We start from the raw sequence: 57,023 nt of genomic DNA on the forward strand, positions 1-57,023 counted from the left end.
TGCCGTCCCGGTCGAAGCGCGCGCCCATGGCGCTCGCCAGCTCGTTCGCCGCGCAGCGTTTGTGCTCGGCTTCGCCGTCGAAACCATAAGGCCAGATCAGCAGATAGAGGATCAGCAGATTTTCCGCGAGATCGCTCTGCGCTTCCTCGGCCAGCAGGCGCGTGGCTAAACCGCGGGTGAGCGCAAGGCCTTCCATGTGCGTTTGGTTGCCGCGCTCAGCGCCCAGCACCCAGGGCGTTGCCTGGCGTCGAGACAGGCCCTCTAGAAATCGTCCCACCCTTGAGCGCTCTTCCAACTGATCCGCCAGCGCGAAGTAGCGCAGGTAAACACGCGAAAACGCGGTTTCCTGTCCCGCCAGCGCGGTGAGCAGGGTTTCGAACACGGGCAGCGCTTGTTGCGGCTGTTCGGATTGCGCCAGGTTGATGGCGCGCTGGTAGCCGTATAGCCAGCCGACGTGCTCCTCGGCGATGTGCCGGTCGTGTTCGGTGAAGCTGCCGTTCATCGTTGCAAGCGGCCTGAACGAGGACGCCTGCGCGGCGCAGAGGGTGAAGCCGAAGGTGATCAGGAGAACAGGTCGTTGCCAAAACATATCGGGTACTCCATACGCATCATCGAAGCGGATCGGGCAAATATGGTCGCATGACGTTCAATCCGTGCCGGCATAGATTTTTGCCGGCCGCGAGATTGGCCTTGAGCTTGCTTGGCGCTCGTAAGCGGCCACTATGGCGGTACGTGGCAAGGCCGGCCCTGCCGGCCGACCGGGCGGCGATTGCCGGGACAGCTGCCAGAAAGGGCGGGTGGCTTCTTTCATATCTGTGAGCCGGCATGCGTCTCCCCTTTCTGCCCGTTTCCCGACAATTTCCATCTCGTTTCATCCTAATGGCCGGTGACATTTAGCCTTGTTGGCTCATTACGCCATTCGATGTATTCATTTGGGGTAATTTTGATGTCGAGGTAATTGGGATGGGAATGTCGCACGCAGAGAGGCGGGTCCGCCGCTGGCTGGCTTGGGTGTGTATCGGTCTGCAGCACGGATTATCGCAGGCCGAGCCGACGGCCAAGCCCGGCAGCGACGGTCGATTCTTCTTGCAGGACAACAAAATGCACCTGCGCAACGAGCTCGACGCGTTGCGGTTGCGCCTGTTGCACCGCGGGGGCGATATCCGTCGAGAGGACGACGACGTCGGCGCGGCATCGAATACGTGTCTGCCGGTCCATGCCCTGCGCTTGTCCGGCGTGACGCTCTTGGACGCGCGCGCGCTGGCGCCTTTGCGCGAACGTCATGCCGATTGCCTCGACGGCACGCGCTTGCGCCGCATTCTGCAGCGGCTGACCCGCTTGTACGTGCAACGCGGCTATATCGCCGCGCGCGTGTTGCCGGAAATCACCCCTGATGGCGTCATGGTGCTGCGCGTGTTGGAAGGACAGGTGGAGCGGATCGAGGGCGAGGCGCGGGCGGTGCGCTGGTTGTTTCCCGATATGGAAGGCAAGCCGCTCAATATCCGCGATCTGGAACAAGGCCTCGATCAGGCCAACCGGTTGCAGTCGTCGTCGATGCGCGCCGAGGTATTGCCCGGCGATCAGCCGGGCGGCTCGACGGTTCGTTTGTTGACCGAGCCGGCCGCGCTATGGCATGGCAGCGCCACGCTCGACAACTGGGGCTACGATGCCACCGGGCGGCGCGTGGCGGGGCTCGCCGTGTCGCGCGACAATCTCAGCGGCCGCTATGACTATCTCAGCGCGGCGGCCGAGCATAGCGTGGACGAGGCGCGCTTCAGCCGGCGCCATTCCTTGTTTTATTCCCTGCCGGACGGCTACTGGAGCTATAGCCTGTTCGCGGGTCAATCCGAATACCTCAATACCCTGCGATTGCCATACCACACCGTCGACCTGCGCGGCAGCTCGGGACAGGCCGGTGTGCGCGTTGACCGGGTTCTGGCACGCGATCAGCGCAGCATTTGGAGCTGGCACGGCCAGGTGGCACACAAGCGGGTGGAAAACTATTTTCTCGGCAGTTTGCAGACGCTCAGCAGCCCGACATTGACCGTGGCCACGCTCGGCGTGGACCTGATGACCTTGTTGCCGGCGGGCTCGTTCTCGCTCGAGATCGCGCTGGAGCGGGGCAGGCCCTGGCTCGGCGCGGCCTGCGCACCGGAGGGGATGCCCCAGTCGTGTTTCAGTAAATGGCAAATCGGTGCCGCGCTGCGCCATGCCTTGCCCGCGAGCGGCTGGCAGATGGAAAACCGACTGACGGCGCAGACGAGCCCGCAGTCTCTACCCGCCGTCGAGCAGTTGGAGCTGGCGGACAGCAGCGTGGTGCGGGGCTTTCGCCATAACTCGCTGGCCAGCGAAAGCGGCTGGGGACTGAGAAACACGCTGCAATACGCCAAACGCGCCGGCGCTTGGCTGTGGCAGCCACGCCTGGCACTGGATGTCGGCGGCGTGTGGCAACCGTCTATCGAGGGGGGGTATCAAGCGCTGGCGGGGTGGGGCGCCGGCCTGACGGCCCGCCGCAGCGCCATGACGCTCGATGCCGAATACAACCGCCCGCTGCTGCAGCCGGATCAATTTGCCGGCGAATCGCATCAGCTGTTGATGCGGTTCGCCTGGCAGTTTTAAGGTCCTCGCGGCCTGACAACGACACGCGCGCAAAGCGCGGAAAACCGCAACTTCACTCAACAAAGAGGTCACAGATGAAAGTACGTTTTCCCTTGTCGTGCCGAGGCCGGGTTGCCGCGGTGCTGACGCTATCGTTGATTTACTCCCCCAGGCTATGGGCCGGCGGCATCGTGCCGGCGCCCGGCTCCAATGTCGAAGTCCGGCAGGCGGCGGGTGGCGCCGACGTGGTTCAGATCGTCGGCGCCAATGCGCAAGGCCTGTCGCATAACCGCTATAACGCGCACGACGTCTCCGCGGCGGGCGCGGTCTACAACAACGGGGTGGCGGCCGGCGCATCGCTGTTGGCGGGGCAGATGCAGAGCAATCAAAAGTTGGGCGGACGGGCCGCGACGGTGATTCTCAACGAAGTCGTCAGCCGCAATCCATCGCTGTTGTTGGGGCGGATGGAGGTTTTCGGCCAAGCGGCCGATCTGGTGCTGGCCAACCCCAACGGCATCACTTGCAACGGTTGCGGCTTCGTCAACACCCGGCGCGCCGCCTTGCTGGTCGGCACGCCGCAATGGCAGGACGGCCAATTGCACGGCCTGGCAAGCGCCGGGACGCAAAGCCTGACCATCGGGCCAGGCGGCGCCACGGCGAACCAGGCGCTCGATTTGATCGCGCCGCGCATCGATGCCCAAGGGGCGTTGGTGGCCACGAGCGGTATCCATGCCGTCGCCGGCCAGGCGCAGATGGCTTACGACACGCGCGAGGTGACATCGTCGCGCGCGTCCCCGGCCGAACGGTTGGACAGCGCGTTTCTCGGCGGCATGCAGGCAGGGCGGATCAGTATCGTCAGCACGGATGACGGCGCCGGCGTCAATCTGGCCGGCGCGATCGAGAGCGCCGGCAGGATCAAAGTGGACGCACAGGGCCCGCTCAATTTGGCCGATGTCCGCATCAAAGGCGAGCGCGTCGGGCTCGCCGCCAAGTCGATCGAGGCCAAGCCGCTCGTGCGCCTCGAAGAGAAAGAACAGCGGCAGCATGACGAGAGCTGGTTTATATGGAAAACCGGCGAGACCAAGGTCACCGAGCGCGAGCGGAAGACGCATTTCGGGCAGGCACGGATCGAGGGAGAGTCGGTCAGCCTGCGGGCAACGGACGCGCTCAGTCTCAATGCCGCCGAAGTGCATGGCGGCGATATCCGGCTACAGGCCGGGGAGATCGCGCTCAGCGGCAGCGAAACGCTCGATGGGCATAGCACCGAGCGCGCGGCATGGCTGAATTCGTGGCAGCGCAACCAATATACCGAAACCAGCCATTACGGCCAGCGCGGCGTTGTCTTGGACGCCAAGGGCGACTTGGTGCTCAATGCCCAGGGCAGCATCAAGGCCCAAGGGGCGGCCTTGTCCGCCGCCAATGACATGCGAGTGACCGCGGGCCGGGATATCGTCTTGTCGGGCCTGGAGGAAAAAACGGTGGTGATCGATCGCGGCGATCGCTACCTGGAGGGGCCGTCGCTGTCGAGCGGGCAATGGAACCACCGCAGCGAAAAGCAGACGCTGAAGCAGAGTGCGCTCCAAAGCGGTGGCAATCTGCTGCTGCGCGCCGCCGGCGCCGTGGCGTTGAATGCCGCCAAGGTGCAAACCGGCGCCGACGCGGTGCTCAAGAGCGAGGGCCGGATCGACATCGGCACGCAGGTCGTGAACCAATCGCTGGCCGATGCCGCGCATTCGACCCACTGGGGCGGTATCGGCGGCAGCAATCGCGCCGACGATCGCAATTCGGCCGCGTTGAATGTGCCTTCGGCGGTGCGCGCCAAGGGCGCGCTGCGCGTCGAAGGCGGGTTGGGCATTCATCTGGTCGGCAGCACCGTCCGGGGCGAGGGCGGCGCGCGCGCCGTTGCCGGTCAGGGCAATGTACAGATCGATCATGCGACGGATCTGACGCAATCGTTGATCGATGAGCGCCATGGCGGCGCGTTCGATATCCAAACCGGACGCCACTACGGCAAGGAACTGACGCCGGTGACGCAGGGGGCGCAATTGACGTCCGATACCAACCTGACGGTAGCGAGCGCCGCCGACGTCGCGGTAACCGGCAGCCATGTCGAGGCGGGCGGCGCGTTGACGGTCCAGGCGGGCGGTGATGTGCGCGTGAGCGCTGCGGCCGCCGAACGGCAGCAACAGCGGCAAGATGCCCAAATGGCGTGGCAAGCCTCGGCGGGTCCCGATGCGCGTTATCCTGGCGCTTACCGGGCCGGCGTCGGTATCACGCAGACCGAGACGCGGCAGACCCAGACCGGTATCAGCCAGACCGGCGCGGTGCTGGCCGGCGGCAGCGTGCGCGTGGAGGCCAAGGGCGATATCGGCGTACACGGCGGCGAGGTGGCGGCGCGGCAGGGCGATGCCACGCTCAATGGCCGTAACCTGACACTGGATGCCGCATACGACACCCAGCGCGACGAGCAGGCGCAAGGCCGCGCCGGCAGCGGGATTTTTGTCGCGGCCAGCTGGGAGCAGTTGCGCGCGGGTCTCTCCCAAGACTTCTCCAGCACTCGCAGCACCACCGAGGCGCGTACGCCGCGCGTCAGTCAGGTGAGCGCCAGCGGCGACCTGAATGTGCAGGCCCCGGCGGGCACGCTGAAGACGGAAGGCGCGCGCCTTAACGCCGGTGGCCAGTTGACGGTGGCGGCGGGTGCCATCGACAACCGTGCCGCCATGGGATCGAACAGCAGCACGAGCCAATCCGGCGGCGGCAGCGGCGACTTGGCCGGCGTGGTGGCGTTCGGCGGGCTGCTCAAGCCGGTTCAGGCGGTGGTGGACAAAGCCGCCAACGGTCAGTTGGCCGATGCGGCGCGAGACGCGAAGAAGATCAAGGACAAAGTGCAGGACGGCGCCGAGAAGGTCAAGCAGGGCGGCTGGGCCGCCGTGCGCGATATCGTGTCGAAGCTCTCCACGCCAAGCGCCGGGGGCGTGATCGACATCGTTGGCCAACGGCAGCGCGCGTCGGAATCCAGCCAGACGGCCAGCGGCAGCCGCTTCGAGGGGGCCGGCGTGAGCGTGAAGAGCGCCGGCGCCGTGCAGGATCAGGCGACACGGTACCAAGCCTCGCATGGCGCGGTCGATCTGACGGCAAGCGAGCATCGCTTCGATACGGTGGAGACCCGCGCCGAACAGCGTGCCGACGGCGGTAACGGCGGCGGGCTGATCCAGGCGACCACGCTGACCGGCAAGGACCTGCGGTTGAAGGCATCAGGCAGCGGCGGGGAGAACTGGCGGCAGCAGAGCGACACGCAGGCGGCGGGTGGCGAGATCCGTGCTACGGACGGGGTGCGTATTGCCGTCGAGCACGACGCCAACTATCGCGGTGCGACGATCGACGCCGGCCAGGGGCGTATCGCGGTGACTGTCGGCGGCGCATTGCAGGTACAAGCGGCGGAAGGCACGCGCGTCGCCTCGAGCGGCCGCAACAGCGGCTCGCTGGATATCAGCGTGCGCTCCGTGCCCAATGCCGACGTGGCCACCAGCAAGACGCCGGGCGTTATTGACGCGGGCGGCGGCCAGGGTAAGGCCGTTTTCGACGTGGCGCGGCAACAGGAGGAGAGTCTGATGCCCATGCCTGCGCGGCTGTCGGCGCAGGCCGGGGTATCGTTGCATGCCGGCGGCGACATGGCGCTCGCGGGCGCGCAGATCGGCGCCGCCGAGGGGGGTGAGCGCGCGGCGGAGGTGACGCTCAACGCCGGCGGGAAGATCGACCTGGCGGCGGCGCGGCGGAAGTATCGCCAGGAGGGCTGGGATCTTGGCGGCAGCGGCAACGGCGAGGTGTATACCGGGGCGCGGCCATCCGGCGGCCAGGTGGAGGTCCGTGGGCACGAGCGCGCCGAGTCGCGCGACGGCTGGCTGCCTAGCACCGTGGATGCACGGCGCGTGGCGCTCGAGAGCGCGGGGGACCTGCGCCTGACCGGCGCGCGCGTCAGCGGCGAGCAGGTGGCGGCGCAGGTCGGCAATGATCTGCGCGTGACGAGCCTCAAAGACGACAACCGCTCGCGGCAAGGCACGCTCGAGGCTACCGTCGCCTCGCCGAACCTGGGTCAGATCCTCAGTGGTGCTGAAACCGCGCGCCTGAAAACGCAGTTCGAAAGCGACGCGCTGGACGCGGTGACGCAGCAAAGCGGCTTGTATGGCAGCCAGAAGCTGGAAGCGCGCGTTGGCGGTCAAACCGTGCTGGAAGGCGGCCAGTTGCAGAGCGGTCAGGGACCGGTGGCCACCGGGGGCCCGATCGTGGCGCACACGGTGCCGGGCCAGGCCGATTCGGTGCGCTATGGCGCGGCGTTCAACGGCACGTTGTCGTCGCTGGCCAACGGTGTGGTGCGCGATGTGCTGGGCGGGAAGGCGCCGCTGGGGTGGTCGCAGGAAAGGCATCATCAAGACCGGCCGTCGCAGCCGTCGCAGTAAGCGGTCCTGCAAAACGTAACGCCCCCTGCGGCTGCAGGGGGCGTTACTGATTGTGGCACGGTTCGACTCAGCGGTAGCCTGCGTTCATCACGAACGGATTGCTGCGCTTTTCCTCGCCGAGCGTCGTAAACGGCCCGTGGCCGGTGATGACCGTAGTGTCGTCCGGCAGAATGAACAGCTTGCTGTGGATGGCGTCGAGCAACGCGCGGTGGTCGCCGCGCGGGAAGTCGGTGCGGCCGATCGAGCCTTGAAACAGCACGTCGCCGGCAACCAGCAGGCCGGCCTCGCTGCTGTAGAACACCACATGACCCGGCGTATGGCCAGGGCAGTGGATGACGCGCAGCGTTTGTTTGCCGATGCTGACGGTGTCGCCATCATTGAGCCAGCGCTGCGGGGTCAGCGCGGCGCTATGCGGGAAGCCGAACGCTTGTCCCTGTTGCGGCAATTGGTCGAGCCAGAAGGCGTCTTCCGCTTGCGGTCCCTCGATGTCCACACCCAGCTGACTCGCCAGCGCCGCGGCGCTACCGGCGTGGTCGATGTGTCCATGGGTCAAGAGCAGCTTTTCGACTGTGAGGCCGTTGGCGTGGACGAAGGCAAGAATACGGTCCAGGTCGCCCCCGGCGTCGACGACGGCGGCGCGTTGCGTCTCGTCGCACCACAAGATCGAGCAATTCTGGGCGAACGGCGTGACCGGAATGACGTGATAGTGGAGTGCCATGATGCGGGAAGACCGGGGTAGTGATTGAAAGTTTATTGTTGCATAGCGAAATGCACAGGCCTAGTCGCTGACAGTTTCATGTCGCATACAGAACGTTCTTTTTTCGACGGCGCTAAGCTGCTTGAACGCATATTCTGCCTGAAGCGCCTGCGACCGGTCGGCAAACTCGACCGTCAACAGCAGTTTTTCCGGCGGGTGGCTCTTGGTGTAGCGTGCGCCGCGGCCGGCGCTATGTGCGGCATAGCGCCGGGCCACGTCGGTGCTGATGCCGGTATACAGGCTGCCGCCGCGGCAAGCGATGACGTACATATACCAAGGCCGTCTGGCCGTTTGATCAGAGGCCACCGTAGGAGTGCAGGCCGGACAGGAACATGTTGACGCCGAGGAAGGCGAACGACGTGACGAAGATGCCGATCACCGCCCACCACGCCAACGGCTTGCCGCGCCATCCCTTGACCAGGCGCACGTGCAGCCAGGCGGCGTAGTTGAGCCAGACGATCAGCGCCCAGGTCTCCTTCGGATCCCACGACCAGTAGCCGCCCCAGGCGTCGGCGGCCCACATCGCGCCGAGGATGGTGGCGATGGTGAAGAACAGAAAACCGACGGTGATGGCCCGGTACATGATTTCGTCCAGCACCTCGGCCTTCGGCAGCCGCTCGGCGAGCCAGCCCTTCATCACCACCAGCTCGGCCACGCCGAGCATGGCCGCCAGTGAAAATGCGCCATAGCCGATGAAGTTGGCCGGCACGTGAATCTTCATCCACCACGATTGCAGCGCCGGGATCAGCGGTTGAATTTCATGCGCCTGGCGGTCGAAGGTGTACCAGATGATGAAGCCGACTGCGGCGCTGATCACCAGCAGCACGAAAGCGCCCAGCTGGCGTACCTTGTAGCCCGCTTCGTAATACAGGTACATCAGCGCGGTGATCAGGCAAAACAGAATGAACACTTCATACAGGTTGGAGACTGGAATGTGGCCGATGTCGCGCCCGATCAGATAGCTTTCGTACCAGCGGGTGAACAGGCCGGCAAAGCCCATCGTCGCCGCCGACCAGGTCAGACCGCTGCCTAGCGCCACACCGGTCACCGAGCGTGCCAGAAGCCCATACCAGTAACAGCCGGTGGCGATGAAAAACAGCACGCACATCCACATGATCGACGACTGACTGGACAGCAGGTACTTGAGCCAGAACGCGCTTTGACCACGCGCGAGATCGCCGTGATACAAGCCGATGGCGGCGAGCGACACGGCCATGGTCAGCGGGAAAAAACGGCGCCAAGCCGGCCAGAACCAGCCGAAGGCGATCAGGCCAACCGTGGCGCCGGCCAGAATGCCATGCTCGTAGACGTCCATGTATTGGCCGAAGCGGCTAAACACGACGGCGCCCGCGGCCACGATGAACGCGGCGTAGAGCCAGGCGCCCACGCTCAGGCGTTGGAACGGGCTGCGGGTTTCACGCGTTTGGGCGATGTCCATCTTCACCTCGTGCAAGCTGTTGAAGGGCGTCCTGGTGACGCGAAAAATCACGGTCGAGATCCGGATTGGGACGGTTGGCGCTCATCGCCAGGCGCATGCTGCCCGGTTTGATCAACAGCCACAGCCGTCTTTCCTGAATGTAGAACATCAGCAGAATACCGGCGACCAGAAGCAGTGACCCGAGATAGACCAGATTCTTGCCCGGCGAGCGGGTGAGCTGCAGGCCCGACGCCTGCACCTGGGTAAACCCGGTCAGCTGCAGGAATACCGGCGCGCCGTAATCCTTGAGCGCGCTCGCGGCAACCAGGCTGTCCAGCAGGAAGCGGTAATGCGCGCCGTCCTGCTTCATTGCCGGCAGGCCGGCATGACGGTCGGCGACGTTCATGACGTCGATGATCGCGCCTTGCAGGATCTTGATGTAGGTTTGAGCCACATCGGCCCGTTTGTCGGCCGGCACATGCTGTTCGAGGAAGGTCTGCAGACCGTCGAAACCGCCTTCGGCGAAGCGCGCCAATATCCATTTCACGCTAGTTTCGAATTCCTGCCGCATCGCGGGGCTGATGGCGTTGCCCTGCATCGCTTTGGCGCCGCTTTGCGCGGCGATCTCGTCATAGAGCGCCGGGTTGGCCAGCGCGGCGCGCAAGCGCATGAAGCGGTCGATCGACAAATCATCGTCCAGAGGGATGCGCAGGTAATCGTAGGGTTGCGAGACTTCGCGGCGCACGGCGGCGATCAGGTAATTGGCTCCGTCTTGCTGAATGGGCGACATGTAGGTCAGGTACTCGCGCGCCTGGCCGGTGTTGTCGCGAATCTTGTATTCGATCGACGGACCGACGTTTTTGAGCTGCCGTGCCCGGGTCACCTCACGCGCATCCTTCATCCGATCGCGTAGACTGCCGCCATTGGCGTTATTGCCACTCATGTCCTCGACGTTGAAGACGCGCAGATCGCCCAGTTCGAGACGGAAATCGCGGCCGTTGGCGACGAGCGGCTGGTTGGCTTTGGATATGCCGTCGATGTCCACCGGCGCCGCTTGCGGATGGTCGAGGTTCCAGGCTTTGAATTTCAGCGGCGAGCCGCCGTCGCCGAAGCTCGCTTGATAGATGGCGATGCCGTCGACGACGAGCGGGTGATTGACCTCGACGCGCGCCTGGGTCACCTTGCCGCTGGCCTTGTCGGTGACTTCGATGTCGCTGGCGAAGAGCTTCGGCATGCCGTTGCTGTAGTAGTCGACATTGAAGCGGCGCAAGGTGACGATGAACGGCAGTTCCTGCACCAGATAGCCCGGGCCGTTGTTGATGAACACCACGTCGGCGCTTTTGTTCTCGGAAATGGTCACGTCGCCGCGGAAGGACAGGTTGCCGGCCGACAAGCGGCTGATGGCCGGAATCTGCGACTGCGGCAGGTCTTGTGTTTCGGGAGCGACCTGTCCCAACCATTCGGCCGCCTTGAGCGGCAAATTGCCGTCGATCAGTCCGCCAATGCAGATCACGAGCATGGCGCCATGGGCAAAGAAGTAGCCCAGGCGGCTCAAACTGCCCTTTTTGGCGGCAATCAAGGTTGAGCCGTCGTCACGCGCCGTGGTCTTGAGGCGGAAGCCTTGCCGTTGCAGGTAACCGGATACCGCAGCGAGGTCGGCATGCCCCTCGATCAGCGCCGTGTGCTTCATCGCCGCGAGCGAGCGTTCGCTCGCCTTGCTGCGGAAGGTTCGCATGTCGCGTACGAAGCCCGGCGCGTTGCGGATGATGCACAGCGTGGTCGACAACATCAGGAACGCCAAAATGGCGATGAACCAGCCGGCATGATAGACGTCGTAGAGGCCGAGCGTGGCGAAGACTTGGAACCAGTATTGGCCGAACTCGAAGGCATAGTTCGGATAGGGCTCGTTCTGCTTGAGCACGGTGCCGATGACCGAGGCGATGGCCAGAATGGTCAAAAGGCCGATGGCGAAGCGCATCGAACTGAGCAGTTCGTGCAGCGCGCGGAGCGTGGCGGGGAATCTGCGGTCTGTCTTCATAGGGTGCAACCGGCACCGCCCGGCGTGCGGGCGATGCCAGATTCGATTATCGGGTCCGGCCAAATATGCGTATTATGTCGGACACGAGGCGAGATAATGTGGAAAATCAGCGCAATCCGGAAATATATTCCGTCACGGCCTTCATTTCGGCGTCTGACAAGCGGCTGGCGATATCGCCCATGACCGCATTCTTGCGATCGGTACCGGCCTTGAAGTCGTTGAGCTGTTTCAGCACGTAAGCGGATTGCTGACTGCCCAGCCGCGGGAACTGGTCGGGAATGCCGGCGCCGGTCGGGCCATGGCAAGCCATACAGGCCGGAACATGGGTGACCGGGTTGCCGGCGCGGTAGAGCTGTTTGCCGGCTTCCAGGAGCGTCTTATCGGCCGCTTGCTGTTCCTTCGGCTTTTGCTGGCTGAAATAGGCGGCGACGTTCGACATGTCTTGATCGGACAGGGCGCTCGCCATGCCTAGCATGATCGGGTTCTTGCGTTGGCCGCTTTTGAAGGCTTTGAGCTGACTGACAATGTATGCCGGGTGCTGACCTGCCAGCGTGGGATTGCTTGAGGCAACGCTGTTGCCATCGATCCCGTGGCAGGCGGCGCAGACCTGTTGGACGATTACCTGCCCTTTGGCGGGGTCCCCCTGGGTTTGGGCCGATACGCCACCAGCCAGTGTGGCGGCGGCCAGTGCCAACAGCACCTTATGTCTCATAGTCGCTCCTTGTCGTTGGTTTAATTAACCTATAATCGCGGCAATCTGAACCTGCTATTCTATACCAATTGCATTGACCCTACTACTATGACGATTTTTCAGAACGCGCGTTTTTTCACCACCGTCAACCATATGAAGGACCTGCCGGCCACGCGCGCCGAAGTGGCCTTTGTCGGGCGCTCGAACGCTGGAAAATCGAGCGCGATCAATACGCTCGCCAACCGGACTCGGCTTGCCTATGTCTCCAAGACGCCGGGACGCACGCAACACATTAATTTCTTCGATTTAGGCGATGAGCGCTATCTGGTCGACTTGCCGGGGTATGGCTATGCCGACGTGCCGGAGTCGGTGCGCCGCCACTGGGTCGAGCTGCTGGGACGCTATCTGCAGAAGCGGCAGAGCCTGATCGGCCTGCTGATGATCATGGACGTGCGCCATCCGCTCAAGGAACTCGACCACCATATGCTCGAGTACTTCCGCGAGACCGGCAAACCGGTGCATATCCTGTTGTCCAAGGCCGATAAGCTGAGCCGTCAGGAGCAGCACAAGACGCTGGCGGCGGTAAAGGCCGCACTGCAGGATTATCCGGGCGTGACCGTGCAGCTGTTTTCCAGCCTGAAGAAGCATGGCACCGATGAGGTGGAACAGGTGGTGACGGCGTGGTTCGACGCCTACCTAAGGACCCTCTAAATGGGATGGAACTTTGTTCCGAGGCGCCGGACTAAAAAGACATGGCGCTGTCAGCGCCTCCCGCTTTCCTCCCTGAGCGGGGCCTTTTGCTGATACCTAAAGGCATTTTTTTCCCCGGCAGCCTCGGCTGTCGGGGTTTTGTTTTTGGGCGCTAAAAAATAAAGGCGAAGGACCGGGGTCCTTCGCCTTTGTGGCTGTGTCAGTCTGGGTTGCCGCGATCAGTTCATCACGATGTCTTCCACGTTCAGGGATTCGGCTGCGCTCCGTACTGCGGCATCCGAATCGAACGGGCCGAGGCGAACCATGTAAGTGCCTTTCTGGTTCACGATCCCCAGTTTCGGGTCGTAGCCGGCATCGAGCTTGTCGACCAGCTTCTTCAACAGCGCCTCGGCATTCGAGAGCTGGTCGAAGGATCCTAGCTGCAGATATTTCGGCCCTTCCTCCTGTTTGAGCGACGCATCGACAGGCTTGACCGGCTGCTGCTGGTTCGATGCGGTCTCAACCGTCGGCCAAACGCGCTCGATCAGCACCTTGGCGCTGCCTTGGCCGACGAAGCCGAGCTTATGCGCCGCGGCATACGACAGGTCGAGGATGCGCCCACGGTGGAACGGTCCACGGTCGTTGATGCGAACCACCACGGTCTTACCGTTTTTCAGGTTGGTCACCCGGATGTAACTCGGGATCGGCAAGGTCGGGTGCGCCGCGGTCATGGCGAACATATCGTAACGTTCGCCCGACGTGGTGCGCCGGCCATGGAACTGCTTGCCGTACCAGGACGCCATCCCCCGTACCTTGTAGGGGGTGTTGCTGGTGTCGGGGCGGAAACTCATGCCCATCGCCGAGTACGGCAGGTTAGCCGACCTGATCAACGGCTCGTCTTGCGGAACGGCATTGGGGACCAGATCGAGGTTGACCGGAATGTGGTCTGCCGGACCATCATTCTGGAAATACGCCCCGTTTCTGGCCACCGACTTCTTCATCGGCGAAGCCGAAGATTGACTGGTGGCACTGGCTGTCTTGACGGTGGAGCAGGCCACGAGCACTAGACTGACTAACACAAGCCACAGCCATCGGAATGCAGGCTTCATATACCTCCCTTATGCTGTTGGGCCAACGGTGTGAACTGCTACACGCCTCCGAGAAAATCAATTTGCCGCCACGCCTCATAAACGGTAACGGCCACAGCATTCGATAAATTCATGCTGCGTGACTCGGGTTGCATCGGCAGACGAATCCGCCTCTCGTGCGGGAACCCGGCGAGGACATCGTCAGGTAAACCGCGAGATTCGGGTCCGAACAGGAATACATCCCCGGCTCGGTAAACAATCTGGTCATGGCGCATCGCGCCTTTGGTGGTGGCGGCGAAAATTCGGCGCCCCTGAAGATTCACCAGGCAGCTTTCCCAGTTCTCGTGTACGACTAACCGCGCGTACTCGTGATAATCCAGGCCCGCGCGACGCATCCTTGCGTCGTCGAGCGGGAAGCCCAGCGGTTTGACCAGATGCAGCTCACAGCCGGTATTGGCACATAAACGAATCACATTGCCTGTATTAGGCGGAATTTCCGGCTGGAATAGAACTACTGTGAACATCGTTGGCAGGGTGGATTGTTCCAAAGAATCAAAAAGTTGGTCAAGTCTTTAGATGGAGGGTGCGGCAAAGAGCCCATCCTTCGACCCGTTTTGCCCCCTGTTTTTTCAGTTCCAAGGACAGCGAATCGAGGGTGGCGCCGGTGGTTATCACGTCGTCAACGACGGCAACCGAGAGCCCGTCCAGTCTGGTTTCTACACAAAATGCATGGCGAACATTCCGTCGCCGTTGCCGGGGTCCCAGGCCGGCTTGTGGGGTAGTGTTGCATTTTCGCCAACACAACCCTGGGGAAGATCGGTCAGCGATTATACCAACAAGTGCGCGCGCGAGTTCAATACTCTGATTGAAACCGCGTTCGGCAAGTCGTTCTTTTGACAACGGAACTGCAATGACGACGTCGTATCTTAGCCCGGCATCCACCGCCGCCGTGGCGAGTAAGTCGCCTAGGATGCCCGCCAATTCTAGCTGGCGGCCATATTTAAATGCGTGCACCAGCGCACTGATGGGATAGCAAAAGACATACGGGACGTGTATGGCATCGAACGCCGGCGGGTGGCGTAGGCATCGGCCGCAGAGACCCGGCTCGCGAAGCGGCTGGGCACAGGTGGCGCATGCCGGGCGAGGCAGCACGGGCAAGTCGGCCTGACAAGGGGCGCATAGTCCCTGCCGCGCCGCTCTGCTGCCGCATAGCACGCATGATTGATTAAATATTGAGCTAATGTCAATTAATCTACCTAAAAAATTTGACATATCAACGGGCGGCACGCCACCATTCCCCCCATTCCGATCTCCTCTCTCACCTTAGTGCCGCGGCGCGCGCGTCAACAGCCCGCGCGGCGGCAACGCAAAGAAAGGCCAGACGATGCAACAATCGACTATTCAATTCCAATCCCCGTCCACTCCTCACCCCCAACGCGGCAACTGGCGCGTGGAGGAGGTCGAGGCCCTGTTCGCGTTGCCGCTGATGGAACTCGTGTTCCGCGCGGCGGAAATTCATCGCCAATTTTTCGATCCCAGCCGTGTGCAGTTGTCGACGCTGCTGTCGATTAAAACGGGCGGTTGCGAGGAGGATTGCGGTTATTGCGCGCAGTCGGCGCATCACGACACGCCGGTGGAAGACCAACCGATGATGACGGTGGACGAGGTGGTGGCGGCGGCGCGGACCGCCCGCGACAATGGCGCGACGCGATTCTGCATGGGCGCCGCCTGGCGGGGGCCGAAGGACGCGGATCTGGCCAAGACGCTGGAGATGGTGCGCGAGGTCAAGGCGTTGGGGTTGGAAACCTGCGCAACCTTTGGACTGCTTAAAGACGGTCAGGCCGAGCGGCTCAAGGATGCCGGTCTCGATTACTACAATCATAATTTGGACACTTCGCCGGAGAAGTACGCCGACATCATCCACACACGCGAATATAATGATCGCCTCGACACCCTGGGCAAGGTTCGTACCGCTGGTCTGTCGGTCTGTTGCGGCGGGATCATCGGCATCGATGAAACGCGACGCGACCGCGCGGGTTTGATCGCCCAACTCGCCAACCTTGATCCGCAGCCGGAGTCGGTGCCGATCAATCAATTGGCGAAGATCGAGGGTACGCCGCTGGGAGACGCCGCCGAGCTCGACTGGACGGAGTTTGTTCGCACGATCGCCGTGGCGCGCATCACGCTGCCGGCGAGCTTCGTGCGCCTTTCCGCCGGTCGTCGCGGCATGTCGGAAGCGGCGCAGGCACTGTGTTTCCTCGCTGGCGCCAATTCGATTTTCTATGGCGATAAGCTGTTGACCACGGGAAATCCCGATGTCGAGGCCGACCGTCAATTGATGCAAAAGCTGGATTTGTTGCCGCTGGAGAGCCCTGCAGACATCTCTGAAGGTGATAACTAAACAGGGTATACAAAAGGGGTAGCGGAATTCATATGTATATATATAAAGAGTGTGAATGTTGCCCGACCAACTAGCCGCCGCCCTATCCGACCTTGATCGCCATGCCCTGCGACGGCAGCGCGCCACGCTGGAAAGCGCTCAGGGGGCTCAGATCGTGATCGATGGCCAGTCCTATTTGTCGTTCGCCAGTAACGACTATTTGGGTCTGGCCAATCACCCCGAAATGGTCGAAGCGGTACGCCATGCCGTTGGCCGCTGGGGGATCGGCAGCGGCGCCTCGCCGCTTGTGACGGGGCATGCCACGGTGCACGAGGAGGCGGAGGTCGCGTTGGCGGCGTTCGTCGGCCAGCCGGCGGCGCTGCTGTTCAGCTCCGGTTATGCCGCCAATCTGGCGGTGATCGGCAGTCTGCTCGGCCGCGAAGACGCGGTGTTTGCCGACCGCCTGAATCACGCCTCGCTTCACGATGCCTGTCTATTGTCCCGCGCCGACTTTCAACGTTTTCGCCACAACGATCCGGACCATTTGGAGGATCTGTTGCGGCGCAGCCGTGCCCGGACGCGGTTGATCGCTGTCGACGCCGTTTACAGCATGGACGGCGATCAGGCGCCGCTGGCGGCGCTGTTGGCGCTGGCCGAGCGCTACGATGCCTGGTTGTATCTGGACGATGCTCACGGCTTTGGCGTGCTGGGGGACGGGCGCGGCAGCCTGGCGGGGTTGCCCGCGAGCGAACGCGTGGTCTACATGGCGACGCTCGGCAAGGCCGCCGGGGTCAGCGGGGCGTTCGTCGCCGGCAGCCGCCTCTTGATCGAGTGGCTGATTAATCGGGCGCGCACGTATCTCTTTTCAACGGCCCACCCGCCACTCTTGGCGGCGGCAGTGCTGGCCAGTCTCGTGCTCATCGAGCGGGAAAGTTGGCGCCGCGACAGGTTGCAAGCGCACGTTGCGTGCCTTCAGTCCTCACTTCAAGACAATGGAATTAAATTTAGCGCTTCCCGAACGCCGATCCAGCCACTTATCATAGGTGACAATGAACTAACGCTAAGCATGTCGAAGCAATTGCGTGAGAAGGGGTTGTGGGTGCCGGCCATCCGCCCGCCTACGGTGCCGAAGGGCGGCGCGCGTCTGCGTGTTTCGTTATCGGCCGCGCATGAGGAACACGATGTAAACCGACTGACCGAAGCCATCCGCGCGCTCTCGGCACAAGCTTGACGACATGCCCTGAGAATGAGAGATAACGACTTTTTCTATGTGCAGCATGGGTGAGGCACTCGTGGCGCCGGTGGCGGCGGCCGATGAAGTGCTGAGCCTTCTGCGGCTGCTGGCCCCCAACGCGGCGGCGGCGATCTGGCAACGCGACGGCGACTGGCAATGTCTGGCGACCGCCGGCGCCAGCGACGGCCTGCCGGTGCCTCAGGGCGCCGATGCCATGCTGATGGCGCAAGCCGATCAGGGCATGCTGCCGATTGTGCACGGCGCGGAGATGCTCGGTTGCCTGGTATGGCGCGGCATGCCGCACGAGCTGGCCGCCACGCTCGGTAGCCTGCTCGGCGGGCAATGGCTTTGCTGGCGGCAAGCGGATGGGCGCGCGCGCTCGCGCATGGTGCAAGACGCCTTGTTGGAAATCAGCCGCTTGGCCAGCGAATGCACCGGCCTCACGCAGTTCTTTTCCCAGGTATACCGATTACTGGCGCCGCTGTTTTCTGTCGACAACTTCCATATCGTGCTGGCTGACGACAGTCTTGGCGCGTTGCGTTTCCCCTTCTACCGCAACCGGCACAGCGGATTCGTGCCCGATCCGTTGCGCTCGTATGCGCCGGACGAAACCGGACAAGCGCGGCTGGCGGCGCGCGTGCTGGCGCAGCCGGCGACGCTGAGCCTGGATGCGTCGATGCTTCGAGCCGCACTGGCGGACGAGACACCGACGCCGGCGCGGTGGATCGGCGAACCGTTGGTGGGCGCCGACGGCAAGGTGGCGGGCGTGGTGGTGCTGCAGCGCTATGCCGACGAGCCGGCGTTTACGGCCGCGGAACAGCGGTTGTTTCAATACGCGGCGCGGGCGATCGGCGGCGCGCTGACGCGCATGCAATATCAGGCGCGGCTCGAGCAGCAGGTGTGGCTGCGCACGCGCGAGTTGGAAGGGGCCAATACCCGGTTGATGGCGGAAGTCGATGAGCGGCGCCAAGCGGAAAAAACGCAGCGGGTGTTGTCGGATATCGCCGGGCTGGCCAATTCCAGCCTATCGCTGACGGCGTTTCTCGCCGGGGTCCACCGGCAACTGGTCGAGCTGATGCCGGCGCACAACTGCCAGGTAGCGTTGTATGACGCGCTGAGCGATACGATCCGTTTCCCGTACAGCGTGGACGAATACGAAACCGAGCCGGTGCCGCATAAATCGGGCCGCGGCCTGGTCGAACAGGTGCTGCACAGTGGTCTGCCGGTCTTGGCGTCACCGCGTAAAAACCGGTCGGGCGCCGGCGCTGGCAGCGGCGCGCAAGAGCCGGAAAGCTGGCTGGGCGTGCCCTTGTATAGCGGCCACGACTTGTTGGGCGTGCTGTCGATCCGCAGCTATCAGGCTGGCACGTCATACAGTTATCGCGACCAGGAGGTGCTTTGCTGTGTTGCCGACAACGTGGGTAACGCGCTGGCGCGTATCCGGGTGTTGGAGGAGCTGCAGCGTGCCTACGCCGAGTTGGAAGAGCGGGTGCGAGAGCGCACCAGCGCGCTCGACGCGGTCAATGCGCAGTTGCAGTTCGACAGCATGCACGATGCCTTGACCAAGCTGCCGAACCGCAGTTTTTTCGCCAAGACCCTGCGGCGGTTCTGGGAAGCCTATGCCAGTGGCGCGGGCGAGCGGTTTGCCGTGTTTTTCATCGATTTGGACCGTTTCAAGCTCGTCAACGATACCCTCGGCCATTTAGCGGGCGATCACCTGCTGGCGGAGGCGGGCAATCGCATCCGCAGCTGCATGCGGCACAAGGACTTCATGGCGCGCCTCGGCGGCGACGAATTTGCCGTGCTGTTGTCCGGCATGGAGCAGATCGAAGGCTGTGAAATGATCGCCCAGCGCATGGTGGACGAATTCGAGCGGCCCATCATCATTGCCGGGCGGGAGGTGTTCACCACGGCGAGCCTGGGGGTGGTGCTGGCGGACAAGGAGCATCACCACAGCGCCGAAGAGCTGCTGCGCGATGCCGATCACGCCATGTATCGCACCAAGCAGCAGGGGCGGCACGGCTACACGGTGTTCAATCACGAGTTGCGCGCGGATCAGGCCGATCAGTTGGCGATGGAGGCCGAGTTGCGCCGCGCGCTGGACGAGTCCGATCAACTGGTGCCGTACTATCAGCCGTTCATCGATGCCCGCACGGGACACTTGGCTGGTTTCGAGGCCTTGGTGCGCTGGCAGCACCCGCAGCGCGGCCTGATCGCGCCGTCGGTTTTTTTGCCGGTCGCCGAGGAGAGCGGGCTGATCATGCGGCTCGACCGCTACATGATCCAAGCCGCCTGTGGACAGTTGCGCCAATGGCTAGATAGCGGCCGCGTCGGCGAGCACATTGCGCTGCACATCAACCTGTCGTCCGCCAATTTGCACGATACCGGCTTGGTCGACTGGATGCGTGCGTTGATGGCGCAGCACGGCTTGCGGCCGGGCATGTTGCATCTTGAAATCACCGAAACCGCGCTGATCGATGTGCCGGACATCGCCGCCACGGTGATGGCCGAGCTGCACGACATGGGTGTGCGTCTGGCGCTCGACGACTTCGGTACCGGCTATTCGGCGCTCTCTTATTTGCACCGTTACCAGTTCGATGTATTGAAGATTGATCAGTCGTTTGTGTTGGATGTCGATCGCAAGGAAGAGTCCGCGGCCATCGTGCGCGCGATCCTGGCGTTAGCCGACGCGCTGTCGTTGGAGGTGGTTGCGGAGGGGGTGGAAACCCTCTCCCAGCTCTGGCGGTTGCGTATGATGGGATGCGAGAAGGTGCAGGGCTTCCTGTTCTCCCACCCTTCCTTGGCGCGCGACATCGATTGGGGACGGCTGGCGACGATTGTGCAGGAGTTTGCGATTGCTTGATTTTGTCACTCGGTGCGCAAGGGGTGAGCGATGACGTTGCGCGTCGAAACCGACGGCCACGGCGCCGACGTGGTGCTGCTGCACGGCTGGGGGCTGCATGGCGGTGTGTTCGAACGGGTGGCCGCCGCGTTGTCGACGCGTTTCTGTGTGCACCGGGTCGATTTGCCCGGGCACGGCGGTTCGGCGCCGCTGGCCCCGTTTCGGGCCGAGCAGGTGGCCGATCTGCTGGCCGAGCGTTTTCCTCTGCCGGCACAGGTTGTGGGCTGGTCGTTGGGCGGGCTCGTCGCGCAAAGCTGGGCGTTGCGCCATCCCGATCTGGTGAAAAGCCTTGTGCTGGTGGCCTCGAGCCCCTGCTTCGTGCGCAAGGCGGACTGGCCGCATGCGCAGCCCGCGCAGGCGATCGAGGCGGTGGCCGCCAGCCTGGATAATGCCTTTGAAGCGACCCTGGAACGTTTTTTGGCGCTGCAAATGCTGGGCGCGCCCTCCGCGCGCGATACGCTCAAGGCCGTGCGCGCCCAGATGTTTTCTCACGGTCGGCCCCAAGGTTTGTTGCCGGCGCTGCAATTGCTGCTGGAGGCCGACCTGCGCGGCGAGGTCGGGGCCATCGGCTGCCCGGTCGGCTTGTTTTATGGTCAGCGTGACGTGATCACGCCGCTTGGCGCCGGCCAGTGGCTTGCCGAGCACCTGCCGGATGCGGCGCTGGTGACGTTTACGCATGCGTCGCATGCGCCTTTTCTCTCTCACGAGGCGGCGTTTGTGGCCCGCCTGACCGAATTTCTGGATTGTCATGCATGAGTGAAGCTTTTTTTACCGACAAGGCGCGCGTGCGCGCCTCGTTCAACCGGGCGGCCGCCAGCTACGACGGCGCCGCGGTGTTGCAACGCGAAGTGGCTGGGCGCATGGCCGAGCGGCTCGATTACATCAAGCTGGCGCCTCAGGTGATTCTGGACGCCGGCAGCGGCACCGGGGAAGGGACCGCGCTATTGCGGCGGCGCTACCCGCAGGCGCGGGTGATTGAACTGGATTTGGCGCCCGCCATGCTGGCCGCTTCGCGCGCTAAGCAAGCGCGCGCCGCGGGCTGGATGGACCGGTGGCTCGGCCGCGGGCGGCCGTGGCAGGTCTGTGCCGACATCGAGCGCCTGCCGCTGGCCACGGCGAGCGTCGATATGATCTGGTCCAATTTGGCCATCCAATGGGTCAATGTGCCAGACGGCGTTTTTGCCGAATTTCGCCGGGTGCTGAAACCCGAGGGAATGCTGCTGTTTTCCACGCTGGGTCCGGATACCCTGCAGGAATTGCGCCAAGCTTTCGCCGGACTCGACGGCGCGACCCACGTCAACCGTTTCATCGATATGCATGACCTGGGCGACGCCATGCTGGCAGGCGGGCTCGGCGAGCCGGTGATGGACATGGAGAAAATCGTGCTGACCTATGATCAGGTGCGCGACGTCATGCGCGATTTGAAGGCCATCGGCGCACACAACGCCACCGCCGGCCGGGGGCGGGGGTTGATGGGGAAGCAGGCCTGGCATCGCGTGGAAGCCGCCTACGAGGCCTGGCGCCGCGACGGCCGTCTGCCTGCCACGTACGAGGTCGTCTACGGCCACGCCTGGCGCGGCCAGGACAAGAAGTCCGCCATGTTGCCCGATGGGCGCCAGGTGATCGAGTTCGTCAAAAAAGGTTGAAATGCTTTTGCGGCCGCGCCATCGGTCCGCGCGGCCATTCATTGTTGTCGATTGGAATGGTTGAAGATGTTGAAAAAAAGTGTGGTGCTGCTGTCGCTGGGACTGTTGTCGGCTTGTGGCGTGTTGCCTCGCAAACCCTTGGCGCCCCCGGCGCCGGTGCCGGCCCCGCACGTTAAGATCGGCCTGGCGCTCGGTGGTGGCGCGGCCAAAGGGTTTGCCCATGTCGGCGTGATCAAGGTGCTGGAGGCCAATGGCATCTCGGCCGATATCGTCACGGGCACGAGCGCCGGCAGCGTGGTCGGCAGTTTATATGCCGCCGGCTATAACCCGGCGCAGCTGCAACAGATCGCCGCGCGGCTGGACGAAACCAATCTGGCCGACTTCACCTTGTCTTCGCATGGCTTCATCAAAGGCGAGCGCTTACAGTCCTTCATCAATGCCCAAGTGCAAAATCGCCCGATCGAAAAGCTGGCGAAACCATTTGGCGCCGTTGCCACCGAGTTGGACAACGGCGAACGGGTGGTCTTCCGGCTTGGCAACACCGGCCAGGCTGTGCGCGCCTCAGCGAGCATTCCCAACGTTTTCTTGCCGGTTGAGATCGCCGGTCGCCGTTATGTCGACGGCGGCTTGGTGAGCCCTGTGCCGGTGAGCGCGGCGCGCGAAATGGGGGCGGACCTGGTGATCGCCGTCGATATCTCGGCCCGGCCGAAGGCCGGCGTCGCGACAGGGTTCTTGTCGATGCTCGATCAGAGTCTGAACATCATGAGCGTGGCCGCGCTCAATAGCGAACTCAAACAGGCCGATGTGGTGATTCGCCCGCAAGTGCAGAATATCGGTTCGGCGGCCTTCGATGCCCGCAACCAAGCGATTCGCGCCGGCGAAATCGCGGCCCAGCAGGCGATTTCCCTGATTCGTATCAAGCTGCAACAGAAACAACTTGCCATGACAAAGTAATGGCATACTGCGTTCACGCGCTTTTTCCTAGGAGGGTTGCATGATCAAGCTGTATGGATCACCGCTTTCGCCGTATTGCAACAAGGTGAAAATCGCCTTACTGGAAAAAGGCGTGAATTTCGAGGAGGTGCCGGCACCCGCATCGCAAACGCCGGAGGTGTTGGCCAAGAGTCCGATGGGCAAGATTCCGTACGTGGAAATCGGCCAGTTCCATTTGGCGGAGTCCACCGCGATTCTCGAATGGCTGGAAGACGCCTATCCAACGGCCAGCTTGCTGCCGGCGACGCCTAACGGCCGGGCGCGATCGCGCGAACTCATGTTGATGTTCGATCTTTACGTAGGGTGCGGCTGTGTCGCCTTTCAGCGTCATAAGGCCTTTGGCGCACCGCTGGACCAGGCGGCACGCACCGAGGCGCGCGCGCTGATCGTGCGCGGCTTGGCTGCCGTGGGACGGTTGGCTCGTCTCGGCCCCTATCTGGTGGGGGATGCGTTTAGCTATGCGGACTTGGCGGCGGCGAGCGTATTGCCGATGGTGACGCTCGCCGGCGAAATACTCGGGGAGAATCTGCTGCAGCCATTGGCGTGGGCGGAGGACTATCTGACGTTATTGGCGGGGCGCCGGACCGTCGCCTTGACGTGGGCTGCGCGCGAGCAAGCCCTTCTGCGCTTGCAGGACGCCTCGTCGGGTCAATCCTGACATCGGCACTGTCCGCTCTGCTATTCGAACAGCGGCAATTGTTCGGCGCGCACGGGCTCGTCCGCGGCGGCGAGCTTGACCCCCACGCCCAGCAGACGCACCGGTTGCCCGCCACGCGCGAAGCCGGTTTGCATCAGCTGGATGAAATGGTCCGCATCGAGCGTGTTGCCGATCTGTTCCACGGTGGTTTGGCTGAAATCGGCAAATTTCAATTTACAGGCGATGCCGCGAAATACCGGATTGCCCGCGCGCTCGAGTCGTCCCTGCAATCGTTGCAGTAGTTCCGGCAGTTCCCGCAGGCAGGCGGTGAGGTCGGGGAGATCGACCGCATACGTTTCCTCCACGCTGACGCTTTTACGCACGCGATCGACCGATACCTCGCGCTCATCCTCGCCGCGCGAGAGCTGATACAGGCGTTCGCCGAACCGACCGAACGTGCGCAGCAATTCGACGCGCGTCAGCGCGCGCAGATCGCCGCAGGTGACGATGCCCATCCGTTTCATGTGCTCGGCCGTCACCTTGCCGATACCCGGCACTTTACCCACCGGCAGCGCCGCGACGAAGGCGTCGATCTCCAACGGCAGGATGACCTTTTGACCATCGGGCTTATTCCAGTCGCTGGCGACCTTGGCGAGAAACTTGTTGGGTGCGATGCCGGCAGAGGCGGTGATGCCGATTTCGTGGCGAATGCGGCTGCGAATTTCCTCGGCCATGAGCGTCGCACTGCCGCGGCAATGCGGCTGGCCGGTCACATCCAGATACGCTTCGTCCAGCGACAGCGGTTCGACACGGTCGGTATAGTCGAGGTAGATGCGCATGATGCGGCTGCTGGCTTCCCGGTAGCGCGCCATGTCGGGCGGAATGATCAAAAGCTGCGGGCACAGAACGAGCGCGCGCCGCGACGACATGGCCGAGTGCACGCCAAACCGCCGGGCGGGATAGTTGCAGGTCGCGATCACGCCCCGGCTGTCCGGGCTGCCGCCAACGGCCAGCGGGATGTCGCGGTAGGCTGGCGTGTCGCGCATCTCCACCGAAGCGTAGAAACAATCGCAATCGATATGAATAATTTTGCGGTCGGCAGCAGGCATGGGGCGGGGCGGGAAAACATCACTAGGAGGTAAGGGGGAGCCGCCGACGCCCTGGGTCTTCCTCCATCGTGTCCTTTTTGGTGTCAACCTGGCGTGCCAGGGTATCGGCGGACGGGCGTGTCAGCTCCGGATCCCAGTGTGCGCGTATGAGGCGCGCTGGTAAAGTTCCTTGATGAATATTGCCATGCACCATGTAGGTTGCATGCAACGCGATCGTCAATGACTCATGCTCATTCCCATCTGCATGCCGCCGCCAGCGGGCATGTCGCGTACTTCGACCGGAATGTCGACCGTGCCGGCGCGGGCGAAGGTCAGGGTCAGCGTGAAATGATCGCCGAGCTTGAGCGGCGCCTTGAGGTCCAGCAGCATGATGTGCAGGCCGCCTGGAGAAAAATGGACCGGTTGGCCGGGGGCAATGGCGACGCCGTCGGTCAGCGCGCGCATGCGCATCATGCCATTGTCGAGGCTCGTCTGATGGATCTGCGTTTTTCCGGCGACATTGCTGCTCACTGACAACAGTTTGTCGGCCTCGCTTCCGCCATTGCTGATATTCAGATAGACGGCGCCATTGGCGGCTTTGCTTGCCGTACTGCGCGCCCAGGCGCCATCGATGGTGAGATCCCCTGCTTTGATCGATGCGGCTAATGCCAACTGACTGGCGAGCAGCAGTAGCAATGCGGTGAAAAATTGTTTCATGCGTCCTCTCATGATTAAATTATGACATCGGTAAGCTATCACGAAGTAATTCGGATTCACTGCGACAAATTGCCACAGCATCTTATGTTAATCTGCGACCTCAAACTATTTAACCTGGACGTACGGCGGCATTGCGGCGCTTGACGCCGTAGAATGGGCCGCCTCGACCTATCGGCTAGCTTACTGCCATGTTCAAAATCTATTTTTTGCAGTATCTGTTCGGCGGACTCATCAGCCTGGTGACCATTACCAACCCGCTGTCCAAGATTCCGCTGTTTGTCACGCTGACCACCGGAATGAGCGAAATGCGGCGCCGGCAGCAGGCCAAAAAGGCTGCCGTGTACGCGGGCTTGATTATGGCGGTGAGTCTATTGGCCGGCAACGTCATCCTGGCGGTGTTCGGCATTTCCTATGGCGCCATGCGGATTGCCGGCGGCTTCGTCGTTGCGGTACTGGGCTACCGCATGTTGTTCATGTCGCAAGACCCCGGCCAGGCACCAAAACCGCAGAACAACCGCGAGGACTATTCCTTCTTTCCATTGGCCATGCCGGGGATCAGCGGGCCGGGTACGATTGCCGTGGTGATCGGCATCGCGACGGAAATCGCCGAACAACCGACGCTGCCGGCCAAAATGCTGGCGTTCGGCATGACCTTCGCCGCGATTTTTCTCACCAGCCTCGGCATGTGGCTGGTGCTGCGTTCCTCGGCGCTGCTGTCGCAGAAGATGGGACGAAACGGCACCGAGGTCATGACCCGCTTGCTGGGGTTCTTGCTGATCTGCGTGGGCGTGCAATTCGTCGGTTCCGGTATCCGCAGTTTTATGGCCGGTTCTTGATTTGTAGTTTAATTACATTTTTATGCAACAGCCTGTTCGCCCTGTGTGAACAGGCTGTTTTAATATGTACAAGCATTTGATCATTGTCATAGTGTCTTGCTGGATTAGAATGTAGTTTTATTTCAAATTCCTGGGGGCGCCCTATGCCGGTCAAAGCCGTTTTGTTCGACCACGATGGAACGCTGGTCGATTCCGAGATCATTCATTATGGATTGTGGCGCGATGTGCTGCGCGGGCATGGCGTCGACTTGACGGTTGATCTGTATCGGCGGCATTACGCCGGCGTCCCTTCGGATGGCAACGCGCGCGATATGGTACGGCGCTTTGCGCTGGCCGTGGCGCCCGATGCGCTGTTTGCCGAAAAAGACGATGCGACGCGCGCCTATCTGCAATCACGCGCTTTCCCGCTTATGCCCGATGTCCCTGAGGTGCTGCAAGCCTGCCGCCGGCGGCGTTGCGATCTTGCCGTGGTGACGGGCGCCAATGCGCATGGCGTTGCGGCATCGTTGCGCGATCACGCCTGTTTTTCGCACTTTGCCACGATGGTGACCCGAGACGACGTCGCCTACAGTAAACCCGAGCCGGATGTCTATTTGCTGGCGCTGGAGCGATTGGAACTGTTGCCGGACGAATGCGTGGCGGTTGAGGATACCGAGGCCGGCGTACGCGCGGCGCTGGCCGCCGGCTTGCGCTGTGTGGCGGTGCCGACCGATTTGTCGCGCGAGCACGACTTCAGCGGCGCGAGCGCCCGTTGTGGCGGTTTGGCGGAGGCCTGGGCATGGATCGATGCCCAGGTATGAAAAGTCTAAAGCCGCGGGCTCAGCCGCGGCTGCCTGAGCTTAGAAGCGGTAGCCAAGCATGACGTTGACGCGGCTTAGCGCGGGCTTGCCGGTGACGGTGTCGCCCTTGTCGAGCACGGTGTGCGTGTACTCGTTGAAGGCGATATATTCACCTTCCATCCGAAGCTCCAACCCATTCTTCCAGGCGCGCGTCGCGCCGATGCCGATTCCTGTGCCATGCAGCGTGAAACGCTGTTGTTTGTCCAGTTCGGGTACGCGCGCACTGAATTGATATTTAGAATCGGCTTTGGCCTGGTGATAACCCAGCTTGCCGTACAGTAGCCAGTTTTCGCCGAGCTGTTTGCCAATGAGTCCATACACGGCCGTGTGTTGCTTCATCGTCAGGGACGCAGATTGTGCGCCGACGGCGGGGGCATAGCTCACGATGTTCTCCGGGCCGGTTCTTTCCCCGGTTTCCAGATTGATTCCTGCGCCGGCAATCCAAGAGGGTGCAATCGGCACGTTCCAGGACAAATCCACGATGGGCAGCACGCTGTCTTGCGTGTTGTCGCTGTTGCTGTACGGCTTGCCGGTCAGTGCCCGAGTCACAAACTGCTTATAGCTTGGCGAGGTGTCGGTCTGGTTGGCAAGGCCGCCTAGTGAGGCGCCGATGGCGATGGACGGGCCGGTGAACGGCTCGGCGGCCGCGTAAAGGGCCGGACTCGCCAGCGTGAGCGCGGTCAGTGCGGAAAGGGTGGTATTTTTGATCATGCAGGCTCCTGAGGATTGAAGGGGCCAGGCGGTGCAAGCCTGGCCAAGAGGAGCCAAATGATAGGGATGTGCGTGGGAATGTGCCGTAGGATAAATCTGAATAATTGGCTAATATGTCGTTAAATGTGAAGAAAAGCGCATAAAATTCATTATTAATTGTCTGTGTTCCCTCGCGCGACCATCTCGGCCACGCGTTCCGGCGGTGCGGCCAGCATTGCGAGCTTCTGACGCCAGCCGCGTGCCCAGACCAGATCGCGCAGCATGTCGCCCCATTCGGCAAAGGTGACCCGCAACGGGTTGAAGCTGTTCACCGGCTTGACCGTGCCGAATTGGCACGGATCGTTGCTGTCCTCATCGACGTAGGTGCCGAACAACCTGTCCCAGATCACCAATACGCCGGCGTAGTTTTTGTCGATGTAGCGGGGATTCCTCGCATGATGGCAGCGATGTATCTGCGGCGTGTTGAACAGGTACTCCAGCGGCCCAAGGCGTCCGAATAGGCGTGTGTGCACAAAAAACTGGAATGCCAGGTTAAGCAGCACCACTGCGATTACCGATTGCGGCGGGAAGCCGATCCAGGCCAGCGGCAGCCAGAAGAGCCACATGCCGGCAACCGGGTACATCAGGCTTTGACGAAAGGCGGTGGAGAAATTCATCCGTGTCGAGCTGTGATGCACGCTATGCGCCGCCCACAACCAGCGCATGCGGTGGCTGGCGCGATGAAACCAGTAATAAAGAAAATCCTGCAGGACAAACAAGGTCAGCGTGCTTTGCCAGCCGGGGACGACGTGAAACAGCGGATGTTGCAGCGACAGCCAGGCAAACAGCGGCAGGGTCAAAAACCAGGCCAGCTTGTCGGCGCCTTGGTGCAGCAGGGCCAGCGCAGCGTTGCACAGGGTGTCGGCTACGCTGTAGTACTCGGCGTGGCCGTTGCGTCGCCAATGCAGATATTCGGCGCCGACGCAAAAGAGAAACACAGGCGATAGCGCGAGCAGGATCAGTTCGACGTCCAGGTGCATTGGGGCTCCGGCAGTAATTTATTGACCAGTATTCATGATACTAGCATTACTTGGCGGGCGCTTTGCCAGTCAGATAAAAATCAAACAGCGTCCGCGCGATCGGCGCGGCGGCACCGGTGCCCCAGCCGCCGTTGGCGAGCACCGCCGTTGCGTTGGCCATCTGCAGCGGGGTGTACGAGTTGTAGCCTTGGCCGATGCCGATGCTGACCACATCGCCGGGCAGCCACTTCTGCGCCGCCGTCGTTGCGGTCGAGGATCAGGCCGCGGTTGGGCAGGATCGGCACGAGCGAGATGCGGTTGTTTTGCGCGAGCGTCGTGAAGTGCTGGTATTGCACCACCCGCAGCCAGATGAAGCGGCCGATCAACAGCGCGAACATCGTCAGCATGAAGCCGTAGGCGGGGCGGTTTCAAGCCGTCATCCACGGTGCGTTAAGTTGCGGCCATCGAGAGGGGCCCACCGTGACTCCCTGGGTGACGACCCGCATCGGCGACGCGGGTCATGTGACACATGGCGTCAAATGGTAGGCAGGCGTGGGGCGAGCTAACGTAAGAAAAATATGAAAATAGCTTAGGTTAATTCCGAATAGCTTGCGCGCGGCTATTTACGCAGTTTGCCGATACTCATCAACATGCCGGTGCCGATGAACAGCGTGACGGTGGCCGTCCCGCCGTAGGACACGAACGGCAGCGGCACGCCGACCACCGGCAGGATGCCCGATACCATGCCCATATTGACGAAGGCGTAGAAAAAGAACGACAGCGTGATGGAACCCGCCATCAGCCGGCCGTAGAGGGTCTGTGCCCGCGCGGTGATCATCAGCCCACGGCTGATGATCAGCAGATAGAGGCCGACCAGGATCAGATTGCCGATCATGCCGAATTCTTCCGAGAACACGGCGAAAATGAAGTCGGTGGTGCGTTCCGGAATGTAATCGAGGTGCGTCTGCGTGCCGTTGAGCCAGCCCTTGCCGATCGGCCCGCCGGAGCCGATGGCGATCATCGACTGAATGATATGGTAGCCCGCGCCGAGCGGGTCGCTCATCGGGTCGATCAGCGTCAGGATGCGTTTCTTCTGGTAGTCGTGCATCACGTGCCAAATGACCGGCAGGCTGGCGGAGAAGGCGATCAAGCCGCCGACGATCACGCGCCAGGACAGGCCGGCGAAGAACAGCACGAAAAAGCCGGCCGCCATGATCAATGTGGCGGTGCCGAGGTCGGGCTGCTTGAGGATCAAGCCGACCGGCAGCAGCATCAGCACGACCGCGACGATGAAGTGCCACCAGCGCAGATTGGCCTCGTGCTTTTGAAAGTACCAGGCGATCATCATCGGCAGGGCGATCTTCATGATTTCCGATGGCTGAATGCGGGTGAAACCGAGCGACAGCCAGCGCGTCGATCCGTTGACGGTGATGCCTTTGAAATGGACCGCCACCAACAGCAACAGCCCGATCAGGTAGAGCGGCGGCCCGAAGTGCATGACCACCTGCGGCCGGGTGCGCGCGATCACCCACATGATGGTGAGCGACAGCACCGTGTAGGCGAGCTTGTTGTCGATCTTGTCGAAGCTTTGGTTCGACGCCGAATACAGTACCAGCAGGCTCAACAGGAAGATGAGGCCGAGAAACAGCATCAGCCAGCCGTCGAGCGGCTCGATGAGCTTGGCCCAAAGGCGCCTAAGGATTTGCGACTTCATCGCTTGCAGCCTTCTTAGCGGGAGGAGGGGCTTGCACGATCGGCAAGGTCGCGGTTTTCAGGTCATCGGCAATGGCCGGCGGTACTTTGCCGGTCAGGTAGAAGTCGAATAACGCCCGCGCGATCGGCGCGGCGGCGCCGGCGCCCCAGCCGCCGTTTTCGACGATGACCGCCACGGCGATTTTCGGATGCTCGACCGGCGCGAAGGCGATGAACCACGAGTGGTCGCGGTTTTGCTCCGCCAGCGAGGCGGCGTTGTACTTCGCTCCTTGCTTGATCGCCACCACCTGCGCCGTGCCGGTCTTGCCCGCCATGGTGTAGGTCAGCCCGGCGCCGATCGCGCCCGCGGTGCCGCCCGGCTTGAGCACGCCGGCCATCCCCTGCTTGATGTAATCGAAGTAGGTCTGCGGGAACGGCAGTTGGCGGATCGGCGTGGTATTGACCCGGGTTTCCCGGCCGGTCTTCACGTCGACGATCGATTCGACCAGGTGCGGTCTGAACAGCCTGCCGTCATTGGCCATCGTGGCGGTGGCGTTGGCCATCTGCAGCGGAGTGTACGAGTTGTAGCCTTGGCCGATGCCGATGCTGACCACATCGCCAGGCAGCCACTTCTGCGCCGCCGGGCCGAGCCGGGCAAAGCGGCGCGCTTTCCATTCCTTGGAGGGCAATACGCCGGAGAGCTCGCCGTCCAGATCGATGCCGGTCTTGCTGCCCAGGCCGAACTGGCCCACCACCGGCGCGATGCGGTCGATGCCCAGATCCCAGGCCAGCTTGTAGAAGAAGGTGTCGCTGGAGACGGTGATGGCTTTTTGCAAATTGACCATGCCATGCCCCTTCTTCTCGGCGTCGCGGAATTGGTGCGCGCTGCCCGGCAGCACGAACACGCCCGGCGCCGGGCGGATGTCGTCCATCTTGATGATGCCGGACATGAGCGCCGCCATGGAGATGAAGGGCTTGAAGGTCGACCCCGGCGGATAGATGCCGCGCAACGCGCGGTTGACCAGCGGCTTATGCCAGTCGCTGTTGAGCGCGGTCCAGGTTTGGCTGTCGATGCCGTCGATGAACAACGCCGGGTCGAAGCCGGGCTTGGACAGGAAGGCGAGCACGCCGCCGTCGTTGGGGTCGATGGCGACCAAGGCGCCGCGGCGGTCGCCAAATAGCTTGTCGGCGATCTCTTGCAGACGGATGTCGAGCGCGAGCTTGAGGGTGTTGCCGTTGACCGGCGGGGTGCGCTTGAGCGAACGGATGGCGCGGCCGCCGGAGTCGGTCTCCACCTCTTCGAAGCCGACCTGGCCATGCAACTGATCTTCGTACACGGCCTCGATGCCGGTCTTGCCGATGTAAGTGGTGCCGCGATAGTTGGTGGTTTTGTCGTCGTCCTCGAGCTGCTGCTTTTCCTTGGGGTTGATGCGGCCGATATAGCCGAGGGCGTGACTGGTGAGTTCCTTGAACGGGTAGTCGCGGAACAGTCGGGCCTTCACCTCGACGCCGGGGAAACGCCACATGTTGGCGGCCAGGCGCGCAGCCTCCTCGTCGGTCAGTTTGACCTTGAGCGGCAGGGTTTCGAAGTCTTTGGCGTCTTCCTGGAATTTGCGGAAGCGCTTCATATCGCGCGGGGTGACGTCGACCAGGGTTTTGAGCTGCTCGATGGTGGCATCGATGTCGTCGATCTTGCTCGGCGTCAGCTCCAGGGTGTAGGACGAGTAGTTCTGCGCCAGCACCACGCCGTTGCGGTCGAGGATCAGGCCGCGGTTGGGCAGGATCGGCACGAGCGAGATGCGGTTGTTTTGCGCGAGCGTCGTGAAGTGCTGGTATTGCACCACCTGCAGCCAGATGAAGCGCCCGATCAACAGCACGAACATCGTCAGCATGAAGCCATAGGCCACGACCAGCCGCAGCTGGAATTGGTTTTCTTCCGAGCGCAGATTTTTCAGGCTGGTCAGTTTCTCTCGCGCCATGGTCAGACTTTATGCGATCGGTAGGGCAGCAGCAGCAGCTTGGTCAGCAAGGGCCAGAGAATGGCGCCGGTCAGCGGCGGCAGGAAATACGACCAGCCGACGAACGCCGAGCCGGTTGCCATGCGCGTGGCCACCATGATGGCCTGATTGGCCAGCATCAGCGCCAGCACCGACAAGGTTTGCTGGCCAAGGTTGAACATGATCAGCTGGCGCTGCCGCAACAGGGCCAGGTAGCTCGTGATCGAATACGCCAGCGCGTGCTGGCCGAACATGCCGGTCGACGCGACGTCGGCGATGATGCCCAGCGTGAAGGCTGTGCCGACGCTGACACGGCGCGGCTGGTTGATCACCCAATAGAGGATCAGGAGGGCGATGAAGTCCGGCAGCCACAGCGCCGTATCGACCGGCAGCGGCAGCAAGTCGATCAGGATGGCCACGACGAAGCTCAAGTAGATGAAGCGCCGCCGGACCGGCTTCAGTAGTTCTTTCGGTCGGTCAAACGACATGGCCTACTCCGTGGGATCGTCGGATGGGGTCTTGCCCTTCTTGGGCGGGGGCGCGGCCGGGTCGACCGGGCGTGCCGGCACACTGGTCTTTTCCTTCAGCACCAGCACGTAACGGCCTTTCTGTACGCCGGCGGTCGGCATCGAGGTAACGCGAATGAAGGCGCTATCCGGATTGCGTTCCACCCGGGTGACGAAGGCCACCGGAACGCCTTCCGGATACAGGCCGTCAATCCCGGAGGTGACCATCAAGTCGCCAGGGCGCACGTCGGCGTGAATCGGCAGGTAGCGCGCTTCGACGCCGCCGCCATAACCGTACAGAATGGCGCGCAGCCCGGTGCGCTGGATCATGACCGGCACCATCAGCGTCTTGTCGGTGATCAGGGTGACCTCGGCCGTCAGCGGCTGTACGCGCGTAATCTGGCCGATCAGGCCGCGGTCGTCCACCACCGGCTGGCCGGCGTGCAACTGCGTGTCCTGGCCCTTGTCGATGATGATCTTGTACGAGAACGGATCGCGGCCGGTATAAAGGATTTCGGCCAGGCTTGCCGAATCGGACCGTACGCTCTTGAGCTGGTTGAGCGTGCGCAGCGATTCGAAATCATGCTCGGCGGACTCCAGCCGCTGCACGCGCGCGAGCAGTACCATCTGCTGGCGGCGCAACACTTCGTTTTCGGCTTGAAGCGTGCTCTGCGTGGTCAAAAAGTCGTCGATGCGCCGCGCGGCGACAAGCGGGAAATTGATGGCGCGCTGCAACGGGTAGAACAGCACCGACATGCCTTGGCGGGTGTATTCCATCAGTCCGTATTGGCTGTCGCCGATCAACAGGGCGACCGACAGCGCCACGCAAATCGCGAGCCGCGTGCCGGGGGAAAGCCCCTGGCGGATGAAACTGGGATTGTTGGCGAAGTCCATCGAACCCTGCGTGTATGGCTTGTTACGCTAACCCGCGGCGCCGGGGCGCCGCGAGTCGGGATGCAACGTCATCATGGCACGTTGGTGAAGATGGTGCCGATCTTATCCATCTTCTCCAGCGCCTTGCCGGAACCGCGCACCACGCAGGTCAGCGGTTCTTCGCCGACGAAGACCGGCAAGCCGGTCTCCTCGGCCAGCAAGCGATCGATGTCTTTCAACAACGCGCCACCACCGGTCAGCACCATGCCCTTCTCGGCGATATCGGCGCCGAGTTCCGGCGGCGTTTGCTCCAGCGCGATCTTGACCGCAGAGACGATCTGATTCAGCGGTTCGGTCAGCGCTTCCAGGATTTCGTTGGACGATACGGTGAACGAGCGCGGAATGCCCTCGGCCAGGTTGCGGCCCTTGACTTCCATTTCGCGCACTTCGGCGCCCGGGAAGGCGGAGCCGATGGTCTTCTTGATTTCCTCGGCGGTGGTTTCGCCGATCAACATGCCGTAGTTGCGGCGGATGTAGTTGATGATGGCTTCGTCGAACTTGTCGCCGCCAACGCGTACGGAATTGGAATAGACGACGCCGCCGAGCGAGATCACGCCGACTTCGGTGGTGCCGCCACCGATGTCGACCACCATCGAGCCGGTCGGCTCTTCCACCGGCAAGCCGGCGCCGATCGCCGCTGCCATCGGCTCTTCAATCAGCTCGACGCGGCGCGCGCCGGCCGCCAAGGCAGAGTCCTTGATCGCGCGGCGCTCGACCTGGGTCGAACCGCAGGGAACGCAGATCACGATACGGGGGCTCGCGGAGAAGAAACGACTGGGGGTGACTTTCTTGATGAACTGCTTGAGCATCTGCTCGGTCACGGTGAAGTCGGCGATCACGCCGTCTTTCATCGGGCGGATGGCCTGAATGGAGCCCGGCGTGCGGCCAAGCATCTTCTTGGCTTCCAAGCCGACGGCGAGAATGGATTTCTTGTTGGTCGGCGCGTCGTTGTGGATGGCGACGACCGAGGGCTCGTCAAGCACAATGCCCTTGCCGCGCATGTAGATCAGGGTGTTTGCGGTGCCAAGGTCAATGGCGAGGTCATTGGAAAAATATCCGGTTAGCGAACGAAACATTGGGTCGATCCTGGTTCAGTTGTTCGTTGACGGGTGGCGGGCCGGCACAGTTCGCAAGAAGCTCGTGAACAGGCTCTCAGCCCGAAAGTCCCTGAGTTTACACTTGAATCCACCCCGGCTGCTGGCTGTTGGGCCGGTTTGTACCACCTGTTTGTTGCCATGGGCCGTAGTGATGCATCAATCTTGGGAGAATCAAACGGGCTATGATACCCTATTAGTCTTGAAAGATTAAAGGTTTTCCAAGAGGACGCCATGTCATTGACGCAGCAGGATGTCGCGCGCATCGCCAAACTGGCCCGCATTGCCGTCACCGAACAAGAAATTACGGCCGTTGGCCAGCAATTGAATGACATTTTTGGCCTGATCGAAAAGATGCAGGCCGTCAATACCGATCACGTCGAGCCCATGGCCCATCCGCAAGACGCTTCCTTGCGCTTGCGAGCGGACGCCGTCGCCGAGTCTAATCGGCGCGACGACTTCATGGCGCTGGCGCCGCAGGCCGAGGCCGGCTTGTTCCTGGTGCCCAAGGTCATCGAATAAGTTCGTCTCCCTCTATAAACGACGGCGCGGCGCCCAACGGGGCCGCGCCCGTCCGGTAATTTGGAATCGCACATCATGATCAATGCCACGCTCAAGGCTTTGTCGCAGCAATTGGCTGCCGGGGCCGTTTCCAGCGAAGAACTCGCCCGGCACTATCTCGATCGCATTGACGCGTTGAACCCGGTGCTGAATGCCTTCATCACCGTGGACCGCGACAAGACTTTGCTGGACGCCCGCGCCGCCGACGCTCGCCGCGCGGCCGGCAACGCCGGTCCGCTGACCGGCGTGCCGTTGGCGCACAAGGATTTGTTCTGTCAGCAAGGCTGGAAGACCTCGTGCGGTTCGCGCATGCTCGACAACTTCGTGTCGCCTTACGACGCGCACGTGGTCGAACAGTGCAAGGCCGCCGGCATGGTGACGCTGGGTCGCACCAATATGGATGAATTTGCCATGGGGTCGTCCAACGAAAACTCGTGGTATGGCCCGGTGAAGAATCCATGGGATATCCAGGCGATCCCCGGGGGGTCGTCCGGCGGCTCGGCCGCGGCGGTCGCCGCGCGCCTGACGCCGGTGGCCACCGCCACCGATACCGGCGGCTCGATTCGCCAGCCGGCCTCGCACTGCGGCGTGACCGGCTTGAAGCCGACTTACGGCGTGGTCAGCCGCTACGGCATGGTGGCCTTCGCCTCGTCGCTCGATCAGGGCGGCATGATGGCCCAGACCGCCGAGGACTGCGCGTTGATGCTGAATGTGATGGCGGGCTTCGATAAGCGCGATTCGACCAGCGTCGAACGCGCTGCCGAAGACTATGCGCGCGATCTGACGCGCCCGCTCGCCGGCCTCAAGGTGGGGCTGCCGCGCGAGTACTTCGCCGAGGGGCTGTCGCCCGAGGTGGCGCGCGTGGTCGAGACCGCCGTGGCCGCGTTGAAGAAGCAAGGCGCCGCGGTGGTCGACGTCAGCCTGCCCAATACCGCTTTATCGATCCCGTCCTATTACGTGATCGCGCCGGCCGAGGCGTCGTCCAACCTGAGTCGTTACGACGGCGTGCGTTACGGCCATCGCGCCGCCGGGTACACCGACTTGATCGACATGTACGAGAAGACACGCGCCGAGGGCTTCGGTGCCGAAGTCAAGCGCCGCATCATGGTCGGCACCTATGTACTGTCGCACGGCTATTACGATGCCTACTACATCAAGGCTCAGAAGATCCGCCGGCTGATCGCCAACGACTTTGTCGAGGCATTCAAGTCTTGCGACGTGATTCTCGGGCCGGTGGCGCCGACCGCCGCGTTTGATCTGGGGAGCATGAACAACGACCCGGTGGAAATGTACCTGTCGGACATCTATACCCTATCGGTCAATCTGGCCGGGCTGCCCGGCATGAGCGTGCCGGCCGGCTTTGCCGCCAACGGCCGTCCGATCGGCTTGCAATTGATCGGCAACTACTTCGGCGAGGCGCGCCTACTGAACGTGGCGCACCAGTTCCAACTGGCCACCGACTGGCATACGCGCGCCCCGGCGCTGTAACAGGAAAGAACAGACTATGAAATGGGAAGTCGTCATCGGTCTGGAAGTGCACGTGCAGCTTTCGACCGTCTCCAAGATCTTTTCCGGGGCCTCGACCGCGTTCGGCGCCGAGCCGAACACGCAGGCCTGCAACGTCGACCTGGCTTATCCGGGCGTGCTGCCGGTGTTGAACGAAGCCGCTGTGGACAAGGCGATCCATCTTGGCCTGGCCCTGGGCGCCAAGATCAATCAAAAGAACGTGTTCGCGCGCAAGAATTACTTCTACCCCGATTTGCCCAAGGGCTACCAGATCAGCCAAATGGACCTGCCGGTGGTCGAGGGTGGCCAGATCGCCATTCTGGTCGGCGACGAGGAGAAAATCATCCGCGTCACCCGCGCCCATATGGAAGAGGACGCGGGCAAGAGCTTGCACGAGGACTTTCACGGCTTGTCCGGCATCGACCTCAACCGTGCCGGCACGCCATTGTTGGAAATCGTTTCCGAGCCGGACATGCGTTCGGTCGACGAGGCGGTGGCCTACGCCAAGGCGCTTTATACGCTGGTGACCTGGCTTGGCATCTGCGACGGCAATATGCAAGAAGGCAGTTTCCGCATGGACGTCAACGTGTCGGTGCGTCCGCAAGGGCAAGAAGCGTTCGGCACCCGGCGCGAGATCAAGAACCTCAACTCGTTCCGCTTTCTCGAGCAGGCGGCCAAGTACGAAATCCAGTGGCAGATCGATACGCTGGAAGAGGGGGGTAAGATCCAGCAGGCTACCGTGCTGTTCGACCCGGATACGGGCGAGACGCGCATGATGCGCAGCAAGGAAGACGCGCACGACTACCGCTATTTCCCCGATCCGGATTTGCTGCCGGTGCGCATCAGCGACGCGTGGATCGCGCGCGCGCAGTCGGAGATGCCTGAGCTGCCGGGGCAGATGAAGGCGCGCTTTGCCGCCGAGTACGGGTTGTCGGCCTACGATGCCGCGCTGTTGACCGCGAGTCTGGCGCAGGCGCGCTACTTCGAGGCCGCGGCGAAGGCGAGCGGCCAAGGCAAACTGGTCGCCAACTGGATCAATGGCGACATCGCCGCGCGGCTGAACCGCGACGGCGGCGACATCCTCGCCTGCCCGATCTCGCCGGAACGTTTGGCCGGGCTGGTTGCCCGCATTGCCGACAACACGTTGTCGAGCAAGCTGGCCAAGCAGGTATTCGAGGCTTTGTGGGAGAGCGATCTGTCCGCCGATGCGATTATCGAGCGCGATGGGCTCAAACAGGTCTCCGACGTCGGCGCCATCGAAAAGATGGTGGAAGAAGCCATCGCGGCCAACCCCAAGGCGGTGGAGGAATTCCGTTCCGGCAAGGAGAAGGCGCTCAACGCGTTGGCCGGTCAGGTCATGAAGGCCTCCAAGGGTAAGGCCAACCCGGCGCAGGTACTTGAAATACTCAAGAACAAATTGGCCGGTTGATTATAAATTGAACTGTTTAAGAGGCCGGCGATGTCCGGCCTCTGTAATTTTTTATGGATGATTACTACAGGTTGTGGTTTTTTTCCATTTCACACCCCACATTCAGTGCTTTATTTAAGGTACTGATTTGACTAGGTTTCTCTCTTTCCTGCCCATACCTAAGTCTTTGTCTCATAAGGCGAATTAGCCGTTCCCGATATTGACCGTGGAGAACTTCTTTCTTATAGTGGCGAAAAGTGGGGCAAAGTGGGTTAAAGTGGAGAAGTAAACCCGAAACGGAAGCGAGAGCGAAAAATAAATGATCGGCGGTGTCAGCGTAGTTTCTCTCGATAGCAAGGGTCGCTTGGCCATTCCGGCCCGGCACCGGGAGACGCTGTTGTCCGCTTTCGGCCATAAATTGGTGGTGACGCTCGAGTCTTCCGATCATTTGCTGATTTATCCCGAACCCAATTGGCGCCCGGTTGAAGCGCGCTTGCTCGCGCTGCCCAGCGGCAATCCCACGCTCAAGCGCTATCAGCGACTGGTGCTCGGCCATGCCGAGACGCTGGAGATGGATAGCGCCGGCCGCATTCTTCTGCCCGCGCGTTTGCGCGAACTGACCGGATTGGATAAGGAAGTCGCCTTGGTTGGCATGGGTAACCGCTTCGAACTGTGGAACGCCCAGGAATGGGACGACCAGACCCATGCCGCGCTGGCGCAGAGCCAGGACGATCTGGCGGCGCATCTTGGAGATTTCACGCTGTGAACGCCGCTCCCTTCTCGCACCAGACGGTGCTCCTGAACGAGGCGGTCGCCGCGCTCGCCGTCCGCCCGGACGGCGTTTACGTGGACGGCACCTTCGGGCGAGGCGGCCACAGCCGGTTGATCCTTTCACAATTGGGCGCCAACGGGCGCCTGATCGCATTCGACAAAGATCCTGAAGCCGTAGCCGTTGGCCAGGCGCTGTCCGCCGAGGACCCGCGCTTTTCTCTTGAGCACGATGGCTTCGAGACGCTGGCTCGCGCGCTCGATCGTCGCGGCATCGACAACGTGGACGGCATTGTGCTTGATCTGGGCGTGTCTTCGCCGCAGATCGACGATGCCCGTCGCGGTTTCAGCTTCCGTTTCGACGCGCCGCTCGACATGCGCATGGACACGACCCGTGGCATGACGGCGGCCGAGTGGCTGGCAACGGCCGACGAGACGGAAATCAGGGAGGTAATCAAGACTTATGGTGAAGAGCGGTTTGCTCGCAAGATCGCAGCAGCCATTGTTGCGCAACGGGCTCTCCAGCCCGTCGCGACGACCCGTGAGCTCGCTGTCCTCGTTGGGAAAAACGTCCATACTCGTGAGCCGGGGCAAGATCCCGCCACGCGGACTTTCCAGGCGATAAGAATCCACATCAACCGCGAGCTGGACGAATTGCAGGCAATTTTGCCGCAAGCGGTCAGCCGGCTCGCTCTGGGCGGCCGCTTGGCGGTGATCAGCTTCCATTCTCTGGAAGACCGCATCGTCAAGCTGTTCATGCGCGACGCCAGCCAAGCCGACAAGTTGCCGTCTTGGGTGCCGGTGCGCGCGCGCGATTTGCCCGAAGCGCCGCTGAAGTTGATTGGCAAGGCGGTGCGCGCGAGCGCGGCGGAAGTCGAAGCCAATGCGCGCGCCCGCAGCGCCATCATGCGCGTGGCCGAGCGCACCGCCGGCGCTTGGCGCGGCAAGGGGGCGACATGAACCGGGTCAACGCCTGTCTGCTCGCCCTGGTGGTGCTGTGCGCCTGGTCGGTCGTGACCTCGCAGCACGTATCGCGCACGTTATACAGCGACTTGCAAAAGGAACAGAAATCGCAGCAGCAGCTGGACGTCGAATACGGTCAGCTGATGCTGGAACAAGGGACCTGGGGCGCGCACGCCGTGATCGAAAAGGCGGCGGAAACCCGGCTCGGCATGCATACGCCTGATCCGCGCCAGGTTCAGGTGGTGACGGCGGGAGCGACATGATGAAAGTCTACCAGCCCGCCAAGCGGCTCGCGCCGCCTCCTCCCGCCCTGCGTATGTCGACAGGGCGTGTCCGTTTTATGCTCGCGGCGCTCGGGTTGTTGTTCGCGGTGCTGATCGGCCGCGCGATTTACCTGCAGGTGGCGCAGCAGGACTTCCTGGTCAATCAGGGGGATGCCCGCTTTCAGCGTTCTATGCTGTTGGAGGCGAATCGCGGCCTGATCACCGACCGCAACGGCGAGCCGCTGGCCATCAGCACCCCGGTGCAGACCATCTGGGCAAGCCCGGCCGACATGGAGCCGGTGCCGCCGGCCAAACTGCGCGAGCTCGCTCGCCTCTTGGATCTGTCGCCGGAAGAGGTCGACGCCAAGCTGTCCGATCGCAAGCGCGAATTCGTCTATATCAAACGCCAGATCAACCCCGAGATCGCCGACCAAGTGATGGCGCTGGGGATCCCGGGCATCGCCAAACAACAGGAATTCCGCCGTTTCTATCCGGCGGGCGATATCTTCGCCCACATCATCGGTTTCACCGGCGTCGACGGCAAGGGGCAGGAAGGCGTCGAACTGGCGCGCGAGAAGATGCTGGCCGGCAGCAACGGCCGCCGGGTGGTCGTCAAGGACCGGCGCGGCCACATCATCGAGGACGTCGGCCCGGTTGAGCCGCCGCGCGACGGGCAAACGCTGGTGCTGGCCGTCGATCAGCGCATCCAGTATCTGGCATCGCGCGAACTGAAGAGCGCGGTGGAAGCCAACAAAGCCAAGGCGGGCTCGGTGGTCGTGCTCGACGCGCACAGCGGCGAATTGTTGGCGCTGGCCAACTACCCGACCTACAACCCGAACAACCGTCAGGGCGTCACCACCGAGATGATGCGCAATCGCGCGGTGATCGACACGTTCGAACCCGGTTCGACCATGAAGCCCTTGTCGATCTCCATCGCGCTGGAAGAGGGCAAAGCCAACGTTCATACGGTGCTCGACACCCATCCGTACATGATCGGACCGGCGCGCATCCACGACGTGACCGACTCCGATCGTCTCGACATCGAAGGCATCATCAAGAAGTCGAGTAACGTCGGCGCGAGCAAGCTGGCGCTGATGGTCGCGCCGCAGAATTTCTGGAATTACTACGACTCGCTGGGCTTTGGCCGCTCGCCCGATACCGGGTTTCCCGGCGAAGCCGCCGGCCGTTTGCGCGATTGGAAATCCTGGCGTCCGATCGAACAAGCGACGATGTCCTTCGGCTACGGCGTGTCGGTCAGTTTGCTGCAGATGGCGCGCGCTTACACCATCTTTACCAATCATGGCGTGATGATGCCGGTGTCGCTGTACAAGAGCAGCGGACCGCTGCCAGGCAAGCGTGTGCTGTCGGAAAAGACCGCCGATGAAATGCGCGACGTGCTGATCGCCAACAGCGAGCCGGGCGGCGGCGCCGTCGGCGGCCGCATCCTGGGCTATAGCATCGGCGGCAAGAGCGGCACCGCGCGCAAGTTGATCGGCAACACCTACGTGGCCGACAAGCACCGCGCGCTGTTCATGGGGTTTGCGCCGGGCAAGGAGCCCAAGATGATCGTCGCGGTGATGATCGATGAGCCCTCGGCCGGCAAGTACTACGGCGGCGCCGTGGCGGCGCCGGTTTTTGCCAATGTGGCGGGCGGCGCGTTGCGTATTCTCAACGTGCAGCCGGACCAGCCGTACAACAACACCTTGTTGCCGGCAACAACGCCGATACCGGCGGATTTTTAAAAGAAGCGAGACAAATGTTTAGCCGCTTGTCACCGTTGCCGGACTGGAATCCGGCGGATCTCAACACCCTCGGCGTCGCCGTCAAGCGCGTCGAGTCGGACAGCCGACGCATCATGCCGGGCGACGTGTTTCTCGCTTTCGGCGGCGCGTTTGCCGACGGCCGCGATTTCATTCCGATGGCCATCGCCAACGGCGCGGTGGCCGTGCTGTGGGATCCGGCCGACGGTTTCGTCTGGAAACCCGAGTGGCAGGTGCCGAATCTGGCGGTGACGGCGTTGCGCGAGCGTGCCGGCATCATCGCGAGCCACGTGGCGCAAAACCCGAGCAAAACCCTGCGCGTGATCGGGATTACCGGCACCAACGGCAAGACCTCGCTGTCGCATTGGCTCGCACAGGCCTTTTCGCTCCTGGGGCAGAAGGCGGCGCTGATCGGAACCGTCGGCAACGGCATCTATGGCGAGCTGACTGAAACCACCCACACGACGCCGGACCCGGTGACGATCCAGCACAAACTGGCCGAATACCGCCGCCAGGGCGCGCACGTGGTCACGATGGAAGTGTCGTCGCACGGGCTCGATCAGGCGCGCGTCAACGGCGTGCTGTTTCACACCGCGCTCTTCACCAATTTGACGCGCGACCATCTCGACTACCACGGCACCATGGAGGCGTACGGCGCCGCCAAGGAGCGCCTGTTCCATTGGCAGGGGCTGCAGAACGCCGTGGTGAACGCAGACGACGACTTCGGCCGCGCCATGGCCGGCCGCCTGGACCGTCAGCAGGTGCGTGTCATCACCTACGGTCTGAACCAGGGCGATGTGCGGCCCCTGTCGCTGTCGAACTCGCTCGATGGTCTGCAGATGCGCGTTGCCACGCCGTGGGGCGAGGTCGACGTGCGCAGTTCCTTGCTTGGCCGCTTCAATGCCGCCAATTTGCTCGCATGCCTGACCACGCTGTGCGTCAATGGCGTCGACCTGTCCATCGCCGCTCAAGCGCTGGGCAAGATCCAACCGGCGCGTGGCCGCATGCAGCGCATCGGCGGCGCGCACGAACCGCTGGTGGTGGTCGATTACGCGCATACGCCCGACGCGTTGGAAAAGGCGCTGTCGACGCTGGCGGAAATTCGCCCCGCCGGCAGCCGACTCTTCTGCGTTTTCGGCTGCGGCGGCGATCGCGATACCGGCAAGCGGCCGATCATGGGCGGCATTGCCGAACGTATCGCCGATGTGGCCGTGGTGACCAGCGACAATCCGCGCAGCGAAGCCCCGATGGAGATCATCAACCAGATGCTGGCCGGCATGAAGAAGGCCGGGCATGTCGAGGCCGATCGCGCACAAGCGATTCACTGGGCGGTGAATGAGGCGCGCGCTGGCGACATTATTCTGATCGCCGGCAAGGGACATGAGGAATATCAGGATATCAACGGCGTGAAACGACCGTTCTCGGATTTCCGCGTGGCGGAAGAGGCGTTGACCGAATGGGGCAAGACACATGATGACGCTCTCTGAGGCCGCGCGTCTGGCCGGCGGCGTATTGCAAGGCAGCGACGCCGAACTCGCGCGTGTCGTGACCGACAGCCGGTCGGTACAACCCGGCGATCTGTTTTTGGCGCTCAAAGGCGAGCGCTTCGACGCCCATGACTTCGTGGCGGGCGCGATCGAGCAAGGCGCGGTCGGCGCCATCGTCGCGGAAGGTTTCGCGCTGGAAGGCGTCAACCTGATCACGGTGGACGATACCCGTCTGGCGCTTGGCCGCTTGGCGGCGGGCTGGCGCGCGCGCTTCGATATTCCGCTCATCGGCATCACCGGCTCCAATGGCAAGACCACGGTCAAGGAAATGCTGGCCGCCATTCTGCGCGCCCACGTCGGCCAAGACGCCGTACTGGTGACCGCCGGCAATTTCAACAACGACATCGGCTTGCCGCTCACGCTGCTGGGCATGAACGACAAGCATCGTTTCGCGGTTATCGAGATGGGCATGAACCACAGCGGCGAGCTGACCTATCTTGCCGGTCTGGCGCGCCCGGACGTAGCGCTGGTCAACAACGCGCTGCGCGCTCATCTGGGACAGTTCGACTCGGTCGAGAGCATCGCGCGCGCCAAGGCGGAGATTTTCGACGGGCTCACCGCGGAAGGCGTGGCGGTATTCAATGCCGAAGACCCGAACGCCGCGCTGTTCGCCGCCGCCGCAGGAGCGCGGCGCACGTTGTCCTTCGGCTTGAAACAGGGCGATATCCGCGCGCAAAGCTATATGTTGGGCAGCGATGGCAGCAGCGTCGCCATCGCGACGCCGCTGGGCGAGCTGTCGGTGCGCGTGCCGGCGCCGGGCGAACACAACGTCAAGAACGCGCTGGCCGCGGTGTCGCTGGCTCTGGCGCTCAACGTGCCGGAGCAGGCGATCTCGCGCGGCTTGATGCAGTTTTCCGGCGTCAACGGCCGTCTGCAGAAGAAGACCGCCAAGAACGGCGCCACGGTGCTCGACGATACCTACAACGCCAATCCCGACTCGATGCGGGCCGGGCTTGAAGTGTTGTCGCGCCTCCCGGCGCCGCGGTGGTTCGTCATGGGCGACATGGGCGAGTTGGGCGAGGGCGCGGACGCGCTGCATGCCGAAGTCGGTCAGGCCGCGCGCGCGCTGGGCACGGACATGGTCGTCACCCTGGGCGAAGCCAGCCGCCATGCCTGCGAGGCCTTCGGTGCGCCGGCTAAACATTTTGAAGCGATCGAACCGCTGCTGGCGTGGTTGGACAAGTCGCTGCCGTTCAACGCCACCGTGTTGGTGAAGGGGTCGCACTTCATGAATATGGATCGTGTCGTCGACCATCTGGTCGCCAAGAAAGGGAATTGAAGTGCTGCTTTGGTTAGCTGATTTGCTTGCGCATCACATCCGCGCGTTCAGTGTCTTCAACTACGTGACACTGCGCGCGGTGTTGGCCACGCTGACGTCGCTGGGTTTCTCGCTGTTCATGGGCCCGGCACTGATCCGCAAGCTGACCGAACTGAAGGCCGGTCAGGCCGTACGTTCGGATGGTCCGCAAACGCACTTGGTCAAGGCAGGCACGCCGACCATGGGCGGCACGCTGATCCTGCTGTCGATCACGCTGACCGTGTTGTTATGGGCAGACTTGCGCAACAAGTATGTCTGGATCTTGCTCGCTGTGATGCTCAGCACCGGCGCCATCGGCTTTTACGACGACTGGCGCAAGGTCGTGTATCGCGACCCGAAAGGCATTTCGGCGCGCGCCAAAATGTTCTGGCAGTCGTTGATCGCCATCGGCGCGGGCGTGATTCTGGCGGGCACCGCCAGCCTGCCGGCGTCGACGGAGTTCATCGTGCCGTTCTTCAAGAACGTGATTTATCCGTTCGGTGCGGTCGGTTTCTGCGTGCTGACCTATCTGGTGATTGTGGGCGCTTCCAATGCCGTCAATTTGACCGATGGCCTCGATGGCCTCGCGGCGTTGCCCACGGTGCTGGTGGCGGGCGCGCTGGCGATTTTCGCTTATATCGCCGGTCACGCGGTGTTTTCCAAATACCTGGGCCTGCCGTTCATTCCGGGCGCGCATGAGGTCACGGTGTTCTGCGCGGCCATCTGCGGCGCTTGTTTGGGTTTCTTGTGGTTCAACGCCTATCCGGCACAGGTGTTCATGGGCGACGTGGGCGCGTTGGCGCTGGGCGCCGCGCTCGGCGCCGTGGCGGTGATCGTGCGCCAAGAGATCGTGTTCTTCATCATGGGCGGCTTGTTCGTGATGGAGGCGCTGTCGGTGATGATCCAGGTCGGCTCGTTCAAGCTGACCGGCAAGCGGGTGTTCCGCATGGCGCCGCTGCATCACCACTATGAGTTGAAGGGCTGGAAGGAGACGCAAGTGGTGGTGCGTTTCTGGATCATCACCATGATGCTGGTGCTGATCGGTTTGTCCACCATCAAGCTGCGTTGAGGATGACAATGGATTTCGCCAACCGTCACATCATGGTCGTCGGCCTCGGAGATTCGGGGCTCGCCACCGTGCGCTGGCTCGCCGCGCACGGCGCGACCGTGTCGGTGGCGGACAGCCGGGACAATCCGCCCAATCTTGACGTGCTGGCCGCCGAGCTGCCGGGCGTGCGCGTGCGCGCTGGCGCTTTCAACGACACCCTGTTCGACGGCGTCGATCTCTTGGTCGTGAGCCCTGGCGTGGCGCTGTCCACGCCGGCGATCGCCGCCTACCGCGCACGCGGCGGCGAAGTGGCCGGCGACATCGAACTGTTCGCGCGTGCCATCGCCGGCGGCAGCGCGCGCGTGATCGCCATTTCCGGTTCCAACGGCAAGAGCACCGTCACCATGCTGGCGGGGCATCTGTGCCGCAGCGCCGGTCTCGATACCGTGGTGGCCGGCAACATCGGCCTGCCGGTGCTGGCCGCGCTCGCCGAACGCGAAGTCAGCGGACGCATGCCCGACGTATGGGTGCTCGAACTGTCGAGCTTCCAACTGGAAACCACCGCGAGCCTGCGCGCCGACGCCGCCACGGTGCTGAATATCTCCGAAGACCACCTCGACCGCTACAACGATTTGCTCGACTACGCTCATGCCAAGACCGCCGTATTCAACGGCCATGGCGTCCAGGTGCTCAACGCCGAGGACCCGCTGGTGCGCGCCATGGTGCGTCCGAATCACGCGGTCAAGTGGTTCGCGCTCAACGACGCGGCGGAGTACGGCCTGCGACAGCAAGACGGGCGCGGCGAGCTTTGTCTGGCGGGCGAGGCGGTGTTCGACTTGGCCGACTTGCCGCTGGAAGGGCTGCACAACGCGGCCAACGCGCTTGCGGCGCTGGCGCTGTGCGAGGGCATCGGACTCGCGCGCGATCGATTGTTGGCGGGACTGAAGAGCTTCCGCGGTCTGCCGCACCGTGTCGAGTTGGTGAATGAATTCGGCGGGGTCAAGTTCATCGACGACTCCAAAGGCACCAACGTCGGCGCGACGGTGGCGGCGCTGAACGGCATGACCCGTCCGGTGGTGCTGATTGCCGGCGGCGACGGCAAGGGCCAAGACTTCACCCCGCTGGCGCCGGCCTGTCGCCGCATCGTGCGCGCGGTGATGCTGATCGGCCGCGACGCCGACAAGATCCGTGCCGCGCTGGCCGGTACCGGCATCGCGCTGACTGATTTCGCCACGTTGGAACAAGCGACGCGCGCGGCGGCGGCCGAAGCGCGCTCGGGCGACGTGGTGCTGCTGTCGCCTGCCTGCGCGAGCCTGGACATGTTCCGCAACTATGCCGAACGGGCGCGGGTGTTCGTCGACACCGTGCGCGCCGTGCAGAGTGAAGCCGGGCGATGACGGTGGCCAGCATGAAAGGTCCGTACGCGGCCACGGCCATTATCGACGAGGCGCTGGCTTGGGCCATCGCGATCTTGCTGTCGATCAGCCTGGTCATGGTGTATTCGGCCTCGATCGCTTACGCCGAGGCCGATGCGGCGACGCAGAACAAGTATTACTACCTGATTCGCCATGTGATTTTCATGGTAATCGGGTTGGCCGGCGGTTACGTGGCGTTTCAGGTGCCGACCGCTTTTTGGCAGAAGTACGCCGGCAAGTTGTTCTTGATCGGCGTGGTGATGTTGGTGCTGGTGCTGATTCCCGGTATTGGGCGCATGGTCAACGGCTCGCGGCGCTGGATCTCGCTGTTCGTGATCAACCTGCAGCCGTCGGAGCTGGTGAAGATCGCCACGGTGCTGTACGCGGCGGATTATACGGTGCGCAAGTCGCACAAGCTGCACAGCTTGAAGGAAGGCTTTTTGCCGATGTTCATCGCCATGGTGGTGGTGGCCTTCCTGCTGTTGCGCGAGCCGGACTTCGGCGCGCTGATGGTGGTGATGACGATCGCGATGGGGATCTTGTTTCTCGGCGGCATCAACATGCGCATCTTTTCGGGGCTCGCGGCCATGGCGCTGGTGGCGATCGTGCTGTTGATCATCAGCTCGCCGTATCGCCTCAAGCGGGTGCTGGGCTTCATGGACCCGTGGGACGATCCGTTCGGCAAGGGCTACCAGCTGTCGCACTCGCTGATTGCCATCGGCCGCGGCGAATGGTTCGGCGTCGGATTGGGCGCCAGCGTGGAGAAACTGTTTTATCTGCCGGAGGCGCACACCGACTTCATTCTGGCGGTGATCGCGGAGGAGTTCGGCTTCTTCGGCATCTGCGTGCTGATTGCGTTGTATGCCTGGATCGTGCGGCGTGCGTTCCACATCGGCGTCGAGTCGCGCAAGCTCGAGCGTTACTACCAGGCGCTGGTGGCGCAGGGCATCGGCATTTGGCTCGGCATTCAGGCCTTCTTCAATATGGGCGTGAACATGGGCCTGTTGCCGACCAAGGGTCTGACGCTGCCGCTGATGTCTTTCGGCGGCTCGGCGATGTTGTTCAACCTGATCTCGATGGCGCTGCTTTTGCGCGTCGATTATGAAAACCGGAGGATCATGCGCGGCTACAAGGGCTAGCCGGCATGAAAGAGGAACGATGGCGAACAAAACCGTAATGATCATGGCAGGCGGCACCGGGGGGCACATCTTCCCCGCGCTGGCCGTGGCCGACGTGCTCAAAGCGCGCGGCTGGCAGGTGATCTGGCTCGGTGCCGAAGGGGGCATGGAAACCCGCCTGGTGCCGCAGCACGGCTATGCCATCGAAACCGTGCGCATCGCCGGTATGCGCAAGAACGGCCTGAAGCGCTGGCTGCAGCTGCCGTTCATGATGGCCGGCGCGCTCGCGCGCACCACGGGCGTGATTTTGCGCCACCGGCCGGACATCGCCGTCGGCTTCGGCGGCTACACCGGCTTTCCGGGCGGGTTGATGAGCCGTCTGCTGTGGAAGCCGCTGGTGATTCATGAACAAAACTCGGTGGCGGGTCTCACCAACCGGCTGCTGTCGAAGATCGCGAGCCGCACGCTGTTCGCTTTCCCCGGCGCGTTTCCGGGCCGCGATGGGCGTGTCGGAAACCCGGTTCGGCCCGAGATCGCCGCCGTGGCCGAGCCTGACAGCCGTTTCGCCGGCCGCGAGGGCGCGCTGCGCCTCCTGGTGGTCGGCGGCAGCCTGGGCGCCAAGGTGCTGAACGACACGCTGCCGCTGGCGCTGGCGCAGATGGCGGCCGACGCGCGGCCGCACGTGGTGCACCAAGCCGGCGTCAAGCAGATCGAGGCGCTCAAGGCGGCTTACGCCGCCGCGGGTGTCGAGGCCGATTGCCGCGCCTTCATCGACGACATGGCCGGCGAATATGCCGCCGCCGACCTGGTGATCTGCCGCGCCGGCGCGCTGACGGTGGCTGAACTCGCCGCCGCCGGGGTGGCCAGCATGCTGGTGCCGCTGCCGACGGCGGTGGACGACCACCAGACCGGCAACGCGCGTTTCCTGGCGGATGCCGGCGCCGCGAAGCTGGTGCCGCAATCGACGCTGACGCCGGCGGGGCTGGCGGCCGTTTTACAGAACATGACGCGCGCCGAGTGCCTGGACATGGCCCGGCGCGCCCGCAGTCTCGCCATCGTCGATGCCGCCGCGCGCGTGGCCGACGTGTGCGAGACACTGACAAGAGAATGAAATGAAGCATAGAGTCAATCACATCCACTTCGTAGGCATCGGCGGCGTCGGCATGAGCGGCATCGCCGAGGTGCTGCTGAACCTGGGGTATACGGTCAGCGGCTCCGATATGGCCGACAACGCCACGACCAAGCGCCTCTCGGCGCAGGGCGCGGCGGTGCATCTCGGTCATGACGCCGCCTACATTCAAGGCGCGGACGTGGTGGTGATCTCCAGCGCGGTGCGCGACGACAATCCCGAAGTGGCGGCGGCGCGGGCACAGCATATCGCCGTGATTCCGCGGGCGCTGATGCTGGCTGAGCTGATGCGCTTCAAGCAAGGCATCGCCATCGCCGGCACCCATGGCAAGACCACCACCACGAGCCTGGTGTCGTCGGTGCTGGCCGCCGCGGGGCTCGATCCCACCTTTGTCATCGGCGGCAAACTGACCGCCGCCGGCACCAATGCCCGGCTGGGCTCGGGCGACTTCCTCGTGGCGGAGGCCGACGAATCGGATGCCTCGTTCCTGTATCTGTCGCCGGTGATGGCGGTGGTGACCAATATCGATGCCGACCACATGGACACGTACGGCCACGATTTCGACAAGCTCAAGCAGGCCTTCGTCGATTTTCTGCAGCGTTTGCCGTTCTACGGTTCCGCCGCATTGTGTGTGGATGACGCGCATGTACGCGAAATTCTGCCGCGCGTGACCAAGCCGGTGACCACCTACGGCATCGATAACGCCGACGCGCATGTACGCGCCGAAAACGTGACGGCGGATGCCGGACGCATGCGCTTCGACGTGGTGCTCAAGGACGGTCAACGCTTCCCGGTGGTGCTCAATTTGCCGGGACGGCACAACGTGCAGAACGCCTTGGCGGCGATCGCCATCGGTCTGGAGTGCGGCGCGGACGTCGCCTCGATCCAAAAAGGGTTGGCGGATTTCGCCGGCGTCGGCCGGCGCTTCCAACGCTACGGCGAAGTGCCATGCCGCGATGGCGGCCAGTTCACGCTGATCGACGACTACGGCCATCACCCGGTGGAGATGGCCGCGACGCTGGCCGCGGTGCGCGGCGCCTTTCCGACGCGCCGGCTGCTCCTGGCGTTTCAGCCGCACCGCTTCAGCCGCACGCGCGATCTGTTCGAGGATTTCGTCAAGGTGTTGTCGACGGTGGATGGCTTGCTGCTGGGCGAGGTGTATGCCGCCGGCGAGGCGCCGATCGTCGCCGCCGATGGCCGGGCGCTGGCGCGTGCGCTGCGCGTTGCCGGCAAGGTGGAGCCGATCTTCGTTGAAGCCATCGACGACATGCCGGGCGCGATTTTGGACGCGGCGCGCGATGGCGACGTGGTGGTAACGATGGGCGCAGGGTCGATCGGCGCGGTGCCAGGCAAGATCGTGGCGCAGATTCAAGGCAATGCATGAGGGCCGAGGCCCGTAATAGGAAAGCAATGAAGCACTACGGCAAAGTGGCGGTAATGATGGGAGGGTCCTCCTCGGAGCGCGAAGTGTCGCTGATGAGCGGCAACGGCGTGCTCAAGGCGCTCCTGTCGCGCGGGGTCGATGCGCACGCGTTCGATCCCGCCGAAAAGCCGCTTTTCGCGTTGAAGGAAGAAGGGTTCGACCGCGTGTTCATCATCCTGCACGGTCCGTTCGGCGAAGACGGTACCTTGCAGGGCGCGCTGGAAACGATGGGCATCCCGTATACCGGGTGCGGCGTGATGGCCTCGGCCATCGGCATGGACAAGTGGCGCACCAAGTTGTTGTGGCAAGCGGCGGGACTGCCGGTGCCGGCATTCCGGCTGCTGGATGAAAACAGCGATCTGGATCGCGTGGCGGCCGAATTGGGTTTGCCGCTGTTCATCAAGCCGGCATGCGAAGGTTCGAGCTTCGGCGTGAGCAAAGTGAAGCAGGCCGGCGCGATGCGCGCCGCGTTCGATGGGGCGCGGAAGTACGATGCGCTGGTGTTGGCGGAACGCTTTATCGGTGGCGGCGAGTATACCTGCGCGATCTTGGGCGATCGTGCGCTGCCGACCATCAAGATCGAGCCGGCGGCCGAGTTTTACGACTACGAGGCCAAGTATTTCCGCGACGATACCGTTTACCGCTGCCCGTCGGGCTTGTCCGATGCGCGAGAGGCCGAAGTGCGCGAGTTGGCACGCGCGGCGTTCCAGGTGCTTGGCGGCACGGGGTGGGGGCGGATCGATTTTCTGCTGGATGAGGCCGGCAATCCCTATCTGCTGGAAGCGAACACCGCACCGGGCATGACGAGTCATAGCCTGGTGCCGATGGCGGCGCGGCAAGCCGGCATGAGCTACGAGGATCTGTGCTTGGCGGTACTGGATTTGGCGCATGTGGGATAACCACATTGCGTTGCGGCGGTTGGCGAATGGATTGTTGTTGGCCGCGCTGGGGATGTTGCTGTACGCAGGGGGCTTCTGGGTAACGCACGCGCCGGTGTTTCCGGTGAAGAAGATTCGCATCAGCGGCCAGATGCAGCGGGTCACGCCGGAGCAGCTCAAGTTCATCGCCGAGCATGAACTGACCGGATCGTTCTTTACGCTGGACATCGACAAAACGCGGTCGGCCTTCAGCAAGCTGCCTTGGGTGCGCGATGCGCAGGTGCGGCGCACTTGGCCGGACACGCTGGAGATCGCCATCGACGAGTATCAGGCGCTGGCGCGGTGGGGCGAGGATGGGCTGGTGGACGTGAACGGCACATGGTTCGACGCCGCGAGCGACCAGAACGATTTGCCGGTGTTTTTTGGACCGGCAGGCGCACAGAAGGACATGGCGCAGACGTATCTGCAACTCAAGCAGGTGCTCGCGCCCTCGGAACTGAGGATCGCGCGCATGTACTTGTCCGACCGGCGCGCATGGAGTGTGGAATTGGATAACAGCGTGCATATCGAGCTGGGGCGCGGAGATGTCATCCAACGTGCCGCGCGCTTCGCGACGCACTGGAAGGACACGGTGGCGAGACTGCCGTATCCGGTCAGCTATGTCGATATGCGCTATCCGAATGGATTCGCCGTCCGGATGCCTGGCTACCAGGATCCGCAGGCGGCACAGGGTAAAAAGTAAGCAGTTGGAGCGACAGGTGAGCAAACCGAAGGAAAGCAAGAACATGTTGGTTGGCCTCGACATCGGCACGTCGAAGATCGTGGCGATCGTCGCGGAGGTCCTTGAGGATGGCCAGCTGAACATCGTCGGCATGGGGCAGACGCCCTCGCGCGGACTCAAGCGCGGCATGGTGGTGAACATCGAATCCACAGTGCAAGCCATCCAGCGCGCGCTGGAGGAGGCCGAGCTCATGGCCGACTGCAAGATCCATGAAGTGTTTACCGGCATCGCCGGCAGCCACATCAAGAGCGTCAACTCGCACGGCATGGTGGCGATCAAGGATCGGGAAGTGACGCAGATGGATATCGACCGCGTGATCGAGACCGCGCGCGCCGTGAGCATCCCGCCGGACCATCAGGTGCTGCATATCCTGACACAGGAATACAGCATCGACGGTCAAGAGGGCGTACGCGAACCGCTGGGCATGAGCGGCGTGCGGCTGGAGGCCAAGGTGCATATCGTCACCGGCGCGGTGTCCGCCGCGCAGAACGTGACCAAGTGCGTGCGCCGCTGCGGGCTGGAGGTGTCCGACCTGGTGCTGCAGCCGATGGCCTCGGCCATCGCCGTGCTGTCGGAGGACGAAAAGGATCTGGGCGTGTGCCTGATCGATATCGGCGGCGGCACCACCGACATCGCGGTGTACGCCAACGGCGCCATCCGCCACACGGCAGTGATTCCGATCGCCGGCGATCAGATTACCAACGACATCGCCATGGCGCTGCGCACGCCGACCAAAGAGGCGGAAGACATCAAGATTCAGCACGGCGTGGCGCTGGTGAATCTTGCCGATCCGGGCCAAATGATCGAAGTGCCGGGCGTGGGCGAGCGCGGACCGCGCCAGATGTCGCGCGCGACCTTGGCCGAGGTGATCGAGCCGCGGGTGGAGGAGTTGTTCCAGCTGGTGCAACAGGAGCTGCGCCGCAGCGGGTTCGAGGAAATGTTGTCCTCCGGCATCGTGCTGACCGGCGGCGCGAGCCTGATGCCGGGCATGGTCGAGTTGGCCGAGGAAGTCTTCCACATGCCGGTGCGCGTCGGCGTGCCGAAATATGTCGGCGGTCTGTCCGAAGTGGTCAAGACGCCGCGCTTCTCCACGGGCGTGGGGCTGTTGTTGTACGGCAAGGACCAGATTCAGACCCTGTCGGGGTCGAGAGTGCCTTCGGGCAGCGTGGGCGGCATGCTCTCGCGCATGAAGGCGTGGTTTGCAGGCAATTTTTAAGGTTGTTTCGGGCGTAGCACCAGTAACAGGCTCATCTTTAAATGAGGAGAGAAAAATGAGCGGAATGGTTTTCGAAGTGATGCAAGATACGGCTCAAGAAGCCGTGATCAAGGTGATCGGCGTTGGCGGCGGCGGTTGCAATGCCATCGACAACATGATCGACGGCAAGGTGCAGGGCGTTGAGTTCATCTGCGCCAACACCGATGCGCAGACCCTGAAGCGCAACAAGGCGCAGCTCAAGTTGCAACTGGGCACCAATCTGACCAAGGGGCTGGGCGCGGGCGCCAATCCGGAGATTGGCCGCAATGCGGCGCTGGAAGACCGTGAACGCATCGCCGATACGCTGCGCGGCGCCAATATGGTGTTCGTTACCGCGGGCATGGGCGGCGGTACCGGCACCGGCGCGGCGCCGGTGGTGGCCGAAGTGGCGAAGGAAATGGGTATTCTCACCGTCGGCGTGGTGACCCGTCCGTTCGAGCACGAAGGCAAGCGTACCAAGGTGGCGCAATCCGGCATCGATGATCTGAAGAAGCATGTCGACTCGCTGATCGTGATTCCGAACGAAAAGCTGATGGAAGTGCTTGGCGACGACGTGACCATGCGCGAGGCGTTCCGCGCCGCCGATGACGTGCTCAAGGGCGCCGTGGCCGGCATTGCCGAAGTGATCACCTGCCCGGGTCTGATCAACGTCGACTTTGCCGACGTGCGCACCGTGATGTGCGAAATGGGTCTGGCAATGATGGGGTCCGCCTATGCCTCCGGTATCGACCGCGCGCGCGTGGCCGCCGAGCAGGCGGTGGCAAGCCCGTTGTTGGACAACATTACGCTGGAAGGCGCGCGCGGTGTGCTGGTGAATATTTCCACTGCGCCGGGCTGCCTGAAGATGAGCGAATACCGCGAAATCATGTCGATCGTGCGCCAGTACGCCGACGAGAGCGCGGAAGTGAAGTTCGGCACCGCCGAAGTGGACGATATTCCGGAAGACACGATCCGCGTCACCCTGATTGCCACCGGCCTCGGCAAGAAGCCGACGGTGCGCGGCGAGGAGCGTCCGGAATATATCAAGATCGTCAAGACCGGCACCGACGACCGTGCGGTCGAAGTGCTGAATTACGACGACTTCGATACGCCGGCCATCATGCGCAGCCGTGGCCGCCGCACGCCGAGCTCGACCGATTTTTCCAATCCCGAGGTGAGCGAATCGTTCGACATTCCGGCGTTTCTGCGCAAGCAAGCCGACTGATCGATAATTGCTATTGATTTAATCCTTTTAATTAATAAAGCATAGGCAAAGGCCATGCTAAACTCAGGTCGTCCCTGATTTGGTAGAAAGCAGCAAATGATTCTGCAGCGCACGCTGAAGCAAGCGATCAGCGCCACGGGTGTGGGTTTGCACTCCGGCGAACGGGTACGCCTGACCCTGAAGCCGGCCGAACCCGACACGGGAATCATCTTCTATCGCACCGACTTGCCCGAGCCGGTGGCGGTAAAAGCCGAACCGCTGATGGTGAACGACACGCGACTCTCCTCAACGCTAGTCACGGAGACTGGCGTGCGTGTCGGCACCATCGAGCATTTGATGTCAGCTTTTGCCGGATTGGGGATCGACAATTTGATCGTCGAGGTGACGGCGGCGGAAATGCCCATCATGGATGGTTCCGCCGCGCCCTTTATCTATTTGTTGCAAACCGCGGGGGTTGTCGAGCAGTCCAAACCCAAGCGTTTCATCCGCATTCGCGCGCCGATCGAGGTGGTCGACGGCGACAAATGGGTTCGTTTCGAGCCGTACGACGGTTTCAAAATCACGCTGTCGATCCAGTTCGATCATCCCGCCTTCAACCTGGCGCCGCAGAAGGTGCTGGTCGATTTCGCCAATCATTCCTATATCGAGGAAATCAGCCGCGCGCGTACCTTCGGTTTCATGCATGAAGTCGAATCGATGCGCAACCATGGGCTGGGGCTGGGGGGCAATCTGGAAAACGCCATCGTGATCGATGACGCGTTCGTCTTGAATCCGGATGGACTGCGTTTTCCGGACGAGTTCGTCCGCCACAAGATTCTCGATGCCATCGGCGACCTGTATATCGTCGGTCATCCCATCATCGGCGCTTTTTCCGGGCATAAGTCCGGCCATGCGTTGAATAATCTACTGCTGCGCAAGTTGCTGGCCACCCCCGACGCGTGGGAGTTCGTCAGTTTTCGCGAGCCCGAGGATGCCCCCTCGAGCTTCCACCGTATCCCGGATCTCGAATAATGCAGGCTTTGCTGCGATTGACGCTCTTGGTCGGCATGCTGCTGTGCTGCATTGGCCTGGTCCGGCACGCCTCCCGGCCCGACGAGGCCAGATTGCGCCGCTTGACCGGCTGGTTGCGGCGGCTGACCTGGGCCAATGGCGCTCTGCTGATCCTGTGGCTGGCAGGACTCGCGCATCCCTGAGCGCCATTGGCCACGCTCTAGCGATAGCGGGCATTGAGCGCGAACAAGATCGCGCCGGTCTCGATATCCATCTCCCCGCTGTAACCGCTCGGGCGGAAATGCATCTGGAACGCCCGCACCAACGCCTTGAACCCCGCATCGTCGGCCGGCGCCGCATAGCCGTACTGCTTGAACGCCGCGATGGTTTCGCTGCGGGATGGCAGACCTTGCCGCGTAAACTGATCGATAAACGCTTGCTTTCTCTCCGCCTCGTACCAGGCGCCTATGCCTGATTGCGCCAACGTCTGCCATGGGAATTTGGGCCCGGGGTCCGACTTGCGCAGGTAGGCGATGTCGGCATGGCCGAGCACATTCTTTGGCGAAATATCCGGATAGCGCATCAGGATGTTGCCGGCCAGCTCGCGTAGCGCGTCGATCTGGCCCGGCTCGAAATCGACGAAATGCAAGCCGCTCGGCGTCTCGGTCGGCTGATTGACGATTTCGATGCCGATGGCGGTGTCGTTGAGGTTGTCGCGGCCGGCCCAATGGCTCAACCCCGCGTGCCAGGCACGATCCTGCTCGTCGACC

51 protein-coding genes and 1 pseudogene (2 of these 52 running past the window's edge) are annotated in these 57,023 nt (G+C 62.8%); 32 read left to right on the top strand and 20 right to left on the bottom strand.

Going from position 1 to position 57,023, the window contains the following annotated elements; translation table 11 throughout:
• Positions 1-589, bottom strand: the 5' portion of a protein-coding gene (locus JOZ06_RS18255) for a hypothetical protein (RefSeq protein WP_293235053.1). 626 nt of this gene lie to the left of the window's left edge; the window shows 589 of its 1,215 coding nt (coding positions 1-589); it begins with the start codon at positions 587-589; its stop codon lies off the left edge, out of view.
• 380 nt (positions 590-969) lie between these two features.
• Between JOZ06_RS18255 and JOZ06_RS18260 the strand changes: the two genes are divergently transcribed.
• Complete coding sequence (locus tag JOZ06_RS18260) at positions 970-2,619, top strand: ShlB/FhaC/HecB family hemolysin secretion/activation protein (protein WP_293235055.1); 1,650 nt, start codon at positions 970-972, stop codon at positions 2,617-2,619.
• 74 nt (positions 2,620-2,693) lie between these two features.
• Positions 2,694-7,055, top strand: a complete 4,362-nt coding sequence (locus JOZ06_RS18265; protein ID WP_293235057.1) for a hemagglutinin repeat-containing protein — start codon at positions 2,694-2,696, stop codon at positions 7,053-7,055.
• 67 nt (positions 7,056-7,122) lie between these two features.
• Here JOZ06_RS18265 and JOZ06_RS18270 read toward each other — a convergent pair whose 3' ends face one another.
• From JOZ06_RS18270 to JOZ06_RS18290, 5 genes are all read right to left on the bottom strand, one after another.
• Positions 7,123-7,773 carry an MBL fold metallo-hydrolase gene (locus JOZ06_RS18270; RefSeq protein WP_293235059.1) on the bottom strand — a complete coding sequence of 217 codons (651 nt, stop codon included), beginning with the start codon at positions 7,771-7,773 and terminating at the stop codon, positions 7,123-7,125.
• Between the two features lie 60 nt (positions 7,774-7,833).
• Positions 7,834-8,118 (bottom strand): GIY-YIG nuclease family protein, encoded by a 285-nt coding sequence (locus JOZ06_RS18275; RefSeq protein ID WP_293235061.1) that lies wholly within the window; start codon positions 8,116-8,118, stop codon positions 7,834-7,836.
• The gene (ccsB, locus tag JOZ06_RS18280) at positions 8,108-9,250 is read right to left on the bottom strand and encodes a c-type cytochrome biogenesis protein CcsB (RefSeq protein ID WP_293235063.1); all 1,143 of its coding nucleotides are present in this window, start codon (positions 9,248-9,250) and stop codon (positions 8,108-8,110) included. The genes JOZ06_RS18275 and ccsB overlap by 11 nt, the downstream gene beginning before the upstream one ends.
• Positions 9,228-11,267 carry a cytochrome c biogenesis protein ResB gene (locus JOZ06_RS18285; RefSeq protein ID WP_293235065.1) on the bottom strand — a complete coding sequence of 680 codons (2,040 nt, stop codon included), beginning with the start codon at positions 11,265-11,267 and terminating at the stop codon, positions 9,228-9,230. Before JOZ06_RS18285 ends, ccsB begins: the two co-directional genes overlap by 23 nt.
• 106 nt (positions 11,268-11,373) lie before the next feature.
• Positions 11,374-11,979, bottom strand: a complete 606-nt coding sequence (locus JOZ06_RS18290; protein WP_293235067.1) for a c-type cytochrome — start codon at positions 11,977-11,979, stop codon at positions 11,374-11,376.
• An 87-nt stretch (positions 11,980-12,066) separates the two neighbouring features.
• Between JOZ06_RS18290 and yihA the strand changes: the two genes are divergently transcribed.
• Positions 12,067-12,669 carry a ribosome biogenesis GTP-binding protein YihA/YsxC gene (gene yihA / locus JOZ06_RS18295; RefSeq protein WP_293235069.1) on the top strand — a complete coding sequence of 201 codons (603 nt, stop codon included), beginning with the start codon at positions 12,067-12,069 and terminating at the stop codon, positions 12,667-12,669.
• 218 nt (positions 12,670-12,887) lie between these two features.
• On the opposite strand, the gene JOZ06_RS18300 is transcribed toward yihA, so the two are convergent.
• From JOZ06_RS18300 to JOZ06_RS18310, 3 genes are all read right to left on the bottom strand, one after another.
• Positions 12,888-13,727 (bottom strand): septal ring lytic transglycosylase RlpA family protein, encoded by an 840-nt coding sequence (locus tag JOZ06_RS18300; RefSeq protein ID WP_293235071.1) that lies wholly within the window; start codon positions 13,725-13,727, stop codon positions 12,888-12,890.
• Between the two features lie 68 nt (positions 13,728-13,795).
• On the bottom strand, positions 13,796-14,260 hold the full coding sequence (trmL, locus tag JOZ06_RS18305; RefSeq protein ID WP_293235151.1) for a tRNA (uridine(34)/cytosine(34)/5-carboxymethylaminomethyluridine(34)-2'-O)-methyltransferase TrmL: 465 nt from the start codon (positions 14,258-14,260) through the stop codon (positions 13,796-13,798).
• A 40-nt stretch (positions 14,261-14,300) separates the two neighbouring features.
• Entirely contained in the window at positions 14,301-15,008 is a 708-nt protein-coding gene (locus JOZ06_RS18310) for a ComF family protein (protein WP_293235152.1), read from the bottom strand.
• Positions 15,009-15,120: 112 nt separating this feature from the next.
• On the opposite strand from JOZ06_RS18310, the gene bioB reads away from it, so the two are divergent.
• The 7 genes from bioB (at position 15,121) to JOZ06_RS18345 (ending at position 23,549) form a co-directional block, all read left to right on the top strand.
• The gene (bioB, locus tag JOZ06_RS18315) at positions 15,121-16,137 is read left to right on the top strand and encodes a biotin synthase BioB (protein ID WP_293235073.1); all 1,017 of its coding nucleotides are present in this window, start codon (positions 15,121-15,123) and stop codon (positions 16,135-16,137) included.
• Between the two features lie 55 nt (positions 16,138-16,192).
• On the top strand, positions 16,193-17,347 hold the full coding sequence (gene bioF, locus JOZ06_RS18320) for an 8-amino-7-oxononanoate synthase (RefSeq protein WP_293235075.1): 1,155 nt from the start codon (positions 16,193-16,195) through the stop codon (positions 17,345-17,347).
• A 46-nt stretch (positions 17,348-17,393) separates the two neighbouring features.
• Complete coding sequence (locus JOZ06_RS18325) at positions 17,394-20,213, top strand: EAL domain-containing protein (protein WP_293235077.1); 2,820 nt, start codon at positions 17,394-17,396, stop codon at positions 20,211-20,213.
• A gap of 30 nt (positions 20,214-20,243) precedes the next feature.
• Positions 20,244-21,008: a pimeloyl-ACP methyl ester esterase BioH gene (bioH, locus tag JOZ06_RS18330; protein ID WP_293235079.1), complete on the top strand. Its 765-nt coding sequence runs from the start codon at positions 20,244-20,246 to the stop codon at positions 21,006-21,008.
• Positions 21,005-21,898: a malonyl-ACP O-methyltransferase BioC gene (gene bioC, locus JOZ06_RS18335; RefSeq protein WP_293235081.1), complete on the top strand. Its 894-nt coding sequence runs from the start codon at positions 21,005-21,007 to the stop codon at positions 21,896-21,898. The genes bioH and bioC overlap by 4 nt, the downstream gene beginning before the upstream one ends.
• Before the next feature lie 66 nt (positions 21,899-21,964).
• Complete coding sequence (locus tag JOZ06_RS18340; protein WP_293235083.1) at positions 21,965-22,852, top strand: patatin-like phospholipase family protein; 888 nt, start codon at positions 21,965-21,967, stop codon at positions 22,850-22,852.
• Positions 22,853-22,892: 40 nt separating this feature from the next.
• Positions 22,893-23,549, top strand: coding sequence for a glutathione S-transferase family protein (locus tag JOZ06_RS18345; protein ID WP_293235085.1), 657 nt, complete (start codon positions 22,893-22,895; stop codon positions 23,547-23,549).
• Between the two features lie 20 nt (positions 23,550-23,569).
• Here JOZ06_RS18345 and dinB read toward each other — a convergent pair whose 3' ends face one another.
• Both dinB and JOZ06_RS18355 read right to left on the bottom strand, forming a co-directional pair.
• Positions 23,570-24,637: a DNA polymerase IV gene (dinB, locus tag JOZ06_RS18350; protein ID WP_293235087.1), complete on the bottom strand. Its 1,068-nt coding sequence runs from the start codon at positions 24,635-24,637 to the stop codon at positions 23,570-23,572.
• Between the two features lie 216 nt (positions 24,638-24,853).
• A complete protein-coding gene (locus JOZ06_RS18355; RefSeq protein WP_293235089.1) occupies positions 24,854-25,333 on the bottom strand; it encodes a copper chaperone PCu(A)C in 480 nt (159 codons plus the stop codon).
• 188 nt (positions 25,334-25,521) lie between these two features.
• Between JOZ06_RS18355 and JOZ06_RS18360 the strand changes: the two genes are divergently transcribed.
• A complete protein-coding gene (locus JOZ06_RS18360) occupies positions 25,522-26,169 on the top strand; it encodes a MarC family NAAT transporter (RefSeq protein WP_293235091.1) in 648 nt (215 codons plus the stop codon).
• Between the two features lie 143 nt (positions 26,170-26,312).
• Positions 26,313-26,969: an HAD family phosphatase gene (locus JOZ06_RS18365; protein WP_293235093.1), complete on the top strand. Its 657-nt coding sequence runs from the start codon at positions 26,313-26,315 to the stop codon at positions 26,967-26,969.
• Between the two features lie 39 nt (positions 26,970-27,008).
• Here the strand turns inward: JOZ06_RS18365 and JOZ06_RS18370 are convergent, their stop codons facing one another.
• The 8 genes and pseudogenes from JOZ06_RS18370 to JOZ06_RS18405 form a co-directional block, all read right to left on the bottom strand.
• Positions 27,009-27,719, bottom strand: a complete 711-nt coding sequence (locus JOZ06_RS18370) for an outer membrane beta-barrel protein (RefSeq protein ID WP_293235095.1) — start codon at positions 27,717-27,719, stop codon at positions 27,009-27,011.
• Positions 27,720-27,871: 152 nt separating this feature from the next.
• A complete protein-coding gene (locus JOZ06_RS18375) occupies positions 27,872-28,738 on the bottom strand; it encodes a sterol desaturase family protein (protein ID WP_293235097.1) in 867 nt (288 codons plus the stop codon).
• A gap of 130 nt (positions 28,739-28,868) precedes the next feature.
• Positions 28,869-29,136, bottom strand: a pseudogene (locus tag JOZ06_RS18380) (hypothetical protein); the annotation flags it as partial.
• A 200-nt stretch (positions 29,137-29,336) separates the two neighbouring features.
• A complete protein-coding gene (gene rodA, locus JOZ06_RS18385; RefSeq protein ID WP_293235099.1) occupies positions 29,337-30,431 on the bottom strand; it encodes a rod shape-determining protein RodA in 1,095 nt (364 codons plus the stop codon).
• The gene (gene mrdA / locus JOZ06_RS18390) at positions 30,412-32,388 is read right to left on the bottom strand and encodes a penicillin-binding protein 2 (RefSeq protein ID WP_293235101.1); all 1,977 of its coding nucleotides are present in this window, start codon (positions 32,386-32,388) and stop codon (positions 30,412-30,414) included. Before mrdA ends, rodA begins: the two co-directional genes overlap by 20 nt.
• Before the next feature lie 2 nt (positions 32,389-32,390).
• Entirely contained in the window at positions 32,391-32,894 is a 504-nt protein-coding gene (mreD, locus tag JOZ06_RS18395; RefSeq protein WP_293235103.1) for a rod shape-determining protein MreD, read from the bottom strand.
• A gap of 3 nt (positions 32,895-32,897) precedes the next feature.
• Positions 32,898-33,806 carry a rod shape-determining protein MreC gene (gene mreC / locus JOZ06_RS18400; RefSeq protein ID WP_293235105.1) on the bottom strand — a complete coding sequence of 303 codons (909 nt, stop codon included), beginning with the start codon at positions 33,804-33,806 and terminating at the stop codon, positions 32,898-32,900.
• A 71-nt stretch (positions 33,807-33,877) separates the two neighbouring features.
• Positions 33,878-34,921, bottom strand: coding sequence for a rod shape-determining protein (locus JOZ06_RS18405; protein ID WP_133682305.1), 1,044 nt, complete (start codon positions 34,919-34,921; stop codon positions 33,878-33,880).
• A gap of 252 nt (positions 34,922-35,173) precedes the next feature.
• Between JOZ06_RS18405 and gatC the strand changes: the two genes are divergently transcribed.
• The 20 genes from gatC to JOZ06_RS18505 all read left to right on the top strand — a co-directional run bounded on the left by gatC (position 35,174) and on the right by JOZ06_RS18505 (position 56,456).
• Complete coding sequence (gene gatC, locus JOZ06_RS18410; RefSeq protein WP_293235113.1) at positions 35,174-35,461, top strand: Asp-tRNA(Asn)/Glu-tRNA(Gln) amidotransferase subunit GatC; 288 nt, start codon at positions 35,174-35,176, stop codon at positions 35,459-35,461.
• Positions 35,462-35,536: 75 nt separating this feature from the next.
• Positions 35,537-36,988, top strand: a complete 1,452-nt coding sequence (gatA, locus tag JOZ06_RS18415; RefSeq protein WP_293235115.1) for an Asp-tRNA(Asn)/Glu-tRNA(Gln) amidotransferase subunit GatA — start codon at positions 35,537-35,539, stop codon at positions 36,986-36,988.
• 16 nt (positions 36,989-37,004) lie between these two features.
• Positions 37,005-38,435, top strand: coding sequence for an Asp-tRNA(Asn)/Glu-tRNA(Gln) amidotransferase subunit GatB (gatB, locus tag JOZ06_RS18420; protein ID WP_293235117.1), 1,431 nt, complete (start codon positions 37,005-37,007; stop codon positions 38,433-38,435).
• 298 nt (positions 38,436-38,733) lie between these two features.
• Positions 38,734-39,180: a division/cell wall cluster transcriptional repressor MraZ gene (gene mraZ / locus JOZ06_RS18425; protein ID WP_293235119.1), complete on the top strand. Its 447-nt coding sequence runs from the start codon at positions 38,734-38,736 to the stop codon at positions 39,178-39,180.
• On the top strand, positions 39,177-40,142 hold the full coding sequence (gene rsmH / locus JOZ06_RS18430) for a 16S rRNA (cytosine(1402)-N(4))-methyltransferase RsmH (RefSeq protein WP_293235121.1): 966 nt from the start codon (positions 39,177-39,179) through the stop codon (positions 40,140-40,142). The genes mraZ and rsmH overlap by 4 nt, the downstream gene beginning before the upstream one ends.
• Positions 40,139-40,408: a cell division protein FtsL gene (ftsL, locus tag JOZ06_RS18435; RefSeq protein WP_293235123.1), complete on the top strand. Its 270-nt coding sequence runs from the start codon at positions 40,139-40,141 to the stop codon at positions 40,406-40,408. Before rsmH ends, ftsL begins: the two co-directional genes overlap by 4 nt.
• Positions 40,405-42,150: a penicillin-binding transpeptidase domain-containing protein gene (locus JOZ06_RS18440; protein WP_293235125.1), complete on the top strand. Its 1,746-nt coding sequence runs from the start codon at positions 40,405-40,407 to the stop codon at positions 42,148-42,150. The genes ftsL and JOZ06_RS18440 overlap by 4 nt, the downstream gene beginning before the upstream one ends.
• A 14-nt stretch (positions 42,151-42,164) precedes the next feature.
• The gene (locus tag JOZ06_RS18445) at positions 42,165-43,655 is read left to right on the top strand and encodes a UDP-N-acetylmuramoyl-L-alanyl-D-glutamate--2,6-diaminopimelate ligase (protein ID WP_293235127.1); all 1,491 of its coding nucleotides are present in this window, start codon (positions 42,165-42,167) and stop codon (positions 43,653-43,655) included.
• The gene (gene murF / locus JOZ06_RS18450; RefSeq protein WP_293235129.1) at positions 43,639-44,994 is read left to right on the top strand and encodes a UDP-N-acetylmuramoyl-tripeptide--D-alanyl-D-alanine ligase; all 1,356 of its coding nucleotides are present in this window, start codon (positions 43,639-43,641) and stop codon (positions 44,992-44,994) included. The genes JOZ06_RS18445 and murF overlap by 17 nt, the downstream gene beginning before the upstream one ends.
• A 1-nt stretch (position 44,995) precedes the next feature.
• Positions 44,996-46,081, top strand: a complete 1,086-nt coding sequence (mraY, locus tag JOZ06_RS18455; protein WP_293235131.1) for a phospho-N-acetylmuramoyl-pentapeptide-transferase — start codon at positions 44,996-44,998, stop codon at positions 46,079-46,081.
• Positions 46,082-46,089: 8 nt separating this feature from the next.
• Positions 46,090-47,457, top strand: a complete 1,368-nt coding sequence (gene murD / locus JOZ06_RS18460; protein WP_293235133.1) for a UDP-N-acetylmuramoyl-L-alanine--D-glutamate ligase — start codon at positions 46,090-46,092, stop codon at positions 47,455-47,457.
• A gap of 11 nt (positions 47,458-47,468) precedes the next feature.
• The gene (gene ftsW, locus JOZ06_RS18465; RefSeq protein ID WP_293235135.1) at positions 47,469-48,614 is read left to right on the top strand and encodes a putative lipid II flippase FtsW; all 1,146 of its coding nucleotides are present in this window, start codon (positions 47,469-47,471) and stop codon (positions 48,612-48,614) included.
• Between the two features lie 19 nt (positions 48,615-48,633).
• Positions 48,634-49,704, top strand: coding sequence for an undecaprenyldiphospho-muramoylpentapeptide beta-N-acetylglucosaminyltransferase (gene murG, locus JOZ06_RS18470; protein ID WP_293235137.1), 1,071 nt, complete (start codon positions 48,634-48,636; stop codon positions 49,702-49,704).
• 1 nt (position 49,705) lies between these two features.
• Positions 49,706-51,106: a UDP-N-acetylmuramate--L-alanine ligase gene (gene murC, locus JOZ06_RS18475; RefSeq protein ID WP_293235139.1), complete on the top strand. Its 1,401-nt coding sequence runs from the start codon at positions 49,706-49,708 to the stop codon at positions 51,104-51,106.
• Between the two features lie 26 nt (positions 51,107-51,132).
• Positions 51,133-52,044, top strand: coding sequence for a D-alanine--D-alanine ligase (locus JOZ06_RS18480; RefSeq protein WP_293235141.1), 912 nt, complete (start codon positions 51,133-51,135; stop codon positions 52,042-52,044).
• Positions 52,034-52,765 (top strand): cell division protein FtsQ/DivIB, encoded by a 732-nt coding sequence (locus JOZ06_RS18485; RefSeq protein ID WP_293235143.1) that lies wholly within the window; start codon positions 52,034-52,036, stop codon positions 52,763-52,765. Before JOZ06_RS18480 ends, JOZ06_RS18485 begins: the two co-directional genes overlap by 11 nt.
• 43 nt (positions 52,766-52,808) lie before the next feature.
• Entirely contained in the window at positions 52,809-54,020 is a 1,212-nt protein-coding gene (ftsA, locus tag JOZ06_RS18490; protein ID WP_293235153.1) for a cell division protein FtsA, read from the top strand.
• 55 nt (positions 54,021-54,075) lie between these two features.
• On the top strand, positions 54,076-55,263 hold the full coding sequence (gene ftsZ, locus JOZ06_RS18495) for a cell division protein FtsZ (RefSeq protein WP_293235145.1): 1,188 nt from the start codon (positions 54,076-54,078) through the stop codon (positions 55,261-55,263).
• 99 nt (positions 55,264-55,362) lie between these two features.
• Positions 55,363-56,274 carry a UDP-3-O-acyl-N-acetylglucosamine deacetylase gene (gene lpxC / locus JOZ06_RS18500; RefSeq protein ID WP_293235154.1) on the top strand — a complete coding sequence of 304 codons (912 nt, stop codon included), beginning with the start codon at positions 55,363-55,365 and terminating at the stop codon, positions 56,272-56,274.
• On the top strand, positions 56,274-56,456 hold the full coding sequence (locus tag JOZ06_RS18505; protein ID WP_293235146.1) for a hypothetical protein: 183 nt from the start codon (positions 56,274-56,276) through the stop codon (positions 56,454-56,456). The genes lpxC and JOZ06_RS18505 overlap by 1 nt, the downstream gene beginning before the upstream one ends.
• Positions 56,457-56,473: 17 nt before the next feature.
• On the opposite strand, the gene JOZ06_RS18510 is transcribed toward JOZ06_RS18505, so the two are convergent.
• On the bottom strand, positions 56,474-57,023 hold the 3' portion of the coding sequence (locus JOZ06_RS18510; RefSeq protein ID WP_293235147.1) for an N-acetylmuramoyl-L-alanine amidase. The gene runs 209 nt beyond the window's last position; the window shows 550 of its 759 coding nt (coding positions 210-759); its start codon lies beyond the right edge, outside the window — the gene reads right to left on this strand; the stop codon is at positions 56,474-56,476.

Origin of the sequence: Paludibacterium sp. (genome assembly GCF_019232825.1) — a bacterium.
Classification (GTDB): Bacteria; Pseudomonadota; Gammaproteobacteria; order Burkholderiales; family Chromobacteriaceae; genus Paludibacterium.

What these genes read in the sequence shown, in the direction of transcription:
- JOZ06_RS18260 (WP_293235055.1), top strand. Translation starts at nt 970, where the DNA reads ATGTCGCACGCAGAGAGGCGGGTCCGCCGCTGGCTGGCTTGGGTGTGT.
- JOZ06_RS18265 (WP_293235057.1), top strand. Translation starts at nt 2,694, where the DNA reads ATGAAAGTACGTTTTCCCTTGTCGTGCCGAGGCCGGGTTGCCGCGGTG.
- JOZ06_RS18270 (WP_293235059.1), bottom strand. Translation starts at nt 7,773, where the DNA reads ATGGCACTCCACTATCACGTCATTCCGGTCACGCCGTTCGCCCAGAAT.
- ccsB (WP_293235063.1), bottom strand. Translation starts at nt 9,250, where the DNA reads ATGGACATCGCCCAAACGCGTGAAACCCGCAGCCCGTTCCAACGCCTG.
- JOZ06_RS18285 (WP_293235065.1), bottom strand. Translation starts at nt 11,267, where the DNA reads ATGAAGACAGACCGCAGATTCCCCGCCACGCTCCGCGCGCTGCACGAA.
- JOZ06_RS18290 (WP_293235067.1), bottom strand. Translation starts at nt 11,979, where the DNA reads ATGAGACATAAGGTGCTGTTGGCACTGGCCGCCGCCACACTGGCTGGT.
- yihA (WP_293235069.1), top strand. Translation starts at nt 12,067, where the DNA reads ATGACGATTTTTCAGAACGCGCGTTTTTTCACCACCGTCAACCATATG.
- trmL (WP_293235151.1), bottom strand. Translation starts at nt 14,260, where the DNA reads ATGTTCACAGTAGTTCTATTCCAGCCGGAAATTCCGCCTAATACAGGC.
- JOZ06_RS18310 (WP_293235152.1), bottom strand. Translation starts at nt 15,008, where the DNA reads ATGTCAAATTTTTTAGGTAGATTAATTGACATTAGCTCAATATTTAAT.
- bioB (WP_293235073.1), top strand. Translation starts at nt 15,121, where the DNA reads ATGCAACAATCGACTATTCAATTCCAATCCCCGTCCACTCCTCACCCC.
- bioF (WP_293235075.1), top strand. Translation starts at nt 16,193, where the DNA reads ATGTTGCCCGACCAACTAGCCGCCGCCCTATCCGACCTTGATCGCCAT.
- JOZ06_RS18325 (WP_293235077.1), top strand. Translation starts at nt 17,394, where the DNA reads ATGGGTGAGGCACTCGTGGCGCCGGTGGCGGCGGCCGATGAAGTGCTG.
- bioH (WP_293235079.1), top strand. Translation starts at nt 20,244, where the DNA reads ATGACGTTGCGCGTCGAAACCGACGGCCACGGCGCCGACGTGGTGCTG.
- bioC (WP_293235081.1), top strand. Translation starts at nt 21,005, where the DNA reads ATGAGTGAAGCTTTTTTTACCGACAAGGCGCGCGTGCGCGCCTCGTTC.
- JOZ06_RS18340 (WP_293235083.1), top strand. Translation starts at nt 21,965, where the DNA reads ATGTTGAAAAAAAGTGTGGTGCTGCTGTCGCTGGGACTGTTGTCGGCT.
- JOZ06_RS18345 (WP_293235085.1), top strand. Translation starts at nt 22,893, where the DNA reads ATGATCAAGCTGTATGGATCACCGCTTTCGCCGTATTGCAACAAGGTG.
- dinB (WP_293235087.1), bottom strand. Translation starts at nt 24,637, where the DNA reads ATGCCTGCTGCCGACCGCAAAATTATTCATATCGATTGCGATTGTTTC.
- JOZ06_RS18355 (WP_293235089.1), bottom strand. Translation starts at nt 25,333, where the DNA reads ATGAAACAATTTTTCACCGCATTGCTACTGCTGCTCGCCAGTCAGTTG.
- JOZ06_RS18360 (WP_293235091.1), top strand. Translation starts at nt 25,522, where the DNA reads ATGTTCAAAATCTATTTTTTGCAGTATCTGTTCGGCGGACTCATCAGC.
- JOZ06_RS18365 (WP_293235093.1), top strand. Translation starts at nt 26,313, where the DNA reads ATGCCGGTCAAAGCCGTTTTGTTCGACCACGATGGAACGCTGGTCGAT.
- JOZ06_RS18370 (WP_293235095.1), bottom strand. Translation starts at nt 27,719, where the DNA reads ATGATCAAAAATACCACCCTTTCCGCACTGACCGCGCTCACGCTGGCG.
- JOZ06_RS18375 (WP_293235097.1), bottom strand. Translation starts at nt 28,738, where the DNA reads ATGCACCTGGACGTCGAACTGATCCTGCTCGCGCTATCGCCTGTGTTT.
- rodA (WP_293235099.1), bottom strand. Translation starts at nt 30,431, where the DNA reads ATGAAGTCGCAAATCCTTAGGCGCCTTTGGGCCAAGCTCATCGAGCCG.
- mrdA (WP_293235101.1), bottom strand. Translation starts at nt 32,388, where the DNA reads ATGGCGCGAGAGAAACTGACCAGCCTGAAAAATCTGCGCTCGGAAGAA.
- mreD (WP_293235103.1), bottom strand. Translation starts at nt 32,894, where the DNA reads ATGTCGTTTGACCGACCGAAAGAACTACTGAAGCCGGTCCGGCGGCGC.
- mreC (WP_293235105.1), bottom strand. Translation starts at nt 33,806, where the DNA reads ATGGACTTCGCCAACAATCCCAGTTTCATCCGCCAGGGGCTTTCCCCC.
- JOZ06_RS18405 (WP_133682305.1), bottom strand. Translation starts at nt 34,921, where the DNA reads ATGTTTCGTTCGCTAACCGGATATTTTTCCAATGACCTCGCCATTGAC.
- gatC (WP_293235113.1), top strand. Translation starts at nt 35,174, where the DNA reads ATGTCATTGACGCAGCAGGATGTCGCGCGCATCGCCAAACTGGCCCGC.
- gatA (WP_293235115.1), top strand. Translation starts at nt 35,537, where the DNA reads ATGATCAATGCCACGCTCAAGGCTTTGTCGCAGCAATTGGCTGCCGGG.
- gatB (WP_293235117.1), top strand. Translation starts at nt 37,005, where the DNA reads ATGAAATGGGAAGTCGTCATCGGTCTGGAAGTGCACGTGCAGCTTTCG.
- mraZ (WP_293235119.1), top strand. Translation starts at nt 38,734, where the DNA reads ATGATCGGCGGTGTCAGCGTAGTTTCTCTCGATAGCAAGGGTCGCTTG.
- ftsL (WP_293235123.1), top strand. Translation starts at nt 40,139, where the DNA reads ATGAACCGGGTCAACGCCTGTCTGCTCGCCCTGGTGGTGCTGTGCGCC.
- JOZ06_RS18440 (WP_293235125.1), top strand. Translation starts at nt 40,405, where the DNA reads ATGATGAAAGTCTACCAGCCCGCCAAGCGGCTCGCGCCGCCTCCTCCC.
- JOZ06_RS18445 (WP_293235127.1), top strand. Translation starts at nt 42,165, where the DNA reads ATGTTTAGCCGCTTGTCACCGTTGCCGGACTGGAATCCGGCGGATCTC.
- murF (WP_293235129.1), top strand. Translation starts at nt 43,639, where the DNA reads ATGATGACGCTCTCTGAGGCCGCGCGTCTGGCCGGCGGCGTATTGCAA.
- murD (WP_293235133.1), top strand. Translation starts at nt 46,090, where the DNA reads ATGGATTTCGCCAACCGTCACATCATGGTCGTCGGCCTCGGAGATTCG.
- ftsW (WP_293235135.1), top strand. Translation starts at nt 47,469, where the DNA reads ATGAAAGGTCCGTACGCGGCCACGGCCATTATCGACGAGGCGCTGGCT.
- murG (WP_293235137.1), top strand. Translation starts at nt 48,634, where the DNA reads ATGGCGAACAAAACCGTAATGATCATGGCAGGCGGCACCGGGGGGCAC.
- murC (WP_293235139.1), top strand. Translation starts at nt 49,706, where the DNA reads ATGAAGCATAGAGTCAATCACATCCACTTCGTAGGCATCGGCGGCGTC.
- JOZ06_RS18480 (WP_293235141.1), top strand. Translation starts at nt 51,133, where the DNA reads ATGAAGCACTACGGCAAAGTGGCGGTAATGATGGGAGGGTCCTCCTCG.
- JOZ06_RS18485 (WP_293235143.1), top strand. Translation starts at nt 52,034, where the DNA reads ATGTGGGATAACCACATTGCGTTGCGGCGGTTGGCGAATGGATTGTTG.
- ftsA (WP_293235153.1), top strand. Translation starts at nt 52,809, where the DNA reads ATGTTGGTTGGCCTCGACATCGGCACGTCGAAGATCGTGGCGATCGTC.
- ftsZ (WP_293235145.1), top strand. Translation starts at nt 54,076, where the DNA reads ATGAGCGGAATGGTTTTCGAAGTGATGCAAGATACGGCTCAAGAAGCC.
- JOZ06_RS18505 (WP_293235146.1), top strand. Translation starts at nt 56,274, where the DNA reads ATGCAGGCTTTGCTGCGATTGACGCTCTTGGTCGGCATGCTGCTGTGC.